This window comes from Sphaerotilus sulfidivorans (assembly GCF_013426975.1).
GTDB lineage: Bacteria > Pseudomonadota > Gammaproteobacteria > Burkholderiales > Burkholderiaceae_C > Sphaerotilus > Sphaerotilus sulfidivorans.
Map to the genome: position 1 here is coordinate 1 of NZ_JACCPY010000007.1, position 56,318 is coordinate 56,318.

The window sequence follows — 56,318 nt, forward strand, 5'->3', positions numbered from 1 at the left end:
CGGCCCGGCGAGCCGGTGCGGGTCGACACCGTCATGGCGCACCACCAGGGCATGTCGCTGGTGGCGCTGGCGGTGGTGCTGCTCGACGAGGCGCCGCGGCGCTGGCTGGGCCGCGACGCGCTGATGCGCGCGGTGCGGCCGCTGCTGCACGAGGCGCCCCCGCGCGAGGCGCCGCCGCTGGGCGAGCCGCTGCCGCTGCCGCCGCCGCGCCGGTTGCGCGTCGAGCGCACCTCGCTGACGGTGGAGGTGCCGCAGGACGGCCCGGTGGCGACGCAGCTGCTGGGCAACGGCCGCTACAGCGTGGGCCTGCGCGCGCATGGCGGCGGCTGGAGCCGCTGGCAGGGCATCGGCATCAGCCGCTGGCGTGATGACGCGCTGCGCGGCTCGCCCGGCACGGTGCTGTGGCTGATGCGCGAGGACGGCCCGACCTCGGCGCCGACCACGCTGACCGCGATGCCCGCGCCCGATCCGTCGGCGCGCTACCGCACCACGCTCGATGGCGACCGGGTGGTGTTCGAGGCGCAGCGCCCGGACCTGCTCAGCCGCGTCGAGGTGCGCGTCAGCCCGGAGGACGATCTCGAGCTGCGCCAGGTCGAGCTGGAGAACCTGGGCGATCGACCGCTGCCGCTGCGCCTGGTCTCGAGCCTGGAGGCGACGCTGTCGGAGCCGCGTGCCGACGAGGCGCATCCGGCCTTCGCCAATCTCTTCGTCGAGGCGGCGGTCGACCGCGGCGACGCGGCGATCCACCTGCGCCGCAAGCCGCGGCTGCAGGGCGAGGCGGAGGTGCACGCGGTTCACTTCCTCGCCGGTGCGCCGGCCGGGCTCGACGAGCCGCCGCAGTTCACCACCGACCGCGCGCGCTGGCTCGGGCGCTGGCACGAGCCGCACCGGCCGCGCGCCGCCGAGGGCGCCGAGCCGGCCGGGCCGGGCGGTGCGCTCGACACCGGGCTGGACCCGGTGGCGGCGATCGGCGTGCGGCTGACGCTGGCGCCGGGCGCGCGGGTGCGGCTGACCTTCGCCACCGCGGCGGCGGCCTCGCGCGAGCAGCTCGATGCGCTGGTCGACAAGTACCGCCAGCCCACGATCGTCGACCGGGTCGCGGCGATGTCGCACACCATGGCGGCGATCCGGCTGCGCGAGATGCAGCTCGACGCCGAGAGCTGGGCCGCGCTGCTGCGCCTGACCACCGCGCTGACCGCGCCGCTGTCGCGCGAGGCGCCGCGCGGCGGACCGGGCGCGCCGACGCCCCGCTGCGACCGGCGCCTGCTGTGGCGCCACGCGATCTCGGGCGACCGCCCGATCCTGCTGGCGACGGTGTCGGACCTGGCCGGGCTGGCGCTGGTGCAGACGCTCAAGCGCGCGCTGCGGCTGTGGACGCAGGGCGGCCTGGCGGTCGATCTGGTGGTGGTCAACACCGAGCCGGCGTCCTACCTCAGCCCGGTCCAGCATGAGCTCAACCTGATGCGCGAGCGCCATCAGGCGCAGCAGGACCCGGCGCTGCCAGCGGTGCGGCGCTCGACGCTGCATGCGCTGGCGCGCGCTGCGCTGACCGAGGACGAGCTGTTCACGCTGCAGACGCTGGCGCGCCTGCACCTGCAGGCCGACAGCCGCACGCTGGGCCAGCAGATGCAGCGCTGGACCGCACGCCTGGCGCAGCAGGACCGCCAGCGCCGCGAGCAGCCGGCCTGGCCGCTGGCGGACCTGCTGCCGCCGGCGTCCGGCGCGGCTCCCGCGGCCGCCGCGGAGGCTCCGGACGGCCGGTTCGAGACTGACACCGGCGCGTTTGCCTTCGAGGTCGACGCACAGCGCCATCCGTCGCGGCCGTGGATCAACGTGCTGGCCAATCCGGGCTTCGGCACGCTGGTGTCGGAGGCGGGTGGCGGGCATGTCTGGGCCGGCAACAGCCGCATGCACATGATCACCGCCTGGTCGAACGACGCGCTGCTCGATCCGCCGTCCGACGGTCTGCTGCTGGTCGACCCGCAGCAGGACGGCCGCGCGCGCTGGATCGGCCGCACGCTCGACGGCGGCGGGCCGCGCCGCGTGCGCCACGGCCAGGGCTGGAGCGAGATCGGCCAGCGCTTCGGTGCGGTCGACACGCTGCTGCAGGTGGTGGTCGATGCCGAGGCGCCGCTGCGCCAGAGCCTGCTGCGGCTGACGCTGGCGCCGGGTGCCCCGGCGCGCCGGGTGCGGCTGACCGGCTGGGTCGAGTGGCTGATGGGCTCGGCGCGCCAGGAGCGGCTGTCGCTGCGCACCGGCGTGCTGGAGCCCGAAGGCCCGGGCGGACCGGCGCTGGCCTGCACCCAGCTCGACCACCTCGGCGGCCAGGGCGGCGCGACCGCCTTCGTGCTGCTGCAGCCGGCACGCGCGCAGGACGCCGACGCGGTGCGGCCGGCCGGCTGGACCTGCGATCGCGCCGAGTTCTTCGACGCGCACGGGCGCATGCGCCTGCCGCAGCAGCCCGGCGGGCGCAGCGGCGCCGGGCTGGACGCCTGCGCGGCGCTGGCGCTTGATGTCGAGCTCGTGCCCGGCCGCGCGGTCGAGCTGGTGCTGCTGCTCGGCCACGGCGAGGACCTGGCCGCGGCGCGGGCGCTGGCCGGGCAGGCCCGGCAGCGCGATCCGCACGAGCGCGCCGCGCAGGCGCGCCAGCGCTGGGACGCGCTGCTCGGCCAGGTCACGGTCGAGACGCCGGACCCGCTGTTCGACATGCTGACCAACCGCTGGCTGCCCTACCAGACGCTGGCGTGCCGGATGTGGGCGCGCGCCGCCTTCTACCAGGCCGGCGGCGCGATGGGCTACCGCGACCAGCTGCAGGACGCGATGGCGCTGACGCACCTGGCGCCGGAGCTGCTCGAGCGCCAGATCCTGATCCACGCCGCGCGCCAGTTCGAGGCCGGCGACGTGCAGCACTGGTGGCACGAGCCGGGCGGCGCGGGCGTGCGCACGCATTTTTCCGACGATCTGCTGTGGCTGCCGCTGGCCTGCGCGCGCCTGATCGAGCGCACCGGCCAGACCGCGGTGCTCGACCGCCTGCTGCCCTTCCTGGTGGGCGGCGAGATCCCGCCCGGCGCGGAGGATCTGTACGAGACGCCGCAGGTCGGCGGCACCCCGGCCAGCGTCTACGAGCACTGCGCGCGCGCCATCGACCGCAGCCTGCGGCTGGGCCCGCACGGCCTGCCGCTGATGGGCACCGGCGACTGGAACGACGGCATGAACCGCATCGGCCACCAGGGCCGCGGCGAGTCGGTCTGGATGGCCTGGTTCCTGTGCGAGGTGGTGCGGCTGGCGCTGCCCTGGGCCGAGGCCCGCGGCGATGCCGCGCGCGTCGCGCACTGGCGCCAGGCGCTGCAGGGCTGGCCGCAGGCGCTCGAGCGCCGCGCCTGGGACGGGCGCTGGTACCTGCGCGCCTTCTTCGACGACGGCTCGCCGCTGGGCAGCGCGGCGGACGACGAATGCCGCATCGACCTGATCGCGCAGGCCTGGGCGGTGCTGTCGGGCGCGGGCGACGCGCAGCGCGCCCGCCAGGCGATGGACAGCGCCTGGACGCACCTGTTCGACACCAAGCACCGCCTGCTGGTGCTGCTCGACCCGCCGCTGCAGCACCACCAGCCCGACGCCGGCTACATCCAGGCCTATCCGCCGGGTGTGCGCGAGAACGGCGGCCAGTACAGCCATGCGGCGGTCTGGGGCCTGATGGCGATGCTGCGGCTTGGCCAGGCCGACCGCGCCTGGGCGGTCTACACCGGCCTGAGCCCGGCGCACCGCTGGAACGACGCCCGGCTCGGGCCGCTGTACGCGCTGGAGCCCTATGTGATGGCGGGCGACACCTACAGCCAGGCGCCGTGGGCCGGGCGGGGCGGCTGGAGCTGGTACACCGGCTCGGCCGCCTGGCTGCTGCGCGCCTCGCTCGAGCATTTCTGCGGCCTGAAGCTGCGCGCCGGCACGCTGGCGCTCGAGCCCTACCTGCCGCCGCACTGGCCGCAGGCGACGCTGCGGCTGGCGCTGGACGGCCGCCGGCTGACGCTGCATGTGGTGCGCGCCGGCGAGGGCGGGCGGCTGGCGCGCGAGCTCGGACCGGCGGCGCGCCAGCTGCAGCCGGGCGAGATCGTGCTGCGCGAGTCGCTGGCCGACGGGGCGGTGCTGTGGCTGGAGCAGGCGCCTTCAGCCGCGTAGCGGCGACAGCGCCAGCAGCTGCGAGGCCACGCGCCGGAAGGCGCCGCCTTCGGGCGGGCACTGCCAGGTCTCGCAGCGGCACAGCCGGCCGTGGCGCTCGCCGGAGAGTCCCTCCAGCAGCATCACGGTGTTCGGGATGCCTTCGCGCAGGCGGCGCGAGACGGCGGTGCCGGCCTGGATGCTCCAGACCCGGCGCGGCGGCCGGGGCTCGGCGCCCGGGGGCGCAGGCAGCGGCTCGACCGCCACCGGCACGACGGCCGGCAGATGGATGTGGCCGCTCAGCAGCAGGTCGGCCCCGGCGCCGGCCCAGGCCGACAGCGCCTCGCGATGATGCGTCGGGCGGTGCACCTCGTCGCCGCTGCGGGTGACATGCAGCGGATGGTGGGTGACGACGACGCGGATCTGGCCCGGCGCGGCCGCCTGCAGCGTGTTGGCGGTGCGCGCGATCTGCGCGCGCGAGAGCGTGCCGTCGCGGTGGCGCCACCAGCGGGTGGTGTCGAGCGTCAGCACCTGCCAGTCGGGCAGGTCGAGCCGCGGCTCGCGCTCCGCGCCGAAGGCGGCGCTCAGGCGCCGGTAGGGATGGCGCAGCCGCTCGGCCAGATCGAACAGCGGAATGTCATGGTTGCCGCCGATCACCAGCCGGTGCGGCACCGGCAGGCGCGCCAGCCAGTCGCGGGCGCTGGCGAACTGCGCGGCGGTCGCGCGCTGGGTGATGTCGCCCGAGAGCACCAGCACCTCCGGGCGCACGCAGGCCACCAGCCGCTCGAGTGCGCTCAGCACCGCGGGCAGCTCGGTGCCGAAATGGGTGTCGGAGAGGTGCAGCAGCCGGCTCATGCCTTCTGGATCAGGCGGAATCGGCCGTGTCGCGGGCGCCGAGCAGCCACAGCGGCCGGGGCGCGACCTCGACACGCAGCGGCAGCGGCAGCCGGATGCGCTCGCCGTCGATCGCGATGCGGACCTGGCGGCGCCCCGGCAGGTCGATGTCGAGCCGGGAGAAGGCGAAGTCCTGCACCGCCTGCGCCCGGCCGAGGCGTCCGATCAGGCCCTGCAGGATCAGGCCCAGCATGCCCGCGCGGCCGACCGGCGCCAGCGTCAGCGCACCCAGGCCGCCCTGGTGCAGCGCCGCGTCGGACAGGCCGACCTCACGCAGCTGCAGCGGGTTGTTGCCGATGAAGAGGGTGGAGGCCTCGCGCTGCTCGCGGTGGCGCTGGCCGTCCAGGTCGGTGCGGGTCAGGTGCAGCCGCCAGCTGCGGCGCGGTCGCATCAGGCTGGCCAGTCCGGCCAGCCGCGCGATCCACTGGCTGCGGCCATGGCGGCGCTTCATTTCCTCGCGTTCTTCCAGCAGCTCGGGATACAGGCCCAGGCTGGCATTGACCAGGAAGATGCGGTCGCCGATGCGGCCGAGCTGCACCGGGCGCATGTCGCCCGCCTCGATCGCGGCGAGCAGGTGGGGCAGCGCCGCGTCGGTGTCGGTCGGCAGGCCGTGCTGGCGACCGAAGAAGTTGAAGGTGCCACGCGGCAGCGCACCGAACGGAATCGGGTGCTCCCAGAGCGCCTGCACGACGGTGTTGAGCGTGCCGTCGCCGCCGGCCGCGACGATCACGCCGCCGTCGCTCCGGGCCCGCGCCACCACCCGTGCCGCCAGCGCGGGCAGCTCGGCCGGCGAGCGTGGCGGGTGGACATGCCAGCGCCGAGTGCCGGGCGGCAGCGCTTCGGTCAGCTGGCGGGTGAGTTCATCCGGCCCGCCACGGCGGCCGCCGGCCCGCGGATTGACGATCAGATGCAGCGGCGCCGTGCGCGCGTCGATCGCAGGCCGGGCAGGCTGCACGGGCTTCATCACGCCAGGCCGGCCGTGCGTTCGTCAGCGCACGACGCTGCCGAGCGGGGTCACGCTCTGCCCGTAGTGCGCATGCACGTCGCGGTGCCACTGCAGATCGCTGGCCTGGGTCGGCCAGTGGTCCTTGTCGAAGCCGGGGGCGTTCTCGAAGGTCTCGGCACGCGCGTCCAGCACGAAGCATTCGCGATTGGTGTCGAGCGTCAGTGCGCCCCACGGAATGGCGAACAGCTTCTCGCCCAGGCCCAGGAAGCCGCCGCTGGACATCACGGCATAGGCGATGCGGCCGCCCGGCACGTCGAGCATGATCTCCTCGATCTTGCCCAGCGTCTCGTCGGCGGTGTTGACCACGGTGTTGCCGGTCAGCGTGGCGGCGGTCATCAGCTCCGGGCCGGGGCCGCTGGTGTCGGACAGGCCCTCGCCGACGATGCGGGCACCTTGGCTGGAGGACGGCGTGGTCATGTAGGGCGAGTTCATGCGGGACTCCTTGTGACCTCCTGGCGGAGGCGGTGGGTTGGGGTGTCCTGATGATGCGCACCCGGCTGCAATCCGCGCGTCAGGCCAGACCGGCTCTGGAGGCCGGACGCATCCTACGTTGTCTGCAGCGCCCCCATCGCCCGCAGCACATCCCAGCACGCGCCCATCGTGTGGTAGTCGGTCTTGCCGGCGGGGCTCTTCTCGTCGGAGTAGGCGCGGTTGTCGGGCGTGAGGATGCGCAGCCAGGCGCCGTGGCGGTGGTCGACCAGGTGCGTCCAGCTGTAGGCCCACAGCCGATCGTAGGCCGACCACCCTGCGGCGTCGCCGGTGCGGATCGCCAGCAGCGCGGCCGCGGCCAGGCTCTCGGCCTGGACCCAGAAGTACTTGTCGGCGTCGCAGACCGTGCCGTCGGGCGCGAAGCCGTAGACCAGGCCGCCGTGCTGCGCGTCCCAGCCGCGGCGCATCGCCACCTCGAAGAAATGCCGCGCGGTCGGCACGATCCAGTCGGGCCGCTGGCTGGCGGGCAGCCGGCTTTCCAGCTGCAGCAACAGCTTGGTCCATTCGGTCAGGTGGCCGGTCTGGAAGCCCCAGGGGCGGAAGATGTTGCTGCGGTCGTGGCGGTTGTAGTCCCAGTCGGGCGTCCAGTCGCGCTGCCAGTGTTCCCAGACCAGCGCGCCGTCGGCCGCCTGCGGCGCGGCCTGCGCGGCCAGGCGCTGCGTGACCGAGGTCGCCAGCGTCAGCGCGCGCTGCAGGTACTTGGCGTCCTGCGTGGCGTCCCACGCGGCCAGGCAGGCCTCGCAGGCGTGCATGTTGGCGTTCTGGCCGCGGTAGGGCGAGAGCGTCTGCCAGTCGGCCGAGGCCTCGTCGGCGTACAGGCCGTGCGCGGGCTCCCAGAAGCGCGTCTCCATCAGCGCGAAGCAGGTCTCCAGACCGGCACGCGCCTCCTCGACGCCGGCCATCAGCGCATGTGCATGCGCCAGCAGCACGAAGGCCTGGCCGTAGGCGTGGTTCGTGCCGTCGATCACCCGCGGGCGGGCGCCCGGTGCGCCGCCGGCAGAGCGGTCCGGATCATGCTCGATCACCCAGGCGTGGCCGCCCTGGGGCTGGGCATGCGCCTCGTCCAGGAAGCGCAGGCCGTGGCGCACCGCCTCCAGCCACTGCGGCCGGCGCTCCAGGTGGCGCCAGGCCATCGCGTGGTTGAAGATGAAGCGGGTGCTGCTGACGAGGTGGCGGGTGCGCCGGTCGTAGACCGTGCCGTCGTCGCGGAAGAAATGGAAGAAGCCTCCGGACGGGTCGATGCAGCGCCCGTCGTAGAAGGCCATCGTGTGGCGGATGTGCGCGCGCAGGACATCGGGCGAGCGGAAGTCGGGCAGGGTGGCGGCGGTCATGGCCCGATGATGACGCAGTGCCCGCGCGCCCGGCATCCGGGCTGCTCCGGTCCTGCCGGGTTTCGTGTCAGGCCACCCGACGCCCGCCGCGCCAGACGCCCAGCACCACCGGCTGACCCGCGACCTCGCGCACCCGCACCAGGTCGGCGCGCAGGCCGGGCGCGATCTCGCCCCGGTCGTGCAGGCCGACGGCGCGGGCCGGGGCCCGGCTGACCTTGGCGATGGCCTGCGGCAGCCGGGCCGCATCGGCCGGCTGCGCCAGGCTGCAGCGCGCCAGCGTCCAGGCCGCGGCCAGCAGCGTCGCCGGCACATAGTCGGAGGAGAGCGCATCGAGCACGCCGGCCTCGACCAGCGCCGCCACCGGCACGTTGCCGGCATGTGAATGGCCGCGCAGCAGATTGGGCGCGCCGCCCAGGGTCAGCAGACCCAGATCGGCCGCCCGCCGGGCGGCTTCCAGCGTGGTCGGAAACTCGCAGATCGAGGCGCCCAGCGCATGGGCCTCGTCGACATGCGCGGCGGTGGTGTCGTCATGCGAGGCCAGCGCCACCCCGAGCGCCCGGGCCAGCGCGACGAAGGCGCCGCGATTGGCCTCGGCCCGGCGGCCGCGCTCGCTCCCGGGGCCGTGCGGCCGGGCGATCTCCTGATCGAACTGCTGGCCGCTCCAGCCCTTCTTGCTGGTGAAGTACAGGCGCGCGCGCACCAGATCGCTCCACTGGCGCTGCCCGGGCGTGTGATCCATCAGCGACATCAGGCCGAGCCGGGGGTGCCCGGCATAGGGTTCGAACAGCTCCAGCGCATTGTCGGCCGGCAGCTCGCAGCGCAGGTGCAGCCGGTGGTCGGCGCGCAGCACGCCGGCCTCGTCGAGCGCATCGAGCACCGCCAGCATCTCGCTCTGGTCGCGGCCGCGAAAGCCCCGCCGGTAGGGATCGCCGATGCCGATCGCGTCGAAGACGGTGGTGATGCCGGCGGCGGCGATCTCGGCGTCATGCGCCTGCACCGCGCTCCAGGTCGGCTGCTGCACGCCCGGGCGCGGCATCGCGTGGCGCTCGTGGTTGTCGGTGTGCAGCTCGACCAGTCCGGGCAGCAGGTGGTCGCCCTCGAGGTCGATCGCGCCCGGCAGCCGCATGCGCCCGGCATCGATGTCGACGATGCGCCCGTCGCGCAGCCGCACGCTGCCGAGCATGACCTGATCCGCCAGCACCAGCCGTGCGCCGGTCAGGACTTTTTCTCCCTGCATGAGTGAATCTTGCATGTTCGCGAGTGTGACCGCCGTTGCTTGCGCGCGGATGTGCACGATTCACAGCTTCCGGAAAGGTACGCAACGGTATTGAATTCGCAAATCTCTCACGGTGGGATGTCACGACCTGCCGGAACAAGGTAGTCTATGTGGCCTTGTCCGAACCTGATCTCCCGTCTGTCCCGGTTGTCCTGCCTCGATGAGTGCCCGCTACGCGATCTACCTGACTCCGCCTGTCGACCACCCGCTGTGGCAGTCCGGCTGCACCTGGCTGGGCCGAGATCCGTCCGGTGACGAGGCGCCGGCGGCACCGGCGCGCCGGGCCGCGCCGTGGCGCTACGGCTTTCATGCGACGCTGAAGACGCCGATGCGGCTGGCCGAGGGCTGCTCGCTGCAGTCGCTGCACCAGGCGCTGTGCGCGCTGGTGCGCACCGTGGCGCCCTTCGACATGCCGGCGCTCGAGGTGGGACTGTTCGAGGATCTGATCGTGCTGCAGCCGGCCGGCCCGCTGGCCGAGGCGCATCCGCTGCGCGACCTGGCGGACCGCTGCATCACCGAGCTGGATGTCTTCCGCGAGCCCGCCACCCCGTCCGATCTGGCGCGCTGGCGGGTGCGTGCGCCGCTCGACGACGAGCAGCAGGCGCTGCTGTCGCGCTGGGGCTGTCCGCATGTGCTCGAGCGCTGGCATTTCCACTGCACGCTCAGCGACCTGATTCCCGACGAGGGCGAGCGTGCGGTCTGGCTGGAGCTGGCGCGCACCTTCTTCGCGCCGGCGCTCGAGCAGCCCTGGCGCTGCGACGCGCTGAGCCTGTTCGTCGAGCCCAGCGTCGGCGCGCCGCTGCAGCTGCTGCGGCGCTACGCCTTGAGCGGCCAGGGCCAGCTCAGAAGCTGAAGCCGATCTTCGCGCCGACCGTCAGCGGATCCTGATCGAGGCCGCCGCGCTCGCGCGTGCCGTGCCAGCCCACATCCACGCCGGTCAGCAGCGCGCCGATGCGCCAGTTCAGGCCGGCGGCCACGCCCAGGCCCGGCAGCGTGCGCGCGGCGCTCGGGGCTTCGACCCGGAACAGGCCCAGGCTCGGGCCGGCGCCGATCGACAGGCCGTCACCCAGCGGCACGGTGTAGCGCGGCGACAGCGTCAGCGTGTCGAAGCGCGTGCCCTCGCGCGAGGCGTGGCTGTAGTTCAGATGGGTGCGGATGCGGCGGTCCGGCGTCTGCATCAGGCCGCACTGCAGCGCCAGCTCCAGACCCCAGGCATTGGCGCTGCGGCCGGGATCCGGGTCGATGCGGCTGCCGGTCAGCGCCAGCGTCGCATCGGGCTTCCAGGCCGGATCGTTCAGCGCCGGCAGCCATTGCCAGCCATCGGCGGCCTGGGCGGCCGGAGCCGCGGTGATCACGAGGGCCGCCAGCAGGGCCGGCAGCAGCGAGACAGAGGGGCGTGCAGTTGCGATCTTCATGGCCCCAATCTAGACCGGCTGACGCGGCGGGAACATGAGATCGATCATGTTCCGGTCCTTGTGCGGCCGCCTGTTCAGGCCGGCCCAAGGCGCACACAGTGACAAATCACCGCGGCTGCGCTCCGGCGATCGCGATGCTCGTGGTGCCCCCGGATCGACGCCCCTTGACCCCGGGCGAAGAATGGGGTCCTGCGGCCCCTACAGTCGGCCGCGAGGAGGTCGTCGGCGATGGACATGCTGAAACGACTGCCCGGCTCGGTCCGGGCTGCGCCCGGGCTGGAGTGGGCGCTGTGGCGACGGCTGCCGGCGCTGCTGCTGTGGGGCACGCTGCTGCCGGCGTTGATCGTGCTGGCGCGCCACCTGATCGGCGAGGTCGGCACCACCGCGCAGGCCGAACGCGACCTGATGGTCTGGACCTACAAGATGATCGGCCTGGTCGTGCTGCACTGGTCGCTGCTGCTGACGCTGGCGGTCGGCTGCTTCATCGTCCGGGTGATGAAGGGCCCGGCCTATGTGGCCGACGCCTACGAGATGGAAGAACTCGACCCGGATCCCTCGCCGCTGCCGCTGCCGCTGCCGCTGTCGGGCCGCTGAGGCCGCTCCATCCGGATCGCGCCGAAGGGGCAGCGCGGCTCGCACTTCGAGCAGCCGGTGCAGCCGGCCTCGTCCTCCAGCACCGAGCGCTTGCGCCAGGCCACCACCTGCAGCGACAGCACATGCGGCGGGCAGACCGCGACGCACCAGCCGCAGCCGGTGCAGCGCGCGGGGTCGATGCGTGGCAGGGGGCGGCGGGGTGCGGGTGTGGGTGACATCGGCTGCCATCATGCCCGGTGCGCCAGCGCCCCACGCTCCCACGCGCTGCGCCCCCACGCCCCGTCATCCTCGCGAAGGCGAGGACCCACGCCCGCCCCGTGCGGCCCTCTTCATGCGTGGGTGCCCGCCTGCGCGGGCATGACGGGAGCAGCGGCGCGCCGCCGCATCTCGACGCGGCGCGGTGGTGCCCCACGGCCGTTCTGTGAAAAATGGCCCGCTTTTGTGTGGCTCCTGTGAGCCTGCATTCCGCTCCCGTTCGGTAGCTATGGTCTGCTTCCAGCCTGAACAAGAAAAAGCGATTCACGCTTCAGGGGTACGGACGTGGCCATCTTTCCACAGGGATACCAGAACATCGCGGCGCGTTGCCGCAACACGGAGGACGGTGGCGCCGAGCGGCGCGTGCTGCGGCAGCTCCAGCGCTGTCTGGAGGACGACTACCTCGTCTGGCACAACGTGCCGGTGGGCAACAAGGGGCGCCTGCCGGACTTCGTGGTGCTGCATCCGGGCCGCGGCCTGCTGGTGCTGGAGGTCAAGGGCTGGCGGGCCGGCGCGCTGCACCAGGTCTCGCGCCACGATGTCGAGCTGAACCTGGCGAACGGGCAGGGGCGGGTGAGCCGGATCCACCCCGGCCTGCAGGCGCGCGGCTACGCGATCGAGCTGGTCAACCAGATGCAGCGCGATCCCTGCCTGTGCCAGACCGAGGGGCGCCACAAGGGCAATCTGGCCGTGCCCTGGGGCAGCGGCGTGGTGTTCGCCAACATCGAGCGCCAGCGCATCACCGATCCGCACTGGGACGAGTTCTTTCCGCCGGCCACCACGCTGACCCGCGAGGATCTGGCCGAGGATCTGGATCCGGCCGTCTTCCAGGAACGGCTGTGGGGCATGTTCACGGTGGAGTTCCGCCTGAAGACGGCGCTGACGCTGCCGCAGCGCGACCGCATCCGCTGGCACCTCTTCCCCGAGATCCGGCTGCAGACGCAGGCTTCGCTGCTGGACGATGACGACGCGAGCGGGCCGGGGGCCACGGTGGCGCCGTCGCCGAGTGAGGCGCTGATGCTGGTGATGGACCTGCAGCAGGAGCAGCTCGCGCGCTCGATGGGCGAGGGGCACCGGGTCATCCACGGCGTGGCCGGGTCGGGCAAGACGATGATCCTTGTCTACCGCGCCCAGCAGTTGGCCGCCGCGGCGCGACCGGACTGGCCGATCCTGGTGCTTTGCTACAACCGGCCGCTGGCGGCGCGCATCGACGCGCTGATGCGGCAGCGGGGGCTGGACGAGCGGGTGCAGGTGCGGACCTTCCACGGCTGGTGCTACGACATGGCCGACACCTACCAGCTCGGCATCCCGAAGAAGGGCTTCCGGCCGGACTACGACGCGCTGGCCGACCGGGTGGTCGAGGCGGTGGCGCATGGCCGCATCCCGCGGGCGCAGTACGCGGCGCTGATGATCGACGAGGCGCACGATTTCGAGGATGCGTGGCTGCGGCTGGCGCCCCAGTTGGTTGATCCGGCGACGAACTCGCTGCTGGTGCTCTACGACGACGCGCAGTCGATCTACCGCCAGCCGCGCCGCAAGTTCAGCTTCGCCAGCGTCGGCATCGAGGCGCGCGGGCGCACGAGCGTGCTGAAGGTGAACTACCGGAACACGGCCGAGGTGCTGAAGCTCGCCACCGCGACCGCCGGCCAGTTGCTGCGCGGCGGCGAGCCGGACGGGGTGGGCGAGGGCGACAGCGACATCGTCCAGCAGACCCCGCTCGGCGCCGGCCGCAGCGGCCCCGCGCCGGAACTGCTGCGCGGACGCACGCCGCGCGAGGAGGCCGAACTGGTCGCCGACCGCCTCGTCGATGCGCTGGCGGACGGCGTGTCACCGGCCGACATCGGCATCCTGGCCCGCCGGCATGACCTGCTCGACCCGGTGGAAAAAGCGCTGCACCTGCGCGGCATCCGCACCCAGCGCCTGCAGCGCGCGGGAACCTGGGAGCCGGACAGCGTCAAGCTCACCACGCTGCATGCCTCCAAGGGGCTGGAGTTCCACACCGTCGCCATCGTCGGGCTGCAGGCCGTGCCGGATGCGCACCACAGCGAGGAGGAGGAATGGCGCCTGCTGTATGTGGCGATGACGCGGGCGACGTATCGGCTGGTGTTGGGGGCTTGTGGGGAGTCGGGGGCGGTGGAGAGGGTTGCGGTTGGGGTAGGCAGCAAGGCGGAGTATTCTCCGGCTACGGCTTAAGTTTATTAATATCGGCAACCGAATTGGTGGTTTGCGATACTTTAATTGATGCGGTTGTATTTCACGAATCCGGAAGCGGTTTGTTGATTTTGTAATTCAAATGGGGGCGACATGGAACAAGTATCACTGCTGGAAGATCAGTCTTATCTCTACGATAAGAGGTTCCTGAATAAATATGCGGGAAGTATTATAACTGACCCGTCCACGGCAATCGTTGAACTGGTTGCTAACTGTTGGGATGCCTATGCTACTGACGTTCAAATCACTCTTCCTGACAGAAAGCAAGGCAGGAATTTCAAGATTGTTGATAACGGCAAGGGTATGACTCGAGATGAGTTTGCCTTCATTTGGCGAACATGGGACTACAACCGAATTAGCGCTCAAGGTCAAAGCAGTGAACCTCCGCCAGAGGTTGATGGCGTTCCAAGGACAGTATTTGGTAAAAATGGCAAGGGCCGATTTGCCAGTTTCTGCTTTGCCAGTGAGTATCTGATAACTTCCCGAAAGAATGGTCAAGAGTTTGTTTGCAAAGTCAGCAGAACCTCGACTCGCCCCCTTGTTCTTGAGGAGGTTTCTTTCAAGGCCGAAGGTGTGGATGGCCACGGCACCATTATCCAAGGTACTGGTGAAATTCCCTATCTTCAGTTCGCCGAGGAAAAAGCGAGAGAGGTGCTTGGCGGTCGCTTCCTCGCGAACCCCGCTTTCAAGGTGTTTATTGGCGGCCGAGCAATAACTTTCAATGATATACCTGAATATCTCAGCAAGGCAGAGGTTGAGGTTCAAGGCTTTGGCACGGTAACCATTCTGCACATCGATACTAAAAAAGCAGACAAGACCACAAAGCAGCATGGCATCGCTTGGTGGGTGCAGGACCGAGCCGTAGGACAGTGTAACTGGAGCGCGAGCGACTATTCACGCATCCTTGATGGGCGAACCACCGAGGCTAAAAGGTTTACCTTCATCGTGAAGGCTGATTTTCTCAATGAACACGATGCAGTCAAGGAAGACTGGAGTGGTTTCAAGGAAGACTGTGATGTTTGGTCAAAGACCAGAGCAGCCGTCCAGGATCGCATTTGTCAGATTATTGATGGCACCAGCAAAGAGGAGCGAGCCAACACCAAGGCGGCAGTGAAGGATAAAGTTGGAAATTCCATCAACAAGCTATCGCCTATCAGCAAAGAGCGAGTTACGACTTTTGTCGATGAAGTGGTTGATACCTGCCCAAACTTCGGGGAAACGGAAATAGTCCAGCTGACGACTATACTTGCCAAATTGGAGCAATCAAAATCCCGCTATGGATTATTGGATATATTGCACAAGTGCGAGCCTGACGACTATGACAAGCTGCATGAGATATTGGCTGAATGGACCATTGGGATGGCAAAGCTGGTTCTTGATGAAATCCAGAATCGCCTAAGGCTTATTGGAGAACTTCGGATCAAACTTCAGAAGGTCGGCATTGATGAAGTACATGAGCTTCAGCCTCTTTTTGAAAGAGGCTTGTGGATGTTCGGCGCACAGTTCGAATCTATCGAGTTTACATCGAATGTTGGGATGACTCAGGTCATCAAAACAATTTTCAAGGATAAGGTAGGCAAAGGCACTAGGAATCGGCCTGACTTCGTCGCTCTCCCTGATTCCAGCATCGGTTTCTATGCCCGTCCCTCTTATAACGATAACCATGATGAAGATGGAGTTTCTCATCTGGTAATCATTGACTTGAAGACCACCGGCCTAGCTCTTGGAAGCCAAGAAAAAGGGCAGGTTTGGAAGTATGTCAAGGAGCTTCGTGATCGAGGATATCTCAAGCCTACGGCCAAGGTTGATGGCTTTTTACTTGGTGACAAGATTGAACCTGGTGAGGCGGAGCCTAATTTGCATGGGGATTTTGTGATTATTTATCCGATGCTCTATGACACTATCTTGGTACGCGCCGAAAAAAGGCTCTTGAACCTTCATAAGAAAGTAAAGGATGCTCCTTTCCTACTTGAGCAGCAGGAGTCCCTAAGGTCATTTATGCAACCCGTTCAGGTTACTCAGATGGAATTGGCAGAGAGCGTAAGCTCCCCCTGCAAGTAGACAGCCGAAACCAGAGACTGCGGCCCAGCCTGAAAGGATCGCGCCGATGAGGCAGCGCAAGTTCAGCGAGAACCGGACCGTTGCGATCCTGAAAGAACCAGCAGCCTTGCCGCAGCGATCCGCGCCCTGAAAGCCTCATCGAGCGTGGCCCAGTCGACCACGTCGACCCGCCAGGGCAGATCGGATTCGGAGAACGCCTCCGCCAGTGCGGCTTGCTCGTCCAGCGTGAGCGCATGGGCGCCGATCACGGCCAGATCGAGATCCGACCAGGGCTTGGGCGGATGCGCGCCGCCGCCGGCGCGTGAACCGAAGGCCCAGACTTCCCGTTCTGGCAGCAGCCGGGCCAGGATCTGCCGGACGAGGGCCAGATGGTGCGGCTCGATCGACAGCCGTGCTGCCAGAGCCGCCTCATCGGCCGGCGCGGTCATCCCCGGCGCTCCAGCGCCTCGAGCAGGCCGCGTGCATCGGCCACGAAGGGGCGGATGCCTTCGTGGACCTGCCGCGCCTTGCCCACGTCATCGATGTGCGAGGTCGTGCCGCGCATCTGCCGGTAGCGGAACCAGGCCTCGACATCCCGCACCAGCCCCTTTTCCGCCCCGACCCGCAGCAGGTCGCGAAAGCCGAGCTGGTCGGTCTCTCCCGGCGTGGCCGCTTCCGCCTCGAGCTGGCGCTTCAGCATCTTCGTCGCCAGCTCGTAGACGAACTCGAAGTTCTGGATGACGCCCGCGAACAGCGTGTTGCGCACCGCGTCCGACTGGGCCTGCAGCCACGCCACGTCCTCGGTGACGCGCAGGCTGTCTTCCAGCGAGGTCAGCGCGCGGCGCAGCGGGGTGAGGTCGAGGGTGAAGGACACCTTGAACGTCACGCGTCGATGTTCGCCGCCCTCAGCGCATTGCTCTCGATGAAGTCGCGCCGCGGCTCGACCTCGTCGCCCATCAGCATCGTGAAGACCTTGTCGGCCTCGATGGCGTCCTCGATCTGGACCTTGAGCAGGCGGCGGACCGTCGGGTCCATCGTGGTTTCCCAGAGCTGCTCGGGGTTCATCTCGCCCAGGCCCTTGTAGCGCTGGCGGCCGACCGAGCTTTCGGCCTGCTGCAGCAGCCAGGCCATCGCGGCGCGGAAGTCGGCGACGCGGATCTCCTTCTGGCGCTCGCCCTCGCCGCGGCGCGCGACCGCCTCGGGCGTCAGCAGGCCCTTGAAGGTGCGGCCGGCCTCGCTCAGCGCTTCGTAGTCGGCGCCGTGCACGAAGTCGGCGGTGATGACGCTGCTCTTGACGTTGCCGTGGTGGCGGCGGCTGATGCGCAGATAGGGCTTGTCGCTGCGCGGGTCGATCTCGGCGCTGACCTCGGCGTCGTGCAGCGCGGCCTTCAGCGCCTCGGCGCTGGCGGCGGCGTGCGTGGCGTCCTCCAGGTCCAGCGTCAGGCCGTCGCTGATCGCGCGCAGCGCCTCGACGTCCATCCAGTTCGACAGCCGGTCGATGACGTTGGCGGCCTTGACGTACTGGCCGGCAAGCCGGTCCAGCGCCTCGCCGCGGATGGCCTCGCGGCCCTCGCCGGGCTCGACCACCGCGCCGTCCAGCGCCACGCGCACCAGGTACTCGTCCAGCGCGGCGGCGTCCTTCAGGTACTGCTCCTGCTTGCCGTGCTTGACCTTGTAGAGCGGCGGCTGCGCGATGTAGATGTGGCCGCGCTCGACCAGATCGGGCATCTGGCGGTAGAAGAAGGTCAGCAGCAGCGTGCGGATGTGGGCGCCGTCCACGTCCGCGTCGGTCATGATGATGATGCGGTGGTAGCGCAGCTTGTCCGGGTTGAAGTCGTCGCCGCCCATGCCCTGGCCGATGCCGGTGCCCAGGGCGGTGATCAGCGTCAGGATCTCGTTGCTGGACAGCAGCTTCTCGTAGCGCGCGCGCTCGACGTTCAGGATCTTGCCGCGCAGCGGCAGGATCGCCTGGAACTTGCGGTCGCGGCCCTGCTTGGCCGAGCCGCCGGCGGAGTCACCCTCGACGATGTAGATCTCGCACAGCGTCGGGTCCTTCTCCTGGCAGTCGGCCAGCTTGCCCGGCAGGCCCAGGCCGTCGAGCACGCCCTTGCGGCGCGTCATCTCGCGGGCCTTGCGCGCGGCGTCGCGGGCCCGCGCGGCGTCGACGATCTTGCCGCAGATGGTCTTGGCGTCGGTCGGGTTCTCCAGCAGCCAGTCGGTCAGCAGGCGGCTGACGATGTCCTCCACCGGCGCGCGCACTTCCGACGACACCAGCTTGTCCTTCGTCTGCGAGCTGAACTTCGGCTCCGGCACCTTCACCGAGACGACGCAGGCCAGACCTTCGCGCATGTCCTCGCCGCTGATCTCGACCTTCGCCTTCTTGGCGATGTCGTTGTCCTCGATGTACTTGTTGATGACGCGCGTCATCGCCGCGCGCAGGCCGGTCAGGTGGGTGCCGCCGTCGCGCTGCGGGATGTTGTTGGTGAAGCAGAGCACCGACTCGGAGAACGCGTCGTTCCACTGCATCGCCACCTCGACACCGATCGTCGTGCCCTGGTCGCTGGGCTTCTCGCCGACGGCGTGGAAGATGTTCGGGTGCAGGACCTTCTTGCCCTTGTTGACGAACTCCACGAAGCCCTTGACGCCGCCGGCGTAGGCGAAGTTGTCCTCCTTGCCGCCGTTGCGCTCGTCGACCAGGCGGATCTTCACGCCGTTGTTCAGGAACGAGAGTTCGCGCAGGCGCTTGGCCAGGATGTCGTAGTGGAACTCGTTGTTCTGCTGGAAGATCTCGGTGTCGGGCAGGAAGTGCACCTCGGTGCCGCGCTTGTCGGTCTCGCCGGTGACGCGCATCGGGCTGGTCTCGACGCCGTCGCGCAGCTCGATCACCCGGTCCTGCGGCACGCCCTTGCGGAAGTCGATCTGGTGCACCCGGCCGTCGCGGCGCACCGTCAGGCGCAGCCACTTCGACAGGCCGTTGACGCAGGACACGCCCACGCCGTGCAGGCCGCCCGACACCTTGTACGAGTTCTGGTTGAACTTGCCGCCGGCATGCAGCTCGGTCAGCGCGATCTCGGCGGCCGAGCGCTTGGGCTCGTGCTTGTCGTCCATCTTCACGCCGGTCGGAATGCCGCGGCCGTTGTCGATGACCGAGATCGAGTTGTCGGTGTGGATGGTGACGACGATGTCGTCGCAGTGGCCGGCCAGGGCCTCGTCGATCGAGTTGTCGACGACCTCGAAGACCAGATGGTGCAGGCCGGTGCCGTCGGAGGTGTCGCCGATGTACATGCCCGGGCGCTTGCGCACCGCTTCCAGCCCTTCCAGGATCTGGATGCTGCCCTCGCCGTAGGCGGCGGAGGCGTCCGCGGTGGCCGGGATCGGAGTGGGGGAGGGCAGGTTCAGGTCGCTCATGTCGCTCTTGCAGAAAGGCCGGAGCGGGCCGGAGCCCGCTCGGGTGATGGGTTCACGCCATGCCGGTCGGTCTGACATTGTCGCCGACCGGGCCGCCGGGGCGGTCAGATGCGCATCGGCATGACCACGTACTTGAAGCCGCTGTCGTCCGGACGGGTGAACAGCGCCGAGCTGCCGGCGTCCTGCAGCGACAGCGTCACCATCTCCTGGTCCATGTTGGACAGCACGTCCATCAGGTAGGTGACGTTGAAGCCGATCTCGATGGTCGGGCCGTCGTAGTCGATTTCCAGCTCTTCCTTGGCCTCTTCCTGCTCGGCGTTGCTGGAGGCGATCTTCAGCAGGCCGGTCTCGAAGTTCAGGCGCACGCCCTTGAACTTCTCGCTGGTCAGGATGGCCGCACGCTGCAGGCTGGTCAGCAGCGCGGCGCGGCCCAGCGTGACGTGGTTGCGGTGGTTCTTCGGGATGACGCGGTTGAAGTCGGGGAACTTGCCCTCGACCAGCTTGGTGACGAACTCCATGCCGCCGAAGACGAAGCGCGCCTGGTTGGTGGCGAAGCCCATCTCGATCGGTGCGCCCTCGTCGTCCTTGGCCGCCTTGCCGCTGTCCTTGAGCAGGCGCTGCAGCTCCAGCACCGTCTTGCGCGGCAGGATCACCTCCTGCTTCGGGATCTCGACATCGAGCGTGGCCTGGGCGAGGGCCAGGCGGTGGCCGTCGGTGGCCACCAGCGTCAGCGTGTGGCCCTCGGCGACGAAGAGAATGCCGTTGAGGTAGTAGCGGATGTCATGCACCGCCATCGCGAAGTGCACCTGGTCGATCAGGTGCTTGAGCGTCTTCTGCGGCACGCTGAAGGTCGGGCCGAAGTCGGCCGCTTCCTGCACCAGCGGAAAGTCGTCGGCGGGCAGGGTCTGCAGCGTGAAGCGGCTCTTGCCGCCCTGCAGCGTCAGCTTGTTCTGCGCCGCGCTCAGCGTGACGATCTGGTCGCCGGGCAGGGTGCGCAGGATGTCGATCAGCTTGCGCGCGCCCACCGTGATGCTGAAGTCGCCGGCGTCGCCGCCCATCTCGGCGCGGGTGCGCACCTGGATCTCGAGATCGCTGGTGGTGAACTCGCATTCCGGACCCTGCTTGCGCAGCATCACGTTGGCCAGGATCGGCAGCGTGTGGCGACGCTCGACGATGCCGGAGACCGCCTGCAGGGCGGCGAGGAGTTTGTCCTGCGGTGCTTTCAAGACGATCATGAGGTGGGTCTCTGCGGTGAGGTGGTTCCGTCCTGTGGACTCGCTCAGCCCTTCAGGGTCTGCTCGAGCACATGCAGCTGCTGGTTCAGTTCGGTGTTCTTGTGGCGCTCCTCGGCGATCTTGCGCACCGCGTAGAGCACCGTGGTGTGATCGCGCCCGCCGAAGAGCTCGCCGATCTCGGGCAGGCTCTTCTGCGTCATCTCCTTGGCCAGGTACATCGCGATCTGGCGCGGCCGCGCGATGCTGGACGGGCGCTTCTTGCTGTACATGTCGGCGATCTTGATCTTGTAGAAGTCGGCGACCGTCTTCTGGATGTTCTCGACCGAGATCTGGCGGTTCTGGATCGACAGCAGATCCTTCAGCGCCTCGCGCGTCAGCGCGATGTTGATCACCTTGTGGCTGAAGCGCGAGTAGGCGACGACCTTGCGCAGCGCGCCTTCGAGCTCGCGCACGTTGGCGCGCACGTTCTTGGCGATGAAGAAGGCGACCTCCTCGGGCATCGCGCAGCCCTCGGCCTCGGCCTTCTTCATCAGGATGGCCACGCGCATCTCCAGCTCCGGCGGCTCGATCGCCACCGTCAGGCCCGAGTCGAAGCGGCTGGTCAGGCGCTCGTCGATGTCCACCAGCCCCTTGGGGTAGGTGTCGCTGGTCATGACGATGTGCGCGCGCTTGGACACCAGCGCCTCGAAGGCGTTGAAGAACTCCTCCTGCGTGCGGTCCTTGCCGGCGAAGAACTGCACGTCGTCGATCAGCAGCAGGTCGAGCGAGTGGTACTTCGCCTTCAGCTCGTCGAAGGTCTTGCGCTGGTAGTTGCGCACCACGTCCGAGATGAACTGCTCGGCGTGCAGGTAGAGCACGCGCGCGTCGGCACGCTCGCGCAGCATCGCGTTGCCGACCGCGTGGATCAGGTGCGTCTTGCCCAGGCCGACGCCACCGTACAGGAACAGCGGGTTGTACATGCCGCCGGGCGAGCCGACGACATGCAGCGCGGCGGTGCGCGCCATCTGGTTGGCGCGGCCCGGCACCAGGGTGTCGAAGGTCAGCAGCGGGTTGATGCGCCCGCGGGTGCTGGTCGGCGCCGAGGGCGGCGGCACGGTGGGGATCAGCAGCGCCGGCGCAGCCAGGCCGGCCTGAGCGGGCGCCGGCGCCGGAGGCACCTGCCGGGCGACGATCGGCGCCGGTGTGGCGGCCCGGGCGGGTGATGTGCCGGACGAGGCGGCGGGCGCCGGGGCGGGCGAGGGCGAGTCCTCGGCGCTGGCGCGCTGTCGACGCGCCAGCGCCGCCGAGGCCTTGGCCAGCGCCGCGGATGCCGAGATCGCGCCCAGCACGTCGGTCGGGCGCGCCGAGGCGCCGGCCGGCGCCGCACTGGTGGTCGCCGCGCCCGCAGCCGGGCTTGCGACGACCGCCGCTGCGGCGACCGGTCTCGTGGGGGCTTCGGCCGAAGGCGCCGGTTCGACCGGCGGCTCGGCGTCCATGTCGGGCAGCGCCGGCAGATCGGGCAGATCAGGCAGATGCTCCGACAGCGCGGTGCGAGGCACGGGCTTCGGCAGCGGCGGGCGGGTGCGAGTGGCCGGCGCGGCGGCCGGCAGATCCGGCAGCGCTGCGGGTGGCGTGTCGTCCAGCCGGCTGGAGATGAAGGACGCTGCCGCTGCCGCATCCGCCGCCAGCCGGGCCAGCGCCGGGGATTCGGCCAGCGGCGAGAGGTCGGCGGCCAGCACCAGCGGCGTGGCCGGCTCGGCCACCTTCCGCGCGCCTGCGCGCGTGCGAGCACGCGCACCTGAAGCCGCCGATGTGGCCGAACTCCGTGCGCCTGCCGGCGGCAGGTCGAGCATCGACATCTGCACCGGATCATGGACCGGCGTGTCGGCTGGGGGCGGGGTCGGGGCCGGGTCGGCCAGCGCCGGCGGCCCGGCGGGCAGCGGCGGACTCGCAGGCGCTGGCACGGGGGCGGGCGCAGGCGCAGGTGCCGCCTCGCGCGCGCCCGCGATATGCAGTTCGAGCCGGACCGGCATGCCGGCGATCTCGCTCAGGATGCGCTCGATGCGCTCGCCGAACTGCGAGCGGATCCAGTCGCGCTTGAACCGGTTGGGAGCGCACAGGTCGACGCGAACCGCCGCGCCGTCCACGGTCACGTCGGCCGGGGGAAGCGGGCGGATCCACGTGTTGAACTGCTGTTGCGGCAGCTCGGCGGCGAGGCGTTCAAGGCCTCTATCCCACAGGTCCGTTTGCATGTGCTGAAAATTGTGGACAACTTCGAGCGAAGGGGCGCGATTGTATCGACATCGAAGCGGCCCGGGTGAGGTTATCCACAGATTCGCCGGCAGGGTCAATCCCCCCTGACGCGTCGACGATCCGGGTTCAGCATTGACTCATCGGCAAGTCGCGTGCTGTAATCGAGGGTTTCCCGAATCAGGGCGCCTTCGGGGTGCTCACACGTCAAGGCAAGAGGATTCATCATGAAGCGCACCTACCAACCGTCGAAGACCCGCCGTGCCCGCACCCATGGCTTCCTGGTCCGCATGAAGACCCGTGGCGGCCGTGCCGTGCTGAATGCACGCCGCGCCAAGGGCCGCAAGCGTCTGGCCGTCTGATTCCAGGGCTTTCAGGTCCTTTCCGGGCGTGAGCGGACCCTCAGAGTCGCGTCGGTTCGACCGGCTCAGCGGCCCCTCCCGCTTCGAGGCCGTGATGGCAGTGCGGCCCTGCGCGCGCACTGCCCGTTTCATGGTCCACCACCTCCCCCTTCCGCTGCCCATGCCAGCACCGATCGATCAGGTCGATCCGGTGGCCTCCGGCATGGTTTTGCCTGTGGACAAGTCTGACGGACATGCCATCGCTCCGGCTGTGGATAACTCTGTGGAAAAGTCTGTGGATGAATCTGTGGAAAAGGTTGTGGAAAACCTGTTCGTTCCCGGGCAGTCGACTTCGCTCCGGCTGGGTCTGGTCGTGCCGAAACGGCATGCCCGGCGCGCGGTGACCCGCACGCTGGTCAAGAACCAGCTCCGCGACGCGATGCGACGCCATCTTCCGCACCTCGCCCCCGGCGACTGGGTGCTGCGCCTGCGTGCGCCGATCGACCGCGCGCGTTTCCCGAGCGCGCGCTCCGAGGCGCTGGCGGCCGAACTGCGCGCCGAGATCGATCGCCTGCTGGCCGACGCGATGCGTCGCACGGCCCGGCATTGCGCCGCGCCTTCGTCCTGATCCGGGCGCCCGTGACCGTGCTGCCGGCGTCCGATCCCGATTCTTCGTTGCGGACCCGGCTTCGCCGGTGGCCGTCAGCCGCGCTGATCGGGCTGATCCGCGCCTACCGCCTGCTGCTGAGCCCCTGGCTGGGCTCGTCATGCCGCTTCGAGCCGACCTGCTCGGCCTACGGACTTGTTGCCTTGGAACGTCACGGTGCCCGGCGAGGCGGCGCGCTGACGCTCTGGCGCATCGCGCGCTGCCATCCGTGGTGCCAAGGCGGGCATGATCCGGTCCCTGACCGGTCGCCGCCGTCGCGGCGGCTGTTCACCTCTCTTCTGGAGCGCTCCGACGAGCGGACGCAGCAGGATGACGATCCTGCTGCGGCCCCGCCCGACCGGGCGCGTTCGCTCGCCAATCGAAAGACCTCTGTATGACCGACACGCGGCGTGCCCTGCTCTGGGGCATCTTTTCCGTCTCGCTCGTGATGCTGTGGGACGGCTGGAACAAGCACAACGGCCAGCCGTCGATGTTCGCTCCGCCGGTCGCCGCCTCGGCGGCCGCTGCAGGCAGCGCGCCGGGCGTGCCTGCCGCGCTGGCCCAGCCGGCTGGCGTGGCACCGCTGCCCGGCCTGGCCGCTGGCGGCGAGCCCTCGCGCACCATCGACATCAGCACCGATCTGGTCCGTGCCAGCATCGACACCCGCGGTGCCAGCCTGGTCGGCCTGACGCTGCCGCGCTACCGCGACGAGCATGACACCAGCAAGCCGGTGATGCTGTTCGACCGCTCGGCGCAGCGTGTCTACCAGGCCGATTCCGGCCTGATCCCGCAGCTGGCCGGTCAGGCCGCGCTGCCCAACCACACCACGCCGATGACGCTGGTGCCGGGTCCGCTGACGCTGGCCGACGGCCAGAACGAGCTGGCAGTCAGCTTCGAGTCGGCCGAGCAGGGCGGCGTGAAGCTGCGCAAGACCTATGTCTTCAAGCGCGGCGACTATGCGGTGCGGGTGCGCCATGAGGTGGTCAACACCTCGGCGGCGCCGGTGGCCGCGCAGCTCTACCTGCAGCTGGCGCGCGACGGCACGGTGCCCTCGACCTCGATCTTCATGGGGCCGGCCGCGTTCACCGGCCCGGCCGTCTACACCGACGCGGCGAAGTTCCAGAAGGTCGATTTCGCCGACATCGAGAAGTCCAAGGCCGATCACGAGAAGTCGGCCGACAACGGCTGGATCGCGATGGTCCAGCATCACTTCGTCGGCGCCTGGATCTTCAATGACAAGGTCGCGCGCAGCTTCCAGACCAAGCGCGAAGGCACCAATCTCTATTCGGTGGCGATGACGCTGCCGGTCGATGCGATCGCGCCGGGCGCGACGAAGACCGTCGAGACGATGCTCTATGCCGGCCCGCAGGAAGAGAACAAGCTCGAGGCCCTGGCGCCCGGGCTGGAGCTGGTCAAGGACTACGGCTGGGTCACGATGCTGGCCAAGCCGCTGTTCTGGCTGCTCGACAAGCTGCATGGCCTGATCGGCAACTGGGGCTGGTCGATCGTGGCGCTGGTGGTGCTGCTGAAGATCGCCTTCTACTGGCTCAATGCCAGTGCCTATCGCTCGATGGGCAAGATGAAGGCGGTCAACCCGAAGATCATGGAGATCCGCGAGCGCCACAAGGCCGACCCGCAGAAGATGCAGCAGGAAATGATGCGCATCTACCGCGAGGAGAAGGTCAATCCGCTGGGCGGCTGCCTGCCGATCTTCATCCAGATGCCGTTCTTCATCGCGCTGTACTCGGTGCTGCTGGCCTCGGTCGAGATGCGCGGCGCGCCGTGGATTGGCTGGATCACCGACCTGAGCGTGCAGGACCCCTACTACATCCTGCCGGCGCTGATGACGGTCACCACGCTGTTCCAGACCTGGCTGAACCCGACCCCGCCGGATCCGGTCCAGGCCAAGATGATGTGGATCATGCCGCTGCTGTTCAGCGTGATGTTCATCTTCTTCCCCGCGGGTCTGGTGCTGTACTGGTTCGTCAACAACCTGCTGTCGATCGCGCAGCAGTGGATGATCAACCGCCAGCTCGGCCTGAACCGCTGACGCCGCGTCGACGCCTGCCTGCGGGCGGGTGACCTGCAAGGGTCGTGAAGGGGGTGCGATGCACCTCTTTTGCGACTCTTGTTGCTTTGTGCAATTCGGACGCGACAAGTGGCACGGCCTTTGCCGCCGGTTGCAAGGGCTGCCTTGAGTCTGTCACGGACGGCCCGCATCATTCGTTCTGCGGGGCGTGACCCCGGGATTGTGGTGGCAGGCTTGCAAGCCAGCAGAAGACGGGCCGGGAGGCTCGCCCCCACAGGCCCGGCTCCGGGGGTCGATGGCGATGAGCCGGCTCCCCTCCGCGCGAACACCCTGACGCCCTGTCGGCCCGGCTGCCGACAGGGCGTTTCTCATGGCGCAGGCCGGTCGTGCGGCGTCGGCGAGAATGCGCGCCATGCTTGCTCGACATCAGGATCCGATCGTGGCGATCGCCACCGCCCCCGGCCGCGGCGCCGTGGGCATCGTGCGTGTTTCCGGCCGCGGTCTGGCCCCGCTGGCCCGGCGCCTGACCGGCCGCGATCTGGCCCCGCGCGTGGCCACCTACGGCCCCTTCCTCGACGCCGAGGGCCGGCCGATCGACCAGGGCCTGGCGCTCTATTTCCCGGCGCCGCACAGCTACACCGGCGAGGATGTGCTGGAGCTGCAGGCCCACGGCGGCCCGGTGGTGCTGCAGCTGCTGATGGCACGCTGCCTGCAGGCGGCGGCCGAGGGCGAGCTGCTGCCGCGGCTGCGGCCGGCCGAGCCGGGCGAGTTCACCGAGCGCGCCTTCCTGAACGACAAGCTCGACCTGGCGCAGGCCGAGGCGGTGGCCGACCTGATCGACGCCAGCACCGAGGCGGCGGCGCGCAGCGCGGCCCGCTCGCTGTCAGGCGACTTCTCCAGGCGCATCGAGGCGCTGCGCGACGGCCTGGTCGAGCTGCGCATGCTGGTCGAGGCGACGCTGGACTTTCCCGAGGAGGAGATCGATTTCCTCGAGAAGGCCGACGCGCGCGGGCGGCTGGCGCGGCTGGCCGAGCGGCTCGATGTGGTGCTCGACACCGCGCGCCAGGGCGCGCTGCTGCGCGAAGGCCTGACGGTGGTGATCGCCGGCCAGCCCAATGCGGGCAAGAGTTCTCTGCTGAATGCGCTGGCCGGCGCCGAGCTGGCCATCGTCACGCCGATCGCCGGCACCACCCGCGACCGGGTCAGCGAGACGCTGCAGATCGAGGGCGTGCCGGTGCATGTGATCGACACCGCCGGCCTGCGCTCCGACGCCGAGGCGGCCGACGAGGTCGAGCGCATCGGCATCGCGCGCAGCTGGGAGGCGATCGCCGGCGCCGATGCGGTGCTGATGCTGCATGACCTGACCCGCTGCCTGGACCCGGACTACGCTGCGGCCGATCGTGCGATCGAGGCGCGGCTGCCCGACCGCTCGCGCCGCGTGCATGTCTTCAACAAGACCGACCGGGTCGATGCCGCGCACCGGGCGGCGGTGCTGGCCGGTGTGCCGGAAGGCGAGCGAGCGCTCACGCTCTCGGCCAAGACCCGCGACGGGCTGGAGGGCTTGCGCCGGCTGCTGCTGGATCTGGCGGGCTGGCATGCCTCGCCCGACGGCGTGTTCATCGCGCGCGAGCGCCATCTGACGGCGCTGCGCCGCGCACGCGAGCACCTCGAGCTGGCCGCGGGCTGGGCCGCGCGCCGCGACGAGGCGCTGGATCTGTTCGCCGAGGAGCTGCGCCTGTCGCACGACGCGCTGGGCGAGATCACCGGCGCCTTCTCGGCCGACGACCTGCTGGGCGTGATCTTTTCGCGCTTCTGCATCGGCAAATAGGACGGGCGGCGAGGGGGGCATGATCGTGCTCGCCGGTGTCATGGTGTGACATGTTTCACGAATCGCCGGAAGTGTTATTTTCGTAAACCTTTTGTGCCACCTGCCGGAGCATCATGCCGGCCCGGGTGGCCGGCTATGCTCCTGCCCTGCGGAAAGTGCGAGAGGTGAACGGCGATGGGAATGGATGAACTGATCGAGGCGGTGCAGTCCCTGCGGGCTGACGACGCCTTTCGCGCCCGCTTCAACCTGCCGCAATGGCGCAACTTCGCCGCCTACCTGACGCCCTACCAGCTGCGTGCCGGCGATCTGCTGATCAAGCAGGGCGAGTGCGACCGGGCCGCCTACTTCGTCGGCCAGGGCAGTCTGCAGGTCTATGTGCAGGGCGCGGCGCCCGGCGCCTTCCGGGTGGCCTTGATGCGGCCGGGCGCGCTGGTCGGCGAGACCGGCCTGTTCAGCGACCAGCCGCACTCGGCCAGCGTCGAGGCGATGACGCCGACCATCGTCTGGGCCCTGCATCTGCCGCGCTACGAGGAGCTGGCCGCCCGGGCGCCGACGATCGCCAACGAGGTGCTGCGTGCGGCCGGTGCGGTCATGGTGGCGCGGCTGCGCGCCAATCTGGCGCAGCGGGTCGCGGTCGCCTGAGCCGGCTCAGCCCTTCTTCAGCAGCAGGGCCTCGGCCAGCGCCAGGGTCTCGGGCAGGCCGCTGAGCACCAGCACATCGCCGCCGGCCAGCATGAAGTCGTCGTCGACCTCGAGCACCTGACCGCTGGCGCGGCGCACCGACACCACCGACACCCCCATCACCTGCAGCGTCAGGTCGCCCAGACGCCGGCCGACGCAGGGCGCACCCGGTGGCAGGCCGATCGACTGCAGTCGGGCCTGCTGCAGCTCCTCGACGGTGTCGTCGTCGGCGCCGTGGAAGTAGCCGCGCAGCAGGCCGTAGCGGGCGTCGCGGGCGTCCTGGGTGATGCGGATGACCCGGCGCATCGGCACGCCCACCAGGGCCAGCGCGTGGCTGGCCAGCATCAGCGACCCCTCCAGCGCCTCTGGCACCACCTCGGTGGCACCGGCGGCGCGCAGCCGCTCCAGATCGGTGTCGTCGGGCGTGCGCACCACCACCGGCACATGCGCGGCATGCTCGCGCACATGCTGCAGCACCTTCAGCGCCGAGGGCGTGTCGTTGTAGGTGACGACCACCGCGGTCGCGCGCGACAGGCCGGCGGCGATCAGGCTGGGCAGCTTGGCCGCATCGCCGAAGACCACGCTCTGGCCGGCCGCTGCCGCCTGGCGCACCCGGTCGGGGTCGAGGTCCAGCGCCATGTAGGGAATGCGCTCCTTGTCGAGCAGCCGGGCCAGGTTCTGGCCGCTGCGGCCGTAGCCGCAGATGATCAGGTGCGCCTCGGTGCGGATCGACTTCTTGACGATGGAGGTCAGCTGCACCGACTGCATCAGCCAGTCGGTGGCCGACAGCTTCATGACGATGCGGTTGCTGCCCATGATGATGAAGGGCGTGGCCAGCATCGACAGCACCATCGAGGCCAGCACCGGGCTCAGCCAGCGGTCGGCGACCAGGTCGACCTGGGCGCTGAGCGTCAGCAGCACGAAGCCGAACTCGCCGGCCTGGGCCAGGTACAGGCCGGTGCGGATCGCCACGCCGGGCGCCGAGCCGAAGGCGCGCGCCAGCAGCGCCACCATGCCGGCCTTGGCCAGCACCGGCAGCGTGCTCAGCAGCAGCACCAGCACCCACTGGTCCAGCACCGGGCGCCAGTCCAGCTTCATGCCGATGGTGATGAAGAACAGCCCGAGCAGCACGTCATGGAAGGGCCGGATGTCGGTCTCGACCTGATGCTTGAACTCGGTTTCGGCGATCAGCATGCCGGCGACGAAGGCGCCCAGCGCCAGCGACAGCCCGGCGTGTTCCGTCAGCCACGACAGGCCCAGCGTGATCAGCAGGATGTTGAGGATGAACAGGTCCTCGCTCTTCCTGCGTGCCACCAGCGTCAGCCACCAGCGCATCAGCCTCTGGCCGCCCCACAGCAGCAGCGTCAGCAGCACCGCGGCCTTCAGCGTCGCGCGGCCCAGCGTCTCCCACAGGTCGCCGCCGCCCTGGGCCAGCGACGGAATCAGCACCAGCAGCGGCACGACCGCCAGATCCTGGAACAGCAGCACGCCCATGACATTGCGGCCATGCTCGCTTTCCAGCTCGAGCCGTTCGGCCATCATCTTCGCGACGATCGCGGTGCTCGACATCGCCATGGCCGCGCCGAGCGCGACCGCACCCTGCCAGCTCAGCTCCCACGCCCGGCCCAGCAGCGAGAAGGCGGTGATCAGCATCAGGTTGCCGATGGCCGCGCCGGCCAGCGTCAGCAGCACCTGCCCGGCGCCGAGGCCGAAGACCAGCCGCTGCATGCTGCGCAGCTTGGGCAGGTTGAACTCCAGCCCGATGACGAACATCAGGAAGACGATGCCGAACTCCGCCAGGTAGCGGATGCCGGCCGAGTCCTTGGCCAGTGCCAGCGCGTTCGGGCCGATCAGCACGCCGACGAGCAGGTAGCCGAGCATCGAGGGCAGCTTCAGCAGCCGGCAGCCGACGACGCCGGCGACCGCGGCAAGAAGGTAGAGCAGGGCAATGTCGAGAGTGCTGGCCATTCACCATCCTAGAATCCGGCAATCGTAATTCAGCTTCCGGCCTCCCGATCCCGTGACCGACATCCCAGCCGCCACCGCCGCCAGCGCGCCCCCCCGCTTCGAGGCCGAGCGCGTGCTGCGCATGGCCCGCCAGACCCTGTGCATCGAGGCCGAGGCGCTGATGCAATTGCAGGACCAGCAGGGCGAGAGCTTCGTGCGCGTCGTGCACGCGATCCTGAACGGCCGCGGCCGCGTGGTCGTGATGGGCATGGGCAAGAGCGGCCATGTCGGACGCAAGATCGCCGCGACGCTGGCCTCGACCGGCACGCCGGCGATGTTCGTGCACCCGGGCGAGGCCAGCCACGGCGACCTGGGCATGGTCACGCCGGGCGACATCGTGCTGGCGCTCTCCAACTCCGGCGAAAGCGACGAGATCGCCGCGATCCTGCCGGCGCTCAAGCGCCTGGGCGTGACGCTGGTGGCGATGACCGGCCGGCCCGGCTCGACGCTGGCCTCGCATGCCGACTGGGTGCTGTCGAACCGGGTCGAGCAGGAGGCCTGCCCGCTCAATCTCGCACCGACGGCCAGCACCACCGCGCAACTGGCGCTGGGCGACGCGCTGGCGGTGGCGCTGCTGGACGCACGCGGCTTCCGCCCCGAGGACTTCGCGCGCTCGCACCCGGGCGGTGCGCTCGGGCGCAAGCTGCTGACCCATGTGCGCGACATCATGCGCCAGGGCGAGGCGGTGCCGCGGGTGGCGCCCGCGGCGAGCTGCCTAGAGGTGATGCGCGAGATGAGCGCCAAGGGCCTGGGTGCCGCGGCGATCGTCGATGCCCAGGGCCGTGCGATCGGCATCTTCACCGACGGCGACCTGCGCCGTGCGGTCGAGCAGGGCACGGACCTGCGCGCGCTGTCGGCCGCCGACCTGGTGCGCAGCCGCCCGCGCAGCATCGGCGAGGATGCGCTGGCAGTCGAGGCCGCCACGCTGATGGAGGACGCCTGCATCACCACGCTGCTGGTGCACGACGGCGAGGGCCGCCTGGTCGGCGCGCTCAACACCAACGACCTGATGCGCGCGAAGGTGATCTGATGAGCGACCCGACCCCGATGGCCGCCGCCACGCCCTGGCCGCGCCCGATCTCGCCGGTGCTGAACTTCGCGCCGGAGCTGCTGCTGGCGGCGCAGGGCGTGCGCGCCGCGATCTTCGACGTCGACGGCTGCCTGACCGACGGGCGCATCTACATCGGCGAGCACGGCGAGAGCGTCAAGGCCTTCAGCACGCTCGACGGCCACGGCATCAAGCTGCTGGCGCGCGCCGGCATCGAGCCGGTGGTGATCACCGGCCGCGACACGCCGGCGGTGCGCCGCCGCTGCGCCGATCTGGGCATCGTGCATGCCTTTCACGGCATTCACGACAAGCTGGCCGCGGCCGAGCGGGTGCTGGCGCTGCTGGGTCTGGGCTGGCATGAGCTGGCGGTCATCGGCGACGACTGGCCGGACCTGCCGCTGATGGTGCGCTGCGCGCTGGCCTGCGCGCCGGCACAGGCGCATGCGGAGGTGCGCGCCGCGGCCCACCATGTCACCGCGGTGCCAGGCGGGCAGGGCGCGGCGCGCGAGTTCTGCGATCTGCTGCTGTGCGCCAGCGGCCGGTACGCCTCGCTGCTGGCGGGCCATCTGGCCACGCTCGACGGCACCACGGCCTGACACGGGACACGATCGCGTGGCCTCGCTCGACGACGACACCAGTCCGCTGCCGCTGCCTCCGCTGGTGGCCACCCGTGCGGTCGATGCGGCCCGGCCGGCGCTGCCGCGCGGTGAGCGCTGGCGCCAGGCGCTGCTGGGCCATCTGCCGCTGTTCCTGATGGCGCTGCTGGCGGGCGCCACCTGGTGGCTGGTCCAGCAGACGCCCGAGCCCGAGCCGGACCGGGCGGCCCAGGCGCCCACCCATGAGCCCGACTACGAGATGCATGGCTTCTCGGTGCAGCACTACGGGCAGGCGGGCCCGGCCCGCGGGGTCATCGAGGGCGAGGTCGTGCGTCACCATCCCGACACCGACACGCTGGAGATCGACGGGCTGAGCCTGCGCTGGCGCGATGACGCCGGCAACCTGCTGCGCGCCCGTGCCGCCCATGCGATCGCCCAGGGCGATGGCAGCGAGGTGCGGCTGATGGGCGGCGCCACCGTGGAGCGCGATCGGCTGCCCGGCGAAAGCGCGCCGCTGCAGTTCAGCAGCGAGGAGATGGTCTTCGATCGGCGGCAGGACCAGGTGCGCAGCGATCGTCCTGTGGTGCTGCGCCAGGGGGCCAGCGTCATCGAGGCCCGGGGGCTGACCTACTGGCATGCGGACGCCCGGCTCGAGCTCCGGGGCGCTGTGCGCGGTCGCCTGCCTGCCCGATGACCCCCGAGGAGCGCCAGAGGCTGGAGCGCGAGCGTGCGCCGCTGGTCTTCATCACCGGCGCCTCCAGCGGCATCGGCCGGGCGCTGGCCGAGGCCTATGCCGCACGCGGCTGGCGCCTGGCCCTGGTGGCTCGCCGTGCCGAGGGGATCCAGGCCTGGCTCGATGAGGCCGGCATCGGCCCCGAGCAGGCCCAGGTGCATGCCGCGGATGTGCGCGACCGCGAGGCGATCGTCGCGGCGGGCATGCGCTGCCTGATCGAGCAGGGCCTGCCGGATGTGGTCATCGCCAATGCGGGCATCAGCGTCGGCATCGACACCGCCGAGCGCGAGGATCTGGCCGTGCTCGAGGATCTCTATGCCACCAATGTCGTCGGCATGGCCGCGACCTTTCATCCCTTCATCCGGCCGATGCGGCTGGCGCGGCGCGGCACCCTGGTCGGCATGGCCAGTGTCGCGGCGATCAGGGGGCTGCCCGGGCATGGCGGCTACTGCGGCAGCAAGGCCGCGGTGGTCAGCTACTGCGAAAGCCTGCGCATCGAGCTGCGCAGCGACGGCATTCGTGTCGTCACGCTGCTGCCCGGCTTTGTCGACACGCCCCTGACACGCGGCAACCGCTATGCGATGCCCTTTCTGCTGAGCCCTCGGGAATTCGCGCGCAGGGCGCTGCCGGTGATCGACCGGGGACGCCGCCATGCGGTCATTCCCTGGCCGATGGGCGTGTTGACCGTGCTGATGCGCTGGCTGCCGCGCAGGCTCTGGGACCGCCTGACCGCAGGGCGTGGCCGCAAGCAGCGGCGCGGCGATCCGCGCTGAAATGACAAGAGGGCGACCCCTTGGCGGGATCGCCCTCTTGTTCTGGACGTCTGTCGATCGGCGGCGCGAGCCTGTCAGCTTAGCTCAGCTCAGCTCACCGATCGCAGCGACACGGATCAGTAGCCGCCGCCGCCGTAGCCGCCGCGACCACCGCCGCCGCCGCCGCCTTCACGACGGCCACCGCCGCCGTACGGGCTGCGGAAGCCGCCGCCGTTGCCGCCGCCGCCACCGCCGTAACCGCCGCCACCATTGCCGCCGCCGAAGCCGCCGCCACCACCGCCGTCACGACGGCCGCCGTACGGGCTGCGGAAGCCGCCCGGACGCTCTTCGCGGGGGCGAGCCTCGTTGACGACGACGGCACGGCCGCCGATCGCCTGGCCGTTCAGGCCGTTGATGGCTGCCTGGGCTTCGGCATCCGAGCCCATCTCGACGAAGCCGAAGCCCTTCGAGCGGCCGGTTTCGCGGTCCATCATGACCTTGGCGGACTGGACCGCGCCGAACTCGGAGAAAGCAGCGTTCAGTTCTTCGTCGCGAACGCCGTAGGCCAGGTTGCCCACGTAGAGTTTGTTGCCCATGGAAGAGCGCCTTTCAAGCAAAACAGGGTACGTTGAGTACCAGGGGACCATGTGGCGGAGCTACAGCCAGCACTCATTCGATAGAACAGAGAAAAGGCGCCGCGTCCAATCACGAGGGGCCATTATGTATGACCGTCAAGCCCTGGGAACACCCCTTCTGGCAGAAGTGTTGTAAGCCTGCGCAGTTTTTTGATCTGTCCGTGATCTTCAACAGTCAAAAATTTCGGGTTAACCCTTGAATATGTCAGATCGAGTGCGGAGGCCGCCTGTTGCGACAGGGCCTTCACCCGAGGGGTGAAGGCGCGAGGCCGGCGCAGAATCACGTCATGGACCTGCTCAAGCCGCTGATCGCGCTGCTGGCGATCGTCAATCCGATCGGCGTCGTGCCGTTCTTCATCCATTTCACGCAGCATCTCGATGCCGCAGCGCGGCGCCGCACCATCCGGGTGTCGAGCTTCAGCGCTTTCCTGGTGATCTCGATCAGCGCGCTGGCCGGGTTGAAGGTGATCGAGTTCTTCGGCATCTCGCTGGCCTCCTTCCAGGTGGGTGGCGGCACGCTGCTGCTGATCAGCGCGCTGCAGATGCTCAACGCGCAGCCGGCCGAGTCGCGCTCCGACGATGTCAGCGAGGGCCGCGAGCGTGCCGACTCGGGCGACAGCATCGCGGTGGTGCCGCTGACCATTCCGCTGCTGACCGGGCCCGCCACCATCTCGACGATGGTGATCTATGCCGACAAGACGCGCCACTGGTGGGAGCTGGGCGTGCTGATGGGCTATGGCGTGGTCGTCGGACTGGCGACCTTCGTCGCGTTCTCGGCGGCGGGCGGCGTGGCACGGCTGCTCGGACGCACCGGCATCAACGTGATGACCCGGCTGATGGGCCTGATCCTGGCTGCGCTGGCGGTGGAGATCATGGCCGAGGGCCTGATCAAGCTCTTTCCGGTGCTGGCCTCGCATCTGGCGCCTTGAGCGCCGACACCGCACGCGGACCGCATAGAGTCCGCGCTGTCCACGGAGACAGGACCATGCCCATATTCGACTACATCATCATCGGCGCCGGCTCGGCCGGCAGCCTGCTGGCCAATCGCCTGAGCGTCGATCCGGCCACCCGCGTGCTGCTGATCGAGGCCGGCGGCCGCGACGACTACCACTGGATCCACATTCCGGTCGGCTATCTGCACTGCATCGGCAACCCGCGCACCGACTGGCTCTATCAGACCGAGCCCGATCCGGGCCTGAACGGCCGGAAGCTGCGCTATCCGCGTGGCAAGGTGCTGGGCGGCTGCTCCAGCATCAACGGCATGATCTACATGCGCGGCCAGTCGCGCGACTACGACCAGTGGGCCGAGCTGACCGGCGACGCGGCCTGGCGCTGGGAGCACTGCCTGCCGGCCTTCCGGCAGCACGAGAGCCACTGGCGGCTCGATGCCGAGAACGCCGCACAGGCCAGCGCCGAGTTCAAGGCCCTGCACGGCCACGGCGGCGAGTGGCGGGTCGAGCGCCAGCGCCTGCGCTGGGACATTCTCGATGCCTTCGCGCAGGCCGCGCAGCAGGCCGGCATTCCCGCCACCGACGACTTCAACCGCGGCAGCAACGAGGGCGTGGGCTACTTCGAGGTCAACCAGAAGTCGGGCCTGCGCTGGAACACCGCCAAGGCCTTCCTGCGCCCGACCTGCTGCGGCCGGCCGAACTTCGAGATGTGGACTGGCGCGCAGGTGCGCCGCCTGACGCTGGCGCGCGGCGCCGACGGCGCGCTGCGCTGCACCGGCGCCGAGGTGCTCACGCCGACCGGCATCGAGACGGTGAGCGCGAGCCGAGAGGTGCTGCTGAGCGCCGGCAGCATCGGCAGCGTGCAGATCCTGGAGCTGTCGGGCATCGGCGATGGCCAGGTGCTGCAGTCGCAGGGCATCGAGGTGCAGCACCTGCTGCCCGGCGTCGGCGAGAACCTGCAGGACCATCTGCAGATCCGCTCGGTCTACAAGGTGCAGGGCACGCGCACGCTCAACACCCGTGCCGCCACGTCCTGGGGCAAGGCGATGATCGGCCTGGAGTACCTGCTGCGCCGCACCGGCCCGATGAGCATGGCGCCGTCGCAGCTCGGTGCCTTCACGCGGTCGTCACCGCAGTTCGAGTGGCCGAACCTCGAGTACCACGTGCAGCCGCTGTCGCTCGATGCCTTCGGCGAGCCGCTGCACGGCTTCGACGCGATCACCGCCAGCGTCTGCAACCTCAACCCGACCTCGCGTGGCCAGGTCCACATCCGCTCGCCGCGTCCGGAGGAGGCCCCGGCGATCCGGCCGAACTACCTGTCGACCGCGCAGGATCGCCAGGTGGCGGCCGATTCGCTGCGGGTGACGCGCCGCATCGTCGCGCAGCCGGCGATGCAGGCCTTCCGGCCCGAGGAGTTCCGGCCCGGCATCCAGCACCAGAGCGACGAGGAACTGGCCCGCCTGGCCGGCGACATCGGCACCACCATCTTCCATCCGGTCGGCACCTGTCGCATGGGCCGCGCAGACGACCCGATGGCGGTGACCGACCCGCGGCTGCGGGTGCGCGGCGTGGCCGGGCTGCGTGTCGTCGACGCCAGCGTGATGCCGGTCATCACCAGCGGCAACACCAACTCGCCGACGCTGATGCTGGCCGAGCGGGCCGCAGGCTGGATTCTTGACGCTGCGCAGCTTTCGTGAGGCGCTGCGACCTGACGGACTGGCATCGCCAGGTACTGCATCGTTCTGGTGCGGGAAACCCCGGATATGGCGGACTGTTGCGAAACCCTACAGTCTCGCCACTCGCAGACGCCGCCCCGAGGGGCAGGCGGGCAGGAGCGAGGGACTGAGGAGACTGGTCACCGTAGCGCAACAAGAAACGCCGCCCCCACACCACACAACATCCGGCGGCACCACTCAGACGCTCCAGAAGATTCGGCGCCATGTGGCGCGATGAGACAATTCGACGGCACCGGCGATCCCTGATCCCGGTGCCTTCTTTTTTCTCCACCTGCGTTGTCGCGTTGCGCTTGTCCTGACTGATGCTTGATCTGCTGTGGGTGACGCTGGCCGCCGGGCTGGCGGGTTTCGTGGATGCCATCGTCGGCGGCGGCGGGCTGATCCTGCTGCCGACCCTGTTCGCGGTGCATCCGTCCGCGCTGCCGGCGACGCTGTTCGGCACCAACAAGGCCGCCGCCATCGGCGGCACCGCCTGGGCCTGCAGCCAGTACGCGCGCAGGGTGACGATGAACTGGGGCACGCTGGCGCCTGCGGCCGTCACCGCGCTGCTGGCGAGCTTCGCCGGCGCCTGGCTGGTGACGATGGTGCCGGCCACCGGGCTGCGCAAGGCCTTGCCGCTGGTGCTGCTGGTCGTGCTGCTCTACACGCTCTGGCGCAAGGATCTCGGGCGGGTGCATGCGCCGCATCTCTCGCCACGCCGCGAGGCGCTGCGCGGCAGCGCGATCGGCGCCGGCATCGGTTTCTACGACGGTTTCTTCGGTCCCGGCACGGGCAGCTTTTTTGTCTTCCTGCTGGTGCGCGGGCTGGGCTACGACTTCCTGCATGCCTCGGCCGGCGCCAAGCTGCTCAACACCGCGACCAATCTGGCGGCGATCGCGCTGTTCGCCGCCAAGGGGCATGTTTGGTGGCATGTGGCCGCGGTGATGGCGGTGGCCAACGTGATCGGCAGCCTGCTGGGCGCCCGGCTGGCGCTGCGCCACGGCGCGGGCTTCGTGCGCGGCATCTTCATCGCCGTCGTCAGCCTGCTGATCCTGCGCACCGGCTGGGATGCGCTGCGGCTTTGAGCCGGGCGCTCAGAAGCGGTAGCGCTCGCCGCGGGTCAGCGCGAAGACCGGCACACGGATGTCGAGCTCGGCGAGCTGGCCGGTGACCGCGGCCATCTCGCCCGGCTTGACATGCGTGATCGCGATCGAGGTGTCGCAGTCCAGATCGAGCCGCTCGAGTTCCTCGGCCAGCATCGAGGGTGACAGGTGGCGGCTGATCTCGGCCAGCGCGCGTTCCTCGTCGCTGAAGGCGGTCTCGATCACCAGCTGCGCGATCGCGCGGCCGCGCAGCCGCTCCCACAGCGCCGGATTCGGGCCGGTGTCGCCGGTGTAGATCCACCAGCCCGAGGGCGTGTCGACCCCGAAGCCGCAAGCCGGCACGGTGTGATGCGCCGGCAGCACCTCGATCGTCAGTCCGGCCAGTTCCAGGCACTCGCCGATCTGGAAGGGCACCAGCTCGATGATCGGGCGCTCGCGGCTGGGCAGTCGGGTGAAGTCCGGCCAGATGATGTTGTTGAACAGGTGAGCCCGCAGCGCCTCGAGCGTCTCGGGCAGGCCGTGGACCTGGATCGGGCGGAAGTCCGGACGCGACAGGCGATGCTGCATGACGCTGTCGGCCAGCAGCGGGATGCCCAGCACATGGTCGAGGTGGGAGTGCGACAGCAGGATGTGGTCGATCCCGGCCATCTCTTCGAGCGTCAGGTCGCCGACACCGGTTCCGGCGTCGACAAGAATGCGTTCGTCGAGCTGGAAGCAGGTGGTCCGGTTGTCGAGGGCGATCGAGCCCGAGCAGCCAAGGACACGCAGGTTCATCGGGATTCCAGGTGAGGGCAGGCAGAACAGGCGGCCATGCTGCCCCCCGCGTCATGCGGGTGCAAGCCGGCTGCTGCGCACTTCCGCACTGCTTGTCCATCCCCGTGAACCAGGGGCGGCGGGGTCGTGAACAAGGCCACGAGGCCGCGTGAGACCGCAGCGACGCTTAGGGCTGCACGAACTGCATCTGCGTGCCGGCCAGCTCGATGACGTCGCCATCCTTCAGATGGATCGGCTCGGCATGGACCGGCATGCTGTTGACGGTCGGACGTGCGTTGCCTTCGACATGGGCGAAGACATAGCCGCCGGGGCGTTTCGTGATCGAGGCCACCTGCACGCCGGGCTTGCCGACGGTGGTGACCACCTTGGTCAGCACCACCTCGCGGCCAGCCGCCGCGCCCGAGAGCACGCGGATCGAGGCCTGGGGCACGGTACCGCCGGTCAGACCGCCGAAGCCCGAGGCCGGAAAGTTGCCCGGCATCGGCGCGGTCGGCCGGCTGGCCATGCCGGGCGGCATCTGGCCCGGCTTCAGGATCATGGTCTTCTCGTAGTCGGAGCTGTCCTCGACCAGGTACTTGATCTTGTACTTGCCGATCTCGATCGTGTCGTTGTACTGCAGCAGCTGCTTCTTGACCGCGCGACCGTTGATGTAGGTGCCGTTGGTGCTGTTCTGGTCCTCGATGTAGACATCCTGGCCGACCATCTGCAGCACGGCGTGCTCGCCGCTGACGGCCAGGTTGTCGATCACGATGTCGTTGTAGGGGCGGCGTCCCAAGGTCGTCTTGTCCTTGGTGAGCTGAACCTCCTTGATGACGACTCCGTCCAGCGAAACGACGAGTTTGGGCATGAGCGACCTCAGTGTTCTTGGCAGCCGGGATCCTTTGTCCCCTGATCCTCAGCGCCGGAAGGGCCACCACGGCTGACCCGACGAGGGGCCGGCGTGGGCGGCGACCAGTATCACGGCAATATTATCCCGTCCGCCTGCCTGATTGGCGGCATCGACCAGCGCCTGTGCCGCTTTGCCGACGTCGGAGCCCTGCTCGCGCAGCACCGCCGCGATCCGGGCGTCGTCGAGCATGTCGGACAGGCCGTCGGAGCACAGCAGGTACCAGTCGCCCGGATGCACGGCATGCGAGTGGATCTCCAGCAGCACGATGTCCTCGACGCCCATGGCGCGGGTGACCAGGTTCTTCTGGTGGCTGTAGGCCGCCTGCTCGGGCGAGATCAGCCCGGCGTCGATCTGCTCCTGCAGCAGCGAGTGGTCGCGGGTGAGCTGCTGGAGCCGGTCGTCGCGCCAGCGGTAGGCCCGCGAGTCGCCGATGTGGCCGACCAGCAGCCGTCCGCCGCGGAACACGCCCATCACCAGGGTCGTGCCCATGCCGGCGTACTGCGCGTGCGCGTGGGAGGCCTCGAAGATCGAGCGGTTGGCGTTGTCGACGCAGATGTCCATCGCCCGGCGGACGTCCAGATCGTCGGTGTCCGGCGGGGTCTCCTGCAGCCAGCGGCCCAGCTCCTGCCCGATGAAGGCGGTGGCCATGCCGCTGGCGACTTCGCCGGCGTTGTAGCCGCCCATGCCGTCGGCCAGCACCATCAGTCCGGCCGCCTCGACGATGGCGATCGAATCCTCGTTGTTGCTGCGGATGCGGCCACGGTCGGTCGCGGAATGGAACTCGAGGGTCATGGCTAGGGCGCGCGGGCGGTCCATCGGGAATCAGCGGTGCGATTGTGCCCCGCCAGCGCGGTGCGAAGGCGGCCGGCATTGGTCCGTGGCGGGACCGGGCGCGCATTCCTGCACCGAAGCGGCGGTGCCGCTGGCAGGGCGGGTCGGGCGGCGCAGCGTATCGGCCACGAGCTTGAGATCTTCGGCCAGATCCAGGCCGTCGCGGTAGCGCAGCTCCGGGCGCTTTTCCAGCAGGATGCCGATCACCTCGGCCAGCGCCGCGGGCAGCGAGGGACGCAGCGTGCGCACGTCGGGCGCCGGCGTGCGGGCGATCGCGCCGATCAGCTCGCTCATCGTGTTGCCCTTGAGCGGCAGCTCGCCGGTCAGCATCTGGAACATCAGCACGCCCAGCGAGTACAGGTCGCTGCGCCCGTCGACCGGCCGGCCCGCGAGCTGCTCCGGCGACATGTAGGACGGCGAGCCCAGCACCAGCCCGGTGCGGGTGCGGTTGGCATCGGTGATGCGGGCGATGCCGAAGTCGGTCACCTTGACCTGGTTGCGGCCGATGTCGACCATGATGTTGGCCGGCTTGATGTCGCGGTGGATGATGCCCTGCGCATGCGCATGGGCCAGCGCCCGGGCGATGCGGCGGCTGATCGCCACGACGGTGGCCACCGGCAGCAGATGCTCCGGTGCCAGGTGCTGGCTCAGGTCCTGCCCGGTCAGCCGCTCCATCGCGATGTAGGCGATGCCGTCCTGCTCGCCGCTGTCGAACACCCGCACGATGTCGGCATGATCGAGCCGGCAGGCGGCCAGCGCCTCGCGCTGGAAGCGCTGGCGGGCCTCCTCGAGCGCGAAGCCGTCGAACTCGCGTCCCAGCGCCAGCGTCTTGAGCGCGACCACCGCGCCGGTGTCCCGGTGGCGGGCCAGATGCACCCGGCCCATCGCGCCGCGGCCCAGCTCGCGCTCCAGCAAGTAGGGGCCCAGCATCTGCTGGCGGCGCACGGTGTCGCTCAGCACCGGGGGCTGACGGAACACCGCCGGCGTGGCCAGGCAGGCGGCCAGTTCCTCCCGGGTCAGCGGCTGGGTGGCCTCGAGCGTGTCGGGCGAGTGCAGCACCTGGGTGTCGACGAAGGCCCGGCGCTCGTCGAGCACCTGGGTGTCCTGCAGATGGCTGGGCAGCGCGCTGGGGGGGGGCGTGGTGCGTGGGGAGGCGGCGGTCCGGGCCACTGCGGGCGGCGTGGCCGGCGCAGGCCGCGGCGGGGCCTGGGGGACCGTCTCCGGCTCGTCATGCCGGATCACGGTGCGCTCGCGGGTGGTGACGGTCACCGTCTCGTAGGAGGTGATGACGGTGTCCTCGTCGAGCGTGGTGGTCAGCAGCGGGCCGCGGCTGCGGCGCTGATGCATCTGCCAGCGGTCCCGGGCGATCAGCGCCAGATGGCCCAGTACCAGCGCGAAGATCGGCAGCGTCGGCGCGATCCACATGCCGCCCCAGGCCAGCAGTCCGTGCGAGCCCAGCGCCAGCGCCAGGCAGAGCGAGGCGCTGAGCATCAGCGCGGAGTTGCGGGTCAGGCGCGGCACGATGCGCCAGAGATAGAGCCCGGCCGCCACCAGCAGCCCCCAGGGCAGCCACTGCAGCGCAGCCGGCGTGCGGGCCCAGTGGCCGTCGGCCATCGCGCCCGAGAGCCGCGCCAGGGCCTCGGCCGGGCTGATCTCGCGCCGGTCGGGCAGGCGCAGGCGTGGCGTGCTGCGGTCATCGCGCCCGATGACGACGATGCGGCCCTTCAGCCGGGCCAGCGCGGGCGAGCCTGCCAGCACCTCGCGGGCGCTGAGGCTGGGCGGCGCACCGTTCGGGCCGTCATGCACCGGCCAGAGCGGCATCAGGCTGCTGTCGCTGTCGTCGGGCAGGCTGTGGCCGGCCAGCCGCGGCGGGTGGTCGCGCAGGCCGGTCTCCACCGCGGCCATGCTGTCGCCGCGGTACAGGCCTGCGCCCAGCGCGGCCAGCGAGGGCGCGTCCTGCGCGCTGCCGTGGCGCCACAGCGGATGGCGGCGGATCACGCCGTCCGCATCGGCGCCGGTCACGGCATGACCGATGCCTGCGGCCGCGCTGGCCAGCCGGGGCAGCGGCGGCAGGCCGTCGCCGGGCGGGCCCAGACTCAGCAGCACGCGGGTGTGGCGCTCCAGGCTCTGGGTCAGGTGCGCATCGCCGTTCAGGCTGGCTTCGCTGCGCTCGATCAGCGCCGGCAGCTCGGGGTGGCGCGCCAGCACCGGATCGGCGGCGATGGTGGCATGGATGTTCTGCAGCTCGGCCAGCGCGCGTTCGCTCTCGGGCGTGCCGAAGGGCTCGGTGTCGATGACGACCCGCGCGCCGGAGAGCTGATCGATCAGACGGGCATGCAGGTCGCGCCGCCAGGGCAGCGGGCCGTGGCGGGCCTGGCTGGCCTCGTCGATCAGCACCATCGCCACGCCGGTGCTGGCCATCGGCCGGGCATCGGCGACGGCACGGTCCTGCAGCCAGTGCTGCATCGGCTGGGCCAGCGGCGTGCTTTCGTGCGCCCAGCCGACCAGGCCGAGCAGCACCGCCAGCAGCCAGGGCGTGGCGCCTCCCGGGGGCCGGGTGATCGGTCGCGTGCGGGGCATGGCGAGGTGCGGTCACTGCAGGGGAGTCGACGGACCGACAGTATCGCAGCGACCGGGGGGCAGAAGACCGGATGTCGCCCTGCCCCGATTGAAAGAACCGGAAACCGCGGAAGGTCAGTCCCGCGGCGCCGGTTCAGGCCGATCTCAGGCAGCGCTCGGCTTGCGGGCCGCCATCATCTTGCCGACGGCCAGCACCAGCAGCGCGCCGGCGATGCCCGCGCCATAGCGGATCGCTGCGCTGGCTTCCGGCTTGGCGCCTTCGGCGGCCGGCGCGGCGATGTAGCCGACGATGGCCGGATCGGTCACCGCCATCGTGCCGGCGATCCAGCCCAGCAGCATGCCGCCGACGACGATGACGACGGGGAAGCGGTCCATCAGCTTGATGACCAGCTGGCTGCCCCAGACGATGATCGGAATGCTCACCAGCAGACCGAAGATGACCAGCGGCATCTGGTGGCCGTCGGCTGCACCCTCGGCGGCGCCGGCGATGGCGATGACGTTGTCCAGGCTCATCACGAAGTCGGCCACGATGACCGTCTTGACCGCGGCCCACAGCTTGTCGCTGGCCTGGATGTCATGGTCGCCCTCGTCCTCGGGCAGCAGCAGCTTGATGCCGATCCACAGCAGCAGCGCCGCGCCCACCAGCTTCAGGTAGGGCAGGGCCAGCAGCGTCAGCGCGAAGAAGATCAGCACGACACGCAGGCCGATGGCGCCGGCGGTGCCCCACATGATGCCGGCGCGGCGCTGGGCCTCGGGCAGCTTGCGGCAGGCCAGCGCGATCACGACCGCGTTGTCGCCGCCGAGCAGGATGTCGATCATGATGATCTGGCCGACGGCAAGCCAGAACTCGGGGGTCATAAACTGTTCCATGGGCAGAAGGGCGGTGGCGTTCCGCGAAGAAAGGAAAGTGTGGCAGCGGTGGCCGGCGGCCACCCGCACGGTGCGCCGCGGGCGCAGTGTAGGGTGATCGAGGGGTGCTGCGCGTGCGTAGTCATGCGTAGCTCGGGCGCTGCGGGCGCCGCATGCGCAGGCGACTGCGGGGCGTCACGGCTTCATCGTGGCGTCATTTCCCCCCTGATTTCCCCTTTGCGATGCCTTCTCAATGCCTGAGGGGCGCAGTACCATTCGCCCGCAGTGCCGACGCCGGCACATCACCATCCAAGACGGAGAAAACACACATGGCAACTGCCAAGAAGGCCGCCGCAAAGAAGGCTCCTGCCCAAGAAACCGCTGTCGCCGCAGCACCGGCCGTCGAGGCACCCGCAGCCGCTCCCGCGAAGAAGCCGAATGCGGCCTTCATGAAGCCGATGACGCCCTCGAAGGATCTGGCGGCCGTCATCGGCAAGACCGCGGTGCCGCGCACCGAGGTCACCAAGAAGGTCTGGGAGTACATCAAGAAGAACAATCTCCAGGACGCGGCGAACAAGCGCATGATCAATGCCGACGGCAAGCTGAAGAAGATCTTCAAGAAGGACCAGGTCTCGATGTTCGAGATGACCAAGCTGATCAGCGACCAGCTGTCCTGATCCCTGCTTCGGCGGACCGACTGCGCGGTCCCCGAGAAAACGAAAGCCCGGCACCGCCGGGCTTTTTTTCGTCTTGCGCCGCAGCGTCAGGTCACAGGCCCAGGCCTTCGTCGACGCCCAGGTGAACGTTCATCGACTGCACCGCCGCGCCGCTGGCGCCCTTGCCGAGGTTGTCCAGGCGTGCCATCAGCAGCACCTGGTCGCCGTTGGCGAAGACGAAGATGTCGACGCGGTTGGTGTCGTTGCAGCCCTGCACGTCGAAGAAGCCGTGCTCCATCGTCGCGGCGTCGTTGAGCGGCATCACGCGCACGAAGCGCTCGCCGGCGTAGTGCTCGGCGAAGGCGGCGTGGATGCGCTCGGCCGAGGCGCCGGCCGACAGCTGCGCCAGATGCAGCGGCACCGTCACCGACAGGCCCTTGTAGAAGGGGCCGACCACCGGCAGGAACAGCGGCTTGGTCGCCAGACCGGTGTGGGCCATCATCTCCGGGATGTGCTTGTGCGCCAGGCCCAGCGCGTAGGGGCGCGGCGAGGCCAGCTTCGCGTCGTCGCCGGCCTCGTACTGCTCGATCATCTTCTTGCCGCCGCCGGAGTAGCCGGTCAGCGAGGTCGCGCTGACCGCGAGCGCCGGCGGCACGATCTCGGCGTCGACCAGCGGGCGCATCAGCAGGATGAAGGCGCTGGCATGGCAGCCGGGATTGGCGATGCGCTTGGCGGCGCGCAGCTGCTCGCGCTGGCCGGCGCAGAGCTCGGGCAGGCCGAAGGCCCAGCCCGGCGCGGTCCGGTGCGCGGTGCTGGCGTCGATCAGGCAGGTCCGCGGGTTGCTTACCATCGCGGCGGCTTCCTTCGAGGCCGCATCGGGCAGGCACAGGAAGGCGACGTCGGCGGCGTTGAGCAGGCGGGCGCGCTCGGCGGCATCCTTGCGCAGCTCCGGGGCGATGCGCAGCACCTCGATGTCGTCGCGGCCGGCCAGGTACTCGTGGATGCGCAGGCCGGTCGTGCCTTCCTGACCGTCGACGAACACGGTGTGTTTCATGGTGGATCTTCCTCGGGGAGCTGTGGAACGGTTGGACGCGGAAGAATACGGCATGGACATGACCTCATCGAACTTCGATCCGCCTGTGCACCTGCCTGCCGACCTGCCTGCCGACCTGCGGGTGCTGCTGCTCCCGGGCTGGCAGGACTCCGGCCCCGGTCACTGGCAGGCGCACTGGGCGACGCGCCCCGGCTTCGCGCGCGTCGAGCAGGACGACTGGCTCTGGCCGCGCCGCGGCGACTGGATGGCGCAGCTCGATGCGGCGCTGCTGGCCGACACGCGCCCGGCGCTGCTGGTCGCGCACAGCCTGGGCTGCCAGCTCGTCGCCGCCTGGGCCGACCACAGCCGCCATGTCGCGCGGGTGCGCGGCGCGCTGCTGGTGGCGCCGCCCGACACCGAGCGCGCCGACATGCCGCCGCAGCTGCACAACTGGCGGCCGATGCGCCGGCCGCGGCTGCCCTTCGCGGCGATCGCGGTGGTGTCGTCGGACGATCCGTACTGCAGCCCCGAGCGCGCCGCCGGTCTGTGCGCCGACTGGGGCGCCGAGCGCATCGACGCCGGACCGCGCGGTCACCTGAACGCCGACTCCGGCCTGGGCGACTGGCCCGAAGGGCTGGCACTGCTGCAGCGGCTGATTCAGGCGGCCTGAGCGCGCGCGGATCGCGACGAATCGCGGACAATCGCGGGATGGTCACCAAGAAGCCCAAAGGACTCGGTCGCGGTCTCGAAGCCCTGCTCGGGCCGCAGGTCATGGACAGCGCGCCGGCGCGAGGCGGGCGCGATCCGCTGCCCGCGGCGATCGCGCTCGATCAGCTGCTGCCCGGCAAGTACCAGCCGCGCACCCGCATGGACGAGGGCTCGCTGTTCGAGCTGGCCGAGAGCATCCGCTCCCAGGGCGTGATGCAGCCGGTGCTGGTGCGCCAGGTCGAGCCGCGCGACGGCCTGCCGATGTACGAGATCATCGCGGGCGAGCGGCGCACCCGCGCCGCGCGTCTGGCCGGGCTGACTGAGGTGCCGGTGCTGGTGCGCGACGTGCCCGACCAGGCGGTCGCGGTCATGGCGCTGATCGAGAACATCCAGCGCGAGGATCTCAATCCGCTCGAGGAGGCGCAGGGCGTGCAGCGCCTCATCAGCGAGTTCGGCCTGAACCGCGAGGGCGCGGCCCAGGCGATCGGCCGCTCGGCCAGCGCCGTCTCGAACATGCTGCGCCTGCTGAACCTGGTCGAGCCGGTCCAGCAGATGCTGACCGCCGGTGACCTCGACATGGGCCATGCCCGGGCGCTGCTGTCGCTCGACCGGGCTCGCCAGATCACCTGCGCGCACGAGATCGTCGCGCGCAAGCTGTCGGTGCGCGAGACCGAGCGGCTGGTCAATCGCCTGCACGAGGACGAGGCCATCCGCACCGGCGCCGCCTCGGCCGCCGGCCGCACGCCGCCGCCGAAGTCGCGCGACGTGCTGCGCCTCGAGGAGCAGCTCGCCGATCTGCTGGCGGTGCCGGTCGAGATCCGCATCCGCAAGCGCACCAAGCGCGGCGACCAGGGCGAGCTGGCGATCTCCTTCGGCTCGCTCGACGACCTGGGCGCGCTGCTTGACCGGCTCGGCATCACCGAGCGCTGAGCTGGCCCTGACCTGTCGAAGCCCCCCGGGCGGCGGGGGATTGTTTCAGGCTGATCAACCTGTTCTGGGGTCTTGATAGCCTGCACGTCATGCGTCAGGATGTTCTCGAGCCCTGCAGCTCAGCGTGTGCGCATCATCGGCACGCCAATTGCATGGCTCGACAGCGTGCGCGGTCCGCAGTGACGGATTGCGCGGCGTGTGACGGCCAGATGAAAAAGCCGTGCCGTGCCGGGGTTCTTTCATGGACTGCGCCGCTCAAGTTGAACGAAGCTGACCACGCCGAGTCACAGCAGCCATCACGGTGACCTCTCCCCGTTGTCACCCGAACGGCCTGCAGCAGACCAACGGAAAGCTCTGATGGAGCCTCGCGGCTCCGAGCCCGGATCGGACATCGGTCGCAGGGACTCCATCAGATCTTCCCTGGTGGCGCGACACTGGTCCTGTCGCCCATCGCCTGACTTCACAGGAGGCCTGCAATGGACGTGATCAGCAACTTCGCCGCTCGCTACGAACGTACTCGCGAGGAGGAAATCTCCCTCGAGGACTATCTCGCCGAGTGCAAGCGCAATCCCCTGGCCTACGCCTCGGCGGCCGAGCGCATGCTCAAGGCCATCGGCGAGCCGAAGATGGTCGACACCCGCAACGATCCGCGCCTGTCGCGCATCTTCGCGAACAAGGTCATCAAGGTCTATCCCGCCTTCGCCGAGTTCTACGGCATGGAGGACGCGATCGAGCAGGTCGTCTCCTACTTCCGCCATGCCGCGCAGGGCCTGGAGGAGAAGAAGCAGATCCTCTACCTGCTGGGCCCGGTGGGCGGGGGCAAGAGCTCGATCGCCGAGCGCCTGAAGCAGCTGATGCAGGAGATGCCCTTCTACGCGATCAAGGGCTCGCCGGTGAACGAGTCGCCGCTGGGCCTGTTCGATCCGGCCGAGGACGGCCCGGTGCTCGAGAAGGAGTTCGGCATCCCGTCGCGCTATCTCAACCGGGTGATGAGCCCCTGGGCGGTCAAGCGCCTGGAGGAATACGGCGGCGACATCCGCCGCTTCAAGGTGGTCAAGCGCTATCCCTCGATCCTCAAGCAGGTCGGCATCGCCAAGACCGAGCCGGGCGACGAGAACAACCAGGACATCAGCGCGCTGGTCGGCAAGGTCGACATCCGCAAGCTCGAGACCTATGCCCAGGACGATCCGGACGCCTACAGCTACTCCGGCGGCCTGTGCCTGGCCAACCAGGGCCTGCTCGAGTTCGTGGAGATGTTCAAGGCGCCGATCAAGGTGCTGCACCCGCTGCTGACCGCCACGCAGGAGGCCAACTTCAAGGGCACCGAGGGCTTCGGCGCCATCCCGTTTGATGGCATCGTGCTGGCCCACTCGAACGAGAGCGAGTGGAAGACCTTCCGCAACAACAAGAACAACGAGGCCTTCCTCGACCGGATCTACATCGTCAAGGTGCCGTACTGCCTGCGGGTCTCGGAAGAGGTGAAGATCTACGAGAAGCTGCTGAAGGGCTCGTCGCTGGCCGGGGCCACCTGCGCGCCGGGCACGCTGAAGATGATGAGCCAGTTCGCCATCCTCACCCGCCTGAAGGAGCCGGAGAACTCCAGCCTCTTCAGCAAGATGATGATCTACGACGGCGAGAACCTGAAGGACACCGACCCGCGCGCCAAGAGCTACCAGGAGTACCGCGACTACGCCGGCGTCGACGAGGGCATGAGCGGCATCTCGACGCGCTTCGCCTACAAGATCCTGTCCAAGGTCTTCAACTTCGACACCACCGAGGTGGCTGCCAACCCGGTGCACCTGATGTACGTGCTGGAGCAGCAGATCGAGCGCGAGCAGTTCCCGGCCGAGACCGAGTCGAAGTACATCGCCTTCATCAAGGAGCTGCTGGCGCCGAAGTACGCCGAGTTCATCGGCAAGGAGATCCAGACCGCCTACCTCGAGAGCTACAGCGAGTACGGCCAGAACATCTTCGACCGCTATGTCACCTATGCCGACTACTGGATCCAGGACCAGGAATACCGCGACACCGACACCGGCGAGGTCTTCGACCGCTCCAGCCTGAATGCCGAGCTGGAGAAGATCGAGAAGCCGGCCGGCATCGCCAACCCGAAGGACTTCCGCAACGAGATCGTCAACTTCGTGCTGCGCGCGCGGGCCAACAACCAGGGCAAGAACCCGGTCTGGACCAGCTACGAGAAGCTGCGCACGGTGATCGAGAAGAAGATGTTCTCGAACACCGAGGAACTGCTGCCGGTCATCAGCTTCAACGCCAAGGCCAGCGCGGACGAGGCGAAGAAGCACGAGAACTTCGTGCAGCGCATGGTCGACAAGGGCTACACCTCCAAGCAGGTCCGCCTGCTGTGCGAGTGGTACCTGCGCGTGCGCAAGTCCAGCTGAGCCCCCGGTCGCCCCGGCGCCGGGAGGGGCCGGGGTGGCGTCACATCGCAAGGTGAACCATGTTGCAGCAGATCATCGACCGCAGGCTCTCGGGGAAGAACAAGTCCATCGGCAACCGCGAGCGCTTCCTGCGACGCTACAAGGAGCAGATCAAGGGGGCGGTGCGTCGAGCCATCGACGGCCGCGGCATCCGCGATCTCGAGCGTGGCGAGGACATCCGCATCCCCAAGAAGGACATCAGCGAGCCGGTCTTCCACCATGGCCAGGGCGGTCAGCGCGACATGGTCCATCCGGGCAATCAGGAGTATGTGACCGGTGACCGCATCGCGCGGCCGAAGGGCGGCGGCGGGGGCGGCGGCTCCGGCAAGGGCCAGGCGAGCGACTCCGGCGAGGGCGAGGACGACTTCGTCTTCAGCCTCAGCAAGGAGGAGTTCATGCAGGTCTTCTTCGAGGACCTGGCGCTGCCGCACCTGATCCGCACCCAGCTGGCCGAGACGCCGGAGTGGAAGTCGCACCGCGCCGGCTTCACCAGCGACGGCACGCCCAACAACCTGCATGTGGTGCGCTCGATGCGCGGCGCGCTGGGCCGGCGCATCGCGCTGGGCACCGACAAGCGGCGCGAACTGCACCAGCTTGAGGCGCACCTGGAGACGCTGCTGGCACAGCCGGCGGATGCCGAACGCGACGACGCGATCGCCCAGACCCGCGAGCGCATCGCGCTGCTGCGCTCGCGCATCGAGGCGATTCCCTTTCTCGACCCGATCGACCTGCGCTTCCGCAGCCGGGTCCGGGTGCCGGTGCCGACCTCCAAGGCGGTGATGTTCTGCCTGATGGATGTTTCCGGTTCGATGGACGAGTCGCGCAAGGAGCTGTCCAAGCGCTTCTTCATCCTGCTCTACCTGTTCCTGACCCGGCACTACGAGAAGATCGACATCGTCTTCATCCGCCACCACACCCAGGCGCAGGAGGTGGACGAGCAAGGCTTCTTCCACTCGACCGAGACCGGCGGCACGGTGGTGTCGAGCGCGCTGGTGCTGATGGAGGAGATCATCCGCGCCCGCTACCCCAGCGACCAGTGGAACATCTACGGCGCGCAGGCCAGCGACGGCGACAACTGGCACCACGACTCGGGCCGCTGCCGCGAGATCCTGCAGAACAAGATCCTGCCGCTGTGCCGCTACTACGCCTATGTGCAGGTGGCCGAGCCGGAGCAGAACCTCTGGGACGAGTACACCCGGCTGTCCGAGACCTCGGGGCCGCATTTCGCGATGCGCAAGGTCACCAGCGCCGACCAGATCTATCCGGTCTTCCGCGACCTGTTCAAGAAGGAAGGAGCCGCCGCATGAAGAACCATCCGTTCATCGCGATGAAGGACCTGCGCGACGGCCCGCTGCCTGCCGGCGAGCGCCCGGCCGAGCCGCTGCCCGGCCAGAGCGACTGGAACTTCGAGCTGGTCGAGCGCTATCACGAGGTCATCCGCCGCACCGCCTCGCGCTTCGGCATCGACACCTATCCGAACCAGCTCGAGATCATCACCGCCGAGCAGATGATGGACGCCTACGCCTCGGTCGGCATGCCGGTGAACTACCGTCACTGGAGCTACGGCAAGGAGTTCATCTCGACCGAAAAGAACTATCGCCGCGGCCACATGGGCCTGGCCTACGAGATCGTCATCAACTCCAACCCCTGCATCAGCTACCTGATGGAGGAGAACACGATGGCGATGCAGGCGCTGGTGATCGCGCATGCCGCCTACGGCCACAACAGCTTCTTCAAGGGCAACTACCTGTTCCGGATGTGGACGGATGCGGCGTCGATCATCGACTACCTCGTCTACGCCAAGAACTATGTCGCCGCCTGCGAGGAGCGCCACGGCATCGACACCGTCGAGCTTTTCCTCGACAGCTGCCATGCGCTGATGAACCACGGCGTCGACCGCTACCGCCGCCCGAGCCGCAAGTCGCTCGCGCAGGAGCTGTCCGAGCGCAAGGAGCGCGAGGCCTACGCGCAGCAGCAGGTCAACGACCTGTGGCGCACGCTGCCGCGCCGCAGCGAGAAGGCCGACGACATCAGCGCCAACCGCCGCTTTCCCGAGGAGCCGCAGGAGAACCTGCTGTACTTCATCGAGAAGAACGCGCCGCTGCTCGAGCCCTGGCAGCGCGAGCTGGTGCGCATCGTGCGCAAGATCGCGCAGTACTTCTACCCGCAGCGCCAGAGCCAGGTGATGAACGAGGGCTGGGCCACCTTCTGGCACTACAAGCTGCTCAACACCATGTACGACGAGGGCTGGCTGACCGACGGCGTGATGATCGAGTGGCTGAAGTCGCACACCAACGTGGTCTACCAGCCACGGGTGGGCGACCGCGGCTACAGCGGCATCAACCCCTACGCGCTGGGCTTCGCGATGTACAACGACATCCAGCGCATCTGCCAGAACCCGACCGAGGAGGACCGCCAGTGGTTCCCCGAGCTGGCGGGCTCGCCGTGGCTGCCGGCGCTCGACCACGCGATGCGCAACTTCAAGGACGAGAGCTTCATCGGCCAGTACCTGAGCCCGAAGCTGATGCGCGACCTGCGCCTGTTCGCGATCCACGACGACGAGAAGAAGTCGGAGATCGAGGTGGCGGCCATTCACGACGAGAGCGGCTACCGCCGGGTGCGCGAGCTGCTGTCGCAGCAGTACGACCTTGGCAGCCGCGAGCCCAACATCCAGGTCTGGAACGTCAACCTGCGCGGCGACCGGTCGCTGACGCTGCGCCACTTCCAGCACAAGGACCGCCCGCTGGCCGACAGCGCCAGCGAGGTGCTCAAGCATGTCGCGCGGCTGTGGGGCTTCGCGGTCCACCTCGAGAGCGCCAACGCCAAGGGCGACATCACCAAGCGCTGGGCGGTGCCGTCGCCGACGCACTGAGGAGACGGGCGCGCCGCCTCCCGTCCGCCGCCTGCGCCTCGCGCTCACGCCTCGAAGATCTTCCCCGGATTCATGATGTTCTTCGGGTCGAGCGCCTGCTTGACCGCGCGCATCAGGCCGACCGCGGCCGGGCCGGCCTCGTCGAGCAGGAAGCCCATCTTGTGCAGGCCGATGCCGTGCTCGCCGGTGCAGGTGCCGCCCAGGCGCAGCGAGCGGCCGACCAGCTGCGCGCTGAGCGTCTCGGCCAGCACGCGCTCCTCGGGCTGCGTCGGGTCGATCAGGTAGCCGATGTGGAAATTGCCGTCGCCGACATGGCCGACGAGGAAATAGGGCAGGCCGGCGGCGTCGGCCTCGGCGACTGATTCGCCGATGGCCTCGGCCAGGCGCGAGATCGGCACGCAGGTGTCGGTGGTGACGCAGCGGCAGCCCGGGCGGGTCTGCAGCGCGGCGAAGTAGGCGTGGTGGCGCGCGGTCCACAGCCGGGTGCGCTCCTCCGGCGTGGTCGCCCACTCGAAGGACTCGCCGCCCAGCTCGGCGGCGATGTCCTGCACCGTGCGCGCCTGCTCGGCCACGCCGGCGGGCGAGCCGTGGAATTCCATCAGCAGCATCGGCTGCTCCCGCAGGCTCAGGCGGTCGTGGCGGTTGACCGCCGCCACCGTGCGGCCGTCGAGCAGCTCGCAGCGCGCGATCGGCACGCCCATCTGGATGATCGCGATCGTGGTCTGCACCGCCGCGTCGACCGAGGGGAAATGGCAGATCGCCGCCGACACCGCCTCGGGCAGCGGGTAGAGCTTCAGCGTGATCTCGGTCATCACGCCCAGCGTGCCCTCGCTGCCGACGAACAGGCGCGTCAGGTCGTAGCCGGCGCTGGACTTGCGCGCACGCGTGCCGGTGCGCACCCATTCGCCGCTGGCGCTGACCACGCCCAGTGCCAGCACGTTCTCGCGCATGGTGCCGTAGCGCACCGCGTTGGTGCCTGATGCCCGCGTGGCGGTCATGCCGCCGATCGAGGCGTCGGCACCCGGGTCGATCGGGAAGAACAGGCCCGCGTGGCGCAGCTCCTCGTTGAGCCGGGTGCGGGTGACGCCGGCCTGCACGGTGACGGTCAGGTCCTCGGCGTTGATCTCGAGAATGCGGTTCATGCGCGACAGGTCCAGGCTCAGCCCGCCCTGCACCGCCAGCAGGTGGCCCTCGAGCGAGGAGCCCACGCCGTACGGAATCACCGGCACCGCGAAGCGGTCGGCCAGCCGCACCGCGTCGATCACGTCCTGGTTGGACTCGCAATAGACGACCGCATCGGGCGGCGGCACGTCGAAGGGCGATTCGTCGCGGCCGTGCAGCTCGCGCACCGCCATCGCGGTCGAGCAGCGATCGCCAAAGCGCGCACGCAGCGCGTCGACCATCTCGGCCGGCATCGGGCGCGGCGCGATCACGGGAGTGGGGTGGGCATGCTGCGGGGCATTCATCGGCGATCCTTCCGGCCTGTGTCGGCGCTGTCTCCAGAGGAGGGTCATTCTAGGCAGCGGGCCGGGCTGCCGGCATCGGCACGGTGGCGGCCCGGTGGGGGCAGGGTGGAACATGATCCAGATCATCCTGCAGTGGTACTGCAGAGGGATACTTCAGGGGGCATCTTTTGCCCTGCCCCTGAAGTTCCTGTCCTGGAGAGCGACCATGATGAAGACCAATGTCGGCGGCCTCGACCGCATCCTGCGCATCCTCGTCGGTCTGGTGCTGATCGCGCTGGCGGCCACCGGCACGGTCGGCGCCTGGGGCTGGATCGGCATCGTGCCGCTGGCCACCGGCCTGCTGCGCAGCTGCCCGCTCTATTCGATCATCGGGCTGAACACCTGCCCGCTGTCCTCGCGGTCCTGATCTCGCGGTCCTGAGGCCGTCTTCCCGGCGCGCTCAGCGCGTGCCGTCGCCGGGTTCGCGGTAGGCGCCGAACAGATCGCGCGGCCGGGCGCCGCGTGAGCCGGCGCGCACCCGCGGCTCCTCGAGCGAGCGCTCGATCTCCTGCAGATGGCGGCGCATCTCGGTGGCGGCGCTGGCGCCGGTGCCGGCCAGCGCGGCGATCAGCTCGACATGGCGGTGCGCGACGCAGGCCGGCGTGCCGGCGGGCTGGTACAGCGCCGTCAGCAGCGAGGTGGTCGGCAGCAGGCCGTCGAGCATGCGCACGAAGACCGGGTTGCCGCCCATCAGCGCGAGCCGGCGATGGAATTCGCCAGAGAGCCGGATCGCCGCCGCGCGGTCGCCCTGGGCCTGCGCACGGGCCTCGGCCTCGACCAGCGTTTCCAGCTCGGCCACTTGCTCGGCGTGCAGCCGCCCGGCCAGCCGGCGGGCGATCTCGCATTCCACCACCCGGCGAGCGTCGAAGACATGGCGCGCATCGTCGCGGGTCGGTGCGGGCACCTGCGCGCCGCGGTTGTGCTGCAGCGCGATGACCTGCTCCTGCGCCAGGCGCTGCAGCGCCTGCCTGACCACCGTGCGCGAGACCTCGAAGCGCGCGGCCAGCTCCTCCTCGCGCAGCCGCGTGCCTGGGGCCAGGCGGCGCTCCAGGATGTCGGTGTAGAGGCCTTCGTAGACGCGCTCGGTGGCGGTCGGCGGCGCGGGCGTGTCGTCGTCGTTCATCGGCGGCGACTTTGCCAGAAGGCGACGATGGCCAGCGTCAGACCCATCACCAGGAAGGAAATGACGGTGGTGACCGTGCCCAGCGCGTAGATCACCGGCGTGGTCACCGTGGTGGTCAGGCCCTGCAGCTCCAGCGGCAGGGTGTTGAGATCGCCCATCGCCTGCGAGCTGCGCGCGATCTCGTCCCAGCTCAGCGTGAAGCCGAACATGCCCACGCCCACCAGGCTCGGTCCGATCAGCGGCAGCACCACATGGCGGAAGCTCTGCCACGGCGTGGCGCCGAGGTCGCGCGCGGCCTCTTCATAGGCCGGGTTGAAGCGGTTGAACACCGCGAACATGATCAGCAGGCCGAAGGGCAGCGTCCAGGTCAGCTGCGCACCCAGTCCGGAGCTGAACAGGCCCATCGTCGTCGTGAAGGTCTCCAGCAGCGCGGGCGCGTGGGCCTCCAGCAGCGTCTTCAGGCCGGTGTCGAGCAGCCGGAACATCAGCCCGACGCCGAGCGAGACGATGATCGAGGGCATGATCAGGCTGGCCACGACGATGTAGAACAGCACCGTGCCGCCGGGCAGCTTCTTGCGGTAGGCCAGGCCGGCCAGCAGCGACAGCCCCACGGTGAGCATCATCACCACGGTGCCCAGCGCCAGCGAGCGCCGCAAGGCCGCGCCGATGTCGATGACGCCGATGCCCTCCCAGAGCTGGCGGAACCAGTGCAGCGAGGCGCCGCGCATCGGGAAGGTCAGCCCGCCCTCCGGCCCCTGGAAGCTCAGCACGAAGATCGTGAACATCGGGCCGTACAGGAAGAGCACGAAGGCGGCGAACACGGCGCCCAGCAGCCAGAAGCTCAGCGGGCGTCGTCTGCGGCGAACGGGGTTGGCCATCTCACAGCTCCTTGCGCAGGTTCACCAGCCGCATCAGCGCGGCGATCATCATCAGCACCACCGCCAGCAGGATGACCGCGTTGGCCGCGGCCATCGGGAACTGCAGGTAGCTGGTCTGCACCTGGATGATCTTGCCGACCGAGGCGATCTGCTGGCCGCCCATCACGCCCACCGTCACGAAGTCGCCCATCACCAGCGCCAGCACGAAGATCGAGCCGATGATCAGCCCGGTTCGGCTGAGCGGCAGCACCACATGCACCACCGTCTGCCACGGCGAGGCGCCGTTGTCGCGCGCGGCCTCCAGCAGGTTGCGGTCGATGCGCATCATCGAGTTGAAGATCGGCACGATCATGAACATCGTGTACAGGTGCACGAAGGCCAGCACCACCGAGAAGTCCGAGAACAGCAGCCACTCCACCGGCTGGTCGACCAGGCCGGCGCCGATCAGCGTCTGGTTGACCAGACCGTTGCGGCCCAGCAGCGGCACCCAGGAGATCATCCGGATGACGTTGCTGGTCCAGAAGGGCACGGTGCAAATGATGAACAGCACCGTCTGCATCAGCGTGCCCTGCACATGGAAGGCCAGGAAGTAGGCGATCGAGAAGCCGAGCGCGGCGGTGATCGCCCAGGTCAGCACGCCGAACTTCAGCGTC

Annotated in this window: 49 protein-coding genes and 1 pseudogene (1 of these 50 running past the window's edge); 25 read left to right on the plus strand and 25 right to left on the minus strand. The window is 69.3% G+C overall.

Going from position 1 to position 56,318, the window contains the following annotated elements; genetic code table 11:
• Positions 1-4,173 (plus strand): GH36-type glycosyl hydrolase domain-containing protein (locus HZU84_RS06305; protein ID WP_375139022.1); only part of this gene is annotated, 4,173 nt, incomplete at its 5' end.
• On the opposite strand, the gene HZU84_RS06310 is transcribed toward HZU84_RS06305, so the two are convergent.
• The 5 genes from HZU84_RS06310 to HZU84_RS06330 form a co-directional block, all read right to left on the minus strand.
• A complete protein-coding gene (locus HZU84_RS06310) occupies positions 4,162-5,007 on the minus strand; it encodes a metallophosphoesterase family protein (RefSeq protein ID WP_149504780.1) in 846 nt (281 codons plus the stop codon). The two genes, HZU84_RS06305 and HZU84_RS06310, sit on opposite strands and share 12 nt — an antisense overlap.
• A gap of 10 nt (positions 5,008-5,017) precedes the next feature.
• A complete protein-coding gene (locus HZU84_RS06315) occupies positions 5,018-6,010 on the minus strand; it encodes a diacylglycerol/lipid kinase family protein (RefSeq protein WP_149504779.1) in 993 nt (330 codons plus the stop codon).
• Positions 6,011-6,034: 24 nt separating this feature from the next.
• On the minus strand, positions 6,035-6,484 hold the full coding sequence (locus HZU84_RS06320; protein ID WP_244954348.1) for a PRC-barrel domain-containing protein: 450 nt from the start codon (positions 6,482-6,484) through the stop codon (positions 6,035-6,037).
• Between the two features lie 113 nt (positions 6,485-6,597).
• On the minus strand, positions 6,598-7,872 hold the full coding sequence (locus HZU84_RS06325) for an AGE family epimerase/isomerase (protein WP_149504778.1): 1,275 nt from the start codon (positions 7,870-7,872) through the stop codon (positions 6,598-6,600).
• Between the two features lie 67 nt (positions 7,873-7,939).
• Complete coding sequence (locus HZU84_RS06330) at positions 7,940-9,124, minus strand: alpha-D-ribose 1-methylphosphonate 5-triphosphate diphosphatase (RefSeq protein ID WP_244954347.1); 1,185 nt, start codon at positions 9,122-9,124, stop codon at positions 7,940-7,942.
• A 184-nt stretch (positions 9,125-9,308) separates the two neighbouring features.
• Between HZU84_RS06330 and HZU84_RS06335 the strand changes: the two genes are divergently transcribed.
• Positions 9,309-10,001, plus strand: a complete 693-nt coding sequence (locus HZU84_RS06335) for a DUF1045 domain-containing protein (RefSeq protein WP_149504777.1) — start codon at positions 9,309-9,311, stop codon at positions 9,999-10,001.
• Here the strand turns inward: HZU84_RS06335 and HZU84_RS06340 are convergent.
• On the minus strand, positions 9,991-10,563 hold the full coding sequence (locus HZU84_RS06340) for a hypothetical protein (RefSeq protein ID WP_149504776.1): 573 nt from the start codon (positions 10,561-10,563) through the stop codon (positions 9,991-9,993). The genes HZU84_RS06335 and HZU84_RS06340 overlap by 11 nt on opposite strands.
• Before the next feature lie 228 nt (positions 10,564-10,791).
• On the opposite strand from HZU84_RS06340, the gene HZU84_RS06345 reads away from it, so the two are divergent.
• Positions 10,792-11,157, plus strand: a complete 366-nt coding sequence (locus tag HZU84_RS06345) for a hypothetical protein (protein ID WP_149504775.1) — start codon at positions 10,792-10,794, stop codon at positions 11,155-11,157.
• Here HZU84_RS06345 and HZU84_RS06350 read toward each other — a convergent pair.
• Positions 11,088-11,375: an ATP-binding protein gene (locus HZU84_RS06350; RefSeq protein ID WP_149504774.1), complete on the minus strand. Its 288-nt coding sequence runs from the start codon at positions 11,373-11,375 to the stop codon at positions 11,088-11,090. The genes HZU84_RS06345 and HZU84_RS06350 overlap by 70 nt on opposite strands.
• Before the next feature lie 322 nt (positions 11,376-11,697).
• Here HZU84_RS06350 and HZU84_RS06355 point away from each other — a divergent pair, with 322 nt between their 5' ends.
• Together HZU84_RS06355 and HZU84_RS06360 are read left to right on the plus strand one after the other, a co-directional pair.
• Entirely contained in the window at positions 11,698-13,605 is a 1,908-nt protein-coding gene (locus HZU84_RS06355; RefSeq protein WP_219340874.1) for a DEAD/DEAH box helicase, read from the plus strand.
• Positions 13,606-13,716: 111 nt separating this feature from the next.
• Positions 13,717-15,684, plus strand: a complete 1,968-nt coding sequence (locus HZU84_RS06360; RefSeq protein ID WP_244954346.1) for an ATP-binding protein — start codon at positions 13,717-13,719, stop codon at positions 15,682-15,684.
• Positions 15,685-15,746: 62 nt separating this feature from the next.
• Here the strand turns inward: HZU84_RS06360 and HZU84_RS06365 are convergent, their stop codons facing one another.
• From HZU84_RS06365 to HZU84_RS06390, 6 genes and pseudogenes are all read right to left on the minus strand, one after another.
• Positions 15,747-16,112, minus strand: coding sequence for a nucleotidyltransferase family protein (locus HZU84_RS06365; RefSeq protein ID WP_149504773.1), 366 nt, complete (start codon positions 16,110-16,112; stop codon positions 15,747-15,749).
• On the minus strand, positions 16,109-16,549 hold the full coding sequence (locus HZU84_RS06370; protein WP_219340875.1) for an HI0074 family nucleotidyltransferase substrate-binding subunit: 441 nt from the start codon (positions 16,547-16,549) through the stop codon (positions 16,109-16,111). Before HZU84_RS06370 ends, HZU84_RS06365 begins: the two co-directional genes overlap by 4 nt.
• Positions 16,546-19,071 (minus strand): DNA topoisomerase (ATP-hydrolyzing) subunit B, encoded by a 2,526-nt coding sequence (gene gyrB, locus HZU84_RS06375; RefSeq protein WP_149504772.1) that lies wholly within the window; start codon positions 19,069-19,071, stop codon positions 16,546-16,548. The genes HZU84_RS06370 and gyrB overlap by 4 nt, the downstream gene beginning before the upstream one ends.
• Before the next feature lie 104 nt (positions 19,072-19,175).
• Entirely contained in the window at positions 19,176-20,306 is a 1,131-nt protein-coding gene (dnaN, locus tag HZU84_RS06380; protein WP_149504771.1) for a DNA polymerase III subunit beta, read from the minus strand.
• Positions 20,307-20,350: 44 nt separating this feature from the next.
• The gene (gene dnaA, locus HZU84_RS06385) at positions 20,351-21,781 is read right to left on the minus strand and encodes a chromosomal replication initiator protein DnaA (RefSeq protein WP_257644544.1); all 1,431 of its coding nucleotides are present in this window, start codon (positions 21,779-21,781) and stop codon (positions 20,351-20,353) included.
• Positions 21,782-22,342: 561 nt separating this feature from the next.
• A pseudogene (locus tag HZU84_RS06390) lies at positions 22,343-22,537 on the minus strand (DnaA N-terminal domain-containing protein); the annotation flags it as partial.
• Positions 22,538-22,762: 225 nt separating this feature from the next.
• Here HZU84_RS06390 and rpmH point away from each other — a divergent pair.
• The 6 genes from rpmH (at position 22,763) to HZU84_RS06420 (ending at position 28,021) form a co-directional block, all read left to right on the plus strand.
• Positions 22,763-22,897: a 50S ribosomal protein L34 gene (gene rpmH / locus HZU84_RS06395; protein ID WP_037482511.1), complete on the plus strand. Its 135-nt coding sequence runs from the start codon at positions 22,763-22,765 to the stop codon at positions 22,895-22,897.
• Between the two features lie 160 nt (positions 22,898-23,057).
• Positions 23,058-23,504 carry a ribonuclease P protein component gene (locus tag HZU84_RS06400; protein ID WP_338054781.1) on the plus strand — a complete coding sequence of 149 codons (447 nt, stop codon included), beginning with the start codon at positions 23,058-23,060 and terminating at the stop codon, positions 23,502-23,504.
• 47 nt (positions 23,505-23,551) lie between these two features.
• Entirely contained in the window at positions 23,552-23,920 is a 369-nt protein-coding gene (yidD, locus tag HZU84_RS06405) for a membrane protein insertion efficiency factor YidD (protein WP_149505377.1), read from the plus strand.
• Complete coding sequence (yidC, locus tag HZU84_RS06410; protein WP_149504768.1) at positions 23,917-25,572, plus strand: membrane protein insertase YidC; 1,656 nt, start codon at positions 23,917-23,919, stop codon at positions 25,570-25,572. The genes yidD and yidC overlap by 4 nt, the downstream gene beginning before the upstream one ends.
• Positions 25,573-25,963: 391 nt before the next feature.
• Entirely contained in the window at positions 25,964-27,379 is a 1,416-nt protein-coding gene (gene mnmE, locus HZU84_RS06415; RefSeq protein WP_149504767.1) for a tRNA uridine-5-carboxymethylaminomethyl(34) synthesis GTPase MnmE, read from the plus strand.
• A gap of 180 nt (positions 27,380-27,559) precedes the next feature.
• Positions 27,560-28,021: a cyclic nucleotide-binding domain-containing protein gene (locus tag HZU84_RS06420; RefSeq protein WP_241461982.1), complete on the plus strand. Its 462-nt coding sequence runs from the start codon at positions 27,560-27,562 to the stop codon at positions 28,019-28,021.
• A 6-nt stretch (positions 28,022-28,027) separates the two neighbouring features.
• On the opposite strand, the gene HZU84_RS06425 is transcribed toward HZU84_RS06420, so the two are convergent.
• Positions 28,028-30,028, minus strand: a complete 2,001-nt coding sequence (locus HZU84_RS06425; RefSeq protein WP_149504766.1) for a monovalent cation:proton antiporter family protein — start codon at positions 30,026-30,028, stop codon at positions 28,028-28,030.
• A 121-nt stretch (positions 30,029-30,149) separates the two neighbouring features.
• On the opposite strand from HZU84_RS06425, the gene HZU84_RS06430 reads away from it, so the two are divergent.
• The 4 genes from HZU84_RS06430 to HZU84_RS06445 are packed head-to-tail and all read left to right on the plus strand — an operon-like array spanning position 30,150 to position 33,217.
• Complete coding sequence (locus HZU84_RS06430; protein WP_149505376.1) at positions 30,150-31,097, plus strand: KpsF/GutQ family sugar-phosphate isomerase; 948 nt, start codon at positions 30,150-30,152, stop codon at positions 31,095-31,097.
• A complete protein-coding gene (locus HZU84_RS06435; protein WP_149504765.1) occupies positions 31,097-31,711 on the plus strand; it encodes a KdsC family phosphatase in 615 nt (204 codons plus the stop codon). Before HZU84_RS06430 ends, HZU84_RS06435 begins: the two co-directional genes overlap by 1 nt.
• 16 nt (positions 31,712-31,727) lie before the next feature.
• Positions 31,728-32,405 (plus strand): LPS export ABC transporter periplasmic protein LptC, encoded by a 678-nt coding sequence (gene lptC / locus HZU84_RS06440; protein WP_149504764.1) that lies wholly within the window; start codon positions 31,728-31,730, stop codon positions 32,403-32,405.
• Complete coding sequence (locus HZU84_RS06445) at positions 32,402-33,217, plus strand: SDR family oxidoreductase (RefSeq protein WP_149504763.1); 816 nt, start codon at positions 32,402-32,404, stop codon at positions 33,215-33,217. Before lptC ends, HZU84_RS06445 begins: the two co-directional genes overlap by 4 nt.
• A gap of 116 nt (positions 33,218-33,333) precedes the next feature.
• Here HZU84_RS06445 and HZU84_RS06450 read toward each other — a convergent pair whose 3' ends face one another.
• The gene (locus tag HZU84_RS06450; protein ID WP_149504762.1) at positions 33,334-33,792 is read right to left on the minus strand and encodes an RNA recognition motif domain-containing protein; all 459 of its coding nucleotides are present in this window, start codon (positions 33,790-33,792) and stop codon (positions 33,334-33,336) included.
• Positions 33,793-34,118: 326 nt separating this feature from the next.
• On the opposite strand from HZU84_RS06450, the gene HZU84_RS06455 reads away from it, so the two are divergent.
• The 3 genes from HZU84_RS06455 (at position 34,119) to HZU84_RS06465 (ending at position 37,581) form a co-directional block, all read left to right on the plus strand.
• Positions 34,119-34,760: a MarC family protein gene (locus HZU84_RS06455; protein WP_149504761.1), complete on the plus strand. Its 642-nt coding sequence runs from the start codon at positions 34,119-34,121 to the stop codon at positions 34,758-34,760.
• 56 nt (positions 34,761-34,816) lie between these two features.
• Positions 34,817-36,478: a GMC family oxidoreductase gene (locus HZU84_RS06460; RefSeq protein ID WP_149504760.1), complete on the plus strand. Its 1,662-nt coding sequence runs from the start codon at positions 34,817-34,819 to the stop codon at positions 36,476-36,478.
• 341 nt (positions 36,479-36,819) lie between these two features.
• Entirely contained in the window at positions 36,820-37,581 is a 762-nt protein-coding gene (locus HZU84_RS06465) for a sulfite exporter TauE/SafE family protein (protein WP_149504759.1), read from the plus strand.
• Positions 37,582-37,590: 9 nt separating this feature from the next.
• Here the strand turns inward: HZU84_RS06465 and HZU84_RS06470 are convergent, their stop codons facing one another.
• The 5 genes from HZU84_RS06470 to HZU84_RS06490 all read right to left on the minus strand — a co-directional run bounded on the left by HZU84_RS06470 (position 37,591) and on the right by HZU84_RS06490 (position 43,543).
• Positions 37,591-38,373: an MBL fold metallo-hydrolase gene (locus HZU84_RS06470; RefSeq protein ID WP_149504758.1), complete on the minus strand. Its 783-nt coding sequence runs from the start codon at positions 38,371-38,373 to the stop codon at positions 37,591-37,593.
• 166 nt (positions 38,374-38,539) lie between these two features.
• Complete coding sequence (locus tag HZU84_RS06475) at positions 38,540-39,220, minus strand: FHA domain-containing protein (RefSeq protein ID WP_149504757.1); 681 nt, start codon at positions 39,218-39,220, stop codon at positions 38,540-38,542.
• Between the two features lie 48 nt (positions 39,221-39,268).
• Complete coding sequence (locus HZU84_RS06480) at positions 39,269-40,054, minus strand: Stp1/IreP family PP2C-type Ser/Thr phosphatase (RefSeq protein ID WP_149504756.1); 786 nt, start codon at positions 40,052-40,054, stop codon at positions 39,269-39,271.
• A 30-nt stretch (positions 40,055-40,084) separates the two neighbouring features.
• On the minus strand, positions 40,085-42,673 hold the full coding sequence (locus tag HZU84_RS06485) for a CHASE2 domain-containing serine/threonine-protein kinase (protein ID WP_180692826.1): 2,589 nt from the start codon (positions 42,671-42,673) through the stop codon (positions 40,085-40,087).
• Between the two features lie 144 nt (positions 42,674-42,817).
• Positions 42,818-43,543, minus strand: a complete 726-nt coding sequence (locus HZU84_RS06490) for a TerC family protein (RefSeq protein WP_180692827.1) — start codon at positions 43,541-43,543, stop codon at positions 42,818-42,820.
• Between the two features lie 428 nt (positions 43,544-43,971).
• Between HZU84_RS06490 and HZU84_RS06495 the strand changes: the two genes are divergently transcribed.
• Positions 43,972-44,199 (plus strand): SWIB/MDM2 domain-containing protein, encoded by a 228-nt coding sequence (locus HZU84_RS06495; RefSeq protein ID WP_375139023.1) that lies wholly within the window; start codon positions 43,972-43,974, stop codon positions 44,197-44,199.
• A 91-nt stretch (positions 44,200-44,290) separates the two neighbouring features.
• Here the strand turns inward: HZU84_RS06495 and argC are convergent, their stop codons facing one another.
• Entirely contained in the window at positions 44,291-45,232 is a 942-nt protein-coding gene (gene argC, locus HZU84_RS06500) for an N-acetyl-gamma-glutamyl-phosphate reductase (RefSeq protein WP_149504754.1), read from the minus strand.
• A gap of 58 nt (positions 45,233-45,290) precedes the next feature.
• Here argC and HZU84_RS06505 point away from each other — a divergent pair, with 58 nt between their 5' ends.
• From HZU84_RS06505 to HZU84_RS06525, 5 genes are all read left to right on the plus strand, one after another.
• Positions 45,291-45,881 carry an RBBP9/YdeN family alpha/beta hydrolase gene (locus HZU84_RS06505; protein ID WP_180692836.1) on the plus strand — a complete coding sequence of 197 codons (591 nt, stop codon included), beginning with the start codon at positions 45,291-45,293 and terminating at the stop codon, positions 45,879-45,881.
• Between the two features lie 38 nt (positions 45,882-45,919).
• Positions 45,920-46,849: a ParB/RepB/Spo0J family partition protein gene (locus HZU84_RS06510; RefSeq protein WP_149504753.1), complete on the plus strand. Its 930-nt coding sequence runs from the start codon at positions 45,920-45,922 to the stop codon at positions 46,847-46,849.
• A 476-nt stretch (positions 46,850-47,325) separates the two neighbouring features.
• Positions 47,326-49,248 (plus strand): PrkA family serine protein kinase, encoded by a 1,923-nt coding sequence (locus HZU84_RS06515; protein WP_149504752.1) that lies wholly within the window; start codon positions 47,326-47,328, stop codon positions 49,246-49,248.
• A gap of 59 nt (positions 49,249-49,307) precedes the next feature.
• Positions 49,308-50,594 carry a YeaH/YhbH family protein gene (locus HZU84_RS06520; RefSeq protein WP_219340876.1) on the plus strand — a complete coding sequence of 429 codons (1,287 nt, stop codon included), beginning with the start codon at positions 49,308-49,310 and terminating at the stop codon, positions 50,592-50,594.
• Entirely contained in the window at positions 50,591-52,159 is a 1,569-nt protein-coding gene (locus HZU84_RS06525; protein ID WP_149504751.1) for a SpoVR family protein, read from the plus strand. Before HZU84_RS06520 ends, HZU84_RS06525 begins: the two co-directional genes overlap by 4 nt.
• A gap of 44 nt (positions 52,160-52,203) precedes the next feature.
• On the opposite strand, the gene HZU84_RS06530 is transcribed toward HZU84_RS06525, so the two are convergent.
• On the minus strand, positions 52,204-53,625 hold the full coding sequence (locus HZU84_RS06530; protein WP_149504750.1) for an FAD-binding oxidoreductase: 1,422 nt from the start codon (positions 53,623-53,625) through the stop codon (positions 52,204-52,206).
• A 208-nt stretch (positions 53,626-53,833) separates the two neighbouring features.
• Here HZU84_RS06530 and HZU84_RS06535 point away from each other — a divergent pair, with 208 nt between their 5' ends.
• Positions 53,834-54,031, plus strand: a complete 198-nt coding sequence (locus tag HZU84_RS06535; RefSeq protein ID WP_149505371.1) for a YgaP family membrane protein — start codon at positions 53,834-53,836, stop codon at positions 54,029-54,031.
• Between the two features lie 33 nt (positions 54,032-54,064).
• Here the strand turns inward: HZU84_RS06535 and HZU84_RS06540 are convergent, their stop codons facing one another.
• The 3 genes in view from HZU84_RS06540 to HZU84_RS06550 are tightly spaced (at most 1 nt apart) and all read right to left on the minus strand, a layout consistent with a single transcriptional unit that may run on beyond the window.
• Positions 54,065-54,787, minus strand: coding sequence for a GntR family transcriptional regulator (locus tag HZU84_RS06540; protein WP_149504749.1), 723 nt, complete (start codon positions 54,785-54,787; stop codon positions 54,065-54,067).
• The gene (locus HZU84_RS06545) at positions 54,784-55,665 is read right to left on the minus strand and encodes an ABC transporter permease (RefSeq protein ID WP_149504748.1); all 882 of its coding nucleotides are present in this window, start codon (positions 55,663-55,665) and stop codon (positions 54,784-54,786) included. Before HZU84_RS06545 ends, HZU84_RS06540 begins: the two co-directional genes overlap by 4 nt.
• A gap of 1 nt (position 55,666) precedes the next feature.
• Positions 55,667-56,318: the 3' portion of an ABC transporter permease gene (locus HZU84_RS06550; RefSeq protein ID WP_149504747.1), read on the minus strand. The gene runs 233 nt beyond the window's last position; the window shows 652 of its 885 coding nt (coding positions 234-885); the start codon falls outside the window, past its right edge; the stop codon is at positions 55,667-55,669.

Coding starts and splice junctions, on each gene's coding strand:
- HZU84_RS06400 (WP_338054781.1), top strand. CDS start 23,058: ATGCCAGCACCGATCGATCAGGTCGATCCGGTGGCCTCCGGCATGGTT.
- argC (WP_149504754.1), bottom strand. CDS start 45,232: ATGAAACACACCGTGTTCGTCGACGGTCAGGAAGGCACGACCGGCCTG.
- HZU84_RS06470 (WP_149504758.1), bottom strand. CDS start 38,373: ATGAACCTGCGTGTCCTTGGCTGCTCGGGCTCGATCGCCCTCGACAAC.
- HZU84_RS06475 (WP_149504757.1), bottom strand. CDS start 39,220: ATGCCCAAACTCGTCGTTTCGCTGGACGGAGTCGTCATCAAGGAGGTT.
- HZU84_RS06545 (WP_149504748.1), bottom strand. CDS start 55,665: ATGGCCAACCCCGTTCGCCGCAGACGACGCCCGCTGAGCTTCTGGCTG.
- HZU84_RS06495 (WP_375139023.1), top strand. CDS start 43,972: ATGAAGCCGATGACGCCCTCGAAGGATCTGGCGGCCGTCATCGGCAAG.
- dnaA (WP_257644544.1), bottom strand. CDS start 21,781: ATGGACGCCGAGCCGCCGGTCGAACCGGCGCCTTCGGCCGAAGCCCCC.
- HZU84_RS06505 (WP_180692836.1), top strand. CDS start 45,291: ATGACCTCATCGAACTTCGATCCGCCTGTGCACCTGCCTGCCGACCTG.
- yidC (WP_149504768.1), top strand. CDS start 23,917: ATGACCGACACGCGGCGTGCCCTGCTCTGGGGCATCTTTTCCGTCTCG.
- mnmE (WP_149504767.1), top strand. CDS start 25,964: ATGCTTGCTCGACATCAGGATCCGATCGTGGCGATCGCCACCGCCCCC.
- HZU84_RS06525 (WP_149504751.1), top strand. CDS start 50,591: ATGAAGAACCATCCGTTCATCGCGATGAAGGACCTGCGCGACGGCCCG.
- HZU84_RS06360 (WP_244954346.1), top strand. CDS start 13,717: ATGGAACAAGTATCACTGCTGGAAGATCAGTCTTATCTCTACGATAAG.
- HZU84_RS06425 (WP_149504766.1), bottom strand. CDS start 30,028: ATGGCCAGCACTCTCGACATTGCCCTGCTCTACCTTCTTGCCGCGGTC.
- HZU84_RS06435 (WP_149504765.1), top strand. CDS start 31,097: ATGAGCGACCCGACCCCGATGGCCGCCGCCACGCCCTGGCCGCGCCCG.
- HZU84_RS06445 (WP_149504763.1), top strand. CDS start 32,402: ATGACCCCCGAGGAGCGCCAGAGGCTGGAGCGCGAGCGTGCGCCGCTG.
- HZU84_RS06490 (WP_180692827.1), bottom strand. CDS start 43,543: ATGGAACAGTTTATGACCCCCGAGTTCTGGCTTGCCGTCGGCCAGATC.
- HZU84_RS06460 (WP_149504760.1), top strand. CDS start 34,817: ATGCCCATATTCGACTACATCATCATCGGCGCCGGCTCGGCCGGCAGC.
- rpmH (WP_037482511.1), top strand. CDS start 22,763: ATGAAGCGCACCTACCAACCGTCGAAGACCCGCCGTGCCCGCACCCAT.
- HZU84_RS06330 (WP_244954347.1), bottom strand. CDS start 9,124: ATGCAAGATTCACTCATGCAGGGAGAAAAAGTCCTGACCGGCGCACGG.
- HZU84_RS06310 (WP_149504780.1), bottom strand. CDS start 5,007: ATGAGCCGGCTGCTGCACCTCTCCGACACCCATTTCGGCACCGAGCTG.
- HZU84_RS06480 (WP_149504756.1), bottom strand. CDS start 40,054: ATGACCCTCGAGTTCCATTCCGCGACCGACCGTGGCCGCATCCGCAGC.
- dnaN (WP_149504771.1), bottom strand. CDS start 20,306: ATGATCGTCTTGAAAGCACCGCAGGACAAACTCCTCGCCGCCCTGCAG.
- HZU84_RS06335 (WP_149504777.1), top strand. CDS start 9,309: ATGAGTGCCCGCTACGCGATCTACCTGACTCCGCCTGTCGACCACCCG.
- HZU84_RS06520 (WP_219340876.1), top strand. CDS start 49,308: ATGTTGCAGCAGATCATCGACCGCAGGCTCTCGGGGAAGAACAAGTCC.
- HZU84_RS06365 (WP_149504773.1), bottom strand. CDS start 16,112: ATGACCGCGCCGGCCGATGAGGCGGCTCTGGCAGCACGGCTGTCGATC.
- HZU84_RS06455 (WP_149504761.1), top strand. CDS start 34,119: ATGGACCTGCTCAAGCCGCTGATCGCGCTGCTGGCGATCGTCAATCCG.
- HZU84_RS06420 (WP_241461982.1), top strand. CDS start 27,560: ATGGATGAACTGATCGAGGCGGTGCAGTCCCTGCGGGCTGACGACGCC.
- HZU84_RS06535 (WP_149505371.1), top strand. CDS start 53,834: ATGAAGACCAATGTCGGCGGCCTCGACCGCATCCTGCGCATCCTCGTC.
- HZU84_RS06320 (WP_244954348.1), bottom strand. CDS start 6,484: ATGAACTCGCCCTACATGACCACGCCGTCCTCCAGCCAAGGTGCCCGC.
- HZU84_RS06430 (WP_149505376.1), top strand. CDS start 30,150: ATGGCCCGCCAGACCCTGTGCATCGAGGCCGAGGCGCTGATGCAATTG.
- HZU84_RS06450 (WP_149504762.1), bottom strand. CDS start 33,792: ATGGGCAACAAACTCTACGTGGGCAACCTGGCCTACGGCGTTCGCGAC.
- HZU84_RS06530 (WP_149504750.1), bottom strand. CDS start 53,625: ATGAATGCCCCGCAGCATGCCCACCCCACTCCCGTGATCGCGCCGCGC.
- HZU84_RS06465 (WP_149504759.1), top strand. CDS start 36,820: ATGCTTGATCTGCTGTGGGTGACGCTGGCCGCCGGGCTGGCGGGTTTC.
- HZU84_RS06485 (WP_180692826.1), bottom strand. CDS start 42,673: ATGCCCCGCACGCGACCGATCACCCGGCCCCCGGGAGGCGCCACGCCC.
- HZU84_RS06510 (WP_149504753.1), top strand. CDS start 45,920: ATGGTCACCAAGAAGCCCAAAGGACTCGGTCGCGGTCTCGAAGCCCTG.
- HZU84_RS06345 (WP_149504775.1), top strand. CDS start 10,792: ATGGACATGCTGAAACGACTGCCCGGCTCGGTCCGGGCTGCGCCCGGG.
- gyrB (WP_149504772.1), bottom strand. CDS start 19,071: ATGAGCGACCTGAACCTGCCCTCCCCCACTCCGATCCCGGCCACCGCG.
- HZU84_RS06515 (WP_149504752.1), top strand. CDS start 47,326: ATGGACGTGATCAGCAACTTCGCCGCTCGCTACGAACGTACTCGCGAG.
- HZU84_RS06350 (WP_149504774.1), bottom strand. CDS start 11,375: ATGTCACCCACACCCGCACCCCGCCGCCCCCTGCCACGCATCGACCCC.
- HZU84_RS06325 (WP_149504778.1), bottom strand. CDS start 7,872: ATGACCGCCGCCACCCTGCCCGACTTCCGCTCGCCCGATGTCCTGCGC.
- HZU84_RS06315 (WP_149504779.1), bottom strand. CDS start 6,010: ATGAAGCCCGTGCAGCCTGCCCGGCCTGCGATCGACGCGCGCACGGCG.
- HZU84_RS06340 (WP_149504776.1), bottom strand. CDS start 10,563: ATGAAGATCGCAACTGCACGCCCCTCTGTCTCGCTGCTGCCGGCCCTG.
- HZU84_RS06540 (WP_149504749.1), bottom strand. CDS start 54,787: ATGAACGACGACGACACGCCCGCGCCGCCGACCGCCACCGAGCGCGTC.